Raw genomic sequence first — 57,671 nt, forward strand, 5'->3', positions numbered from 1 at the left:
ATTTATCGTACAAATCACCGCCGAAAGGTGCTCAGTAGCTACTATTGTACGATTATTCGTACAAAATCCTGTAGCGGGGTACTTTGACGAATACTTTGTACGATTTATCGTATAAAATGAGGTGCCCGAGCTTAAGAGGGGGCATCGTGGCGATGATCGGTGCTCCGTATTTCGTCTGCCTGCTGCTGAGAAGGCAATGGAGCAGGTCTGACTCGGAGGCAAAATGGAAGCGGTATAGAACTAAAAAGGGTGGTGTCCCTATGCAACTGCTAGGGCACCACCCTTCTTATTCGTATGAGACAGTCGGTCGCCGTTGCACCATGTGCTTGTTGACGGCTGCTGGTTATGCTGCGGACTGCTTATGCTGCGGGCCATCTTGCTCCGTCTCATCGTTCGCGAGCCATGAGCGAAGCTCGCTCAGCAGCGAGTTCAGCTCCTGGCGCAGCTCATGAAGCTCGCTGCGGCAACGGGCTTGCAGCCGGTCCATATCCGAATCGGACACTTGCTGCTGACGAATTTGGTAAATCAATTTGTTCGTTATCGTTTCGTTATCGCATAGGCGCGGGGTATACATAATGGCGGAATTAGATGACATGGAACAGGCTCCTTTTTCGTTGTTGAAGCCAATATAGCAAGCGATTGTTAACTAAGTGCTCGTCATTTGTGAAAACAATGTAAGAAATTGTTTTTAATCGTTTCTTACCTTGCTCATGAAATCGTTGCTTTGATACACTTGGTCTATCTTGTGCCAGCCTTGTGGCGGCTTTCGGAGGTGCGAACGGTGATGTCGTGTTGGGGAATCCATTTTCTGCGGTTAAGGTAATGCCAGAGGGCAGGTTTATTTGGTGTGCACTCGTTCAAGCTTATACAGCAACGCAGAAAATGGTCTTTTTGGCGTGTCTGAACGCCAACAACAAAGGAGAGATTGCCGTGCAGCAAAATTGGAAGAAGAAATTCGCATTTATTTTTACTGGACAATTATTTTCCATACTGACAACCTCGATGGTCCAGTTCTCAATCATATGGCATCTGACCGAAACGACGCAGTCGGCTGTTGTATTGACGATCGCCGCTCTCGTCGGATTCCTGCCGCAAGCCATATTGGGCCCGTTCATCGGCGTATGGCTGGATCGCTGGAACCGAAAGCTGACGATGATTGTTGCCGACGGCGCTATTGCGTTGTTCAGCTTAGCGCTCGGTCTCTATTACTACTTCGGTGACCCCGGTCTTGGCTTCGTCTACTTGATTCTGATGGCGCGCTCCGTCGCTTCGTCGTTCCATGCGCCGGCCTTCCAGTCCGCGATCCCGCTTATCGCCCCCCAAGACCAGCTGACCCGCGTCGCGGGCTGGCATCAGTTGGTGTTCTCCAGTTCCAACATTATCGGCCCCGCGCTTGGCATCGCCGTTTATTCCGCCACATCCCTAGGCACGGTGCTGTTCCTCGATGTCGCAGGCGCGCTGATTGCCAATATGATGCTGATGCTGGTTCGCATCGATCAGCCTAAGCAGGATATGGGGGAGAAGCCCGCATTTTTGAGGGAGTTCAAGCTGGGCTGGCAGGCTTTCATTCAAGTAAAGCCAGTCGTCATCGTTACGGGTGCGACGGCTGTATTCTCAATTGTATTCATGCCGCTCGGAACATTATTTCCGTTCATGACCTTGTCCCACTTCGAGCGGGGCGGCTACAGCGCCAGTCTGGTGGAGGCGGTGTTCGCAATCGGCATGATCGTGGGAGGATTGCTGCTGTCCGTCGCAGCATCGAAGTGGAAGGATATTGCCTATATTTGCATGAGTATATTGATATTGGGCGCCGCCAGTCTGTTCAGCGGTCTGCTTGCCAAGGAAGCATTCATCTTATTCGTCGCGCTGTCGTTATTGATGGGAGCTGCGGCTCCGTTCTTCAACGGGCCATACATGGCGATGATTCAGAAGGCTTACGATCCTGCCATACTTGGCAGGGTGATCTCACTCGTCACCAGCATCATGCTGCTTGCGTCCCCGATCGGATTGCTGATCGCAGGCCCCATCGTGGACCGATACGGTATCCAGTCCTGGTTCGTCGGCTCGGGCCTTGTAACGATGGCGACAGGATTGATTCTAATCGCGATGTTCAAGCGGTTGAATGCAGCGGCGCCTTCGACACAGGAGGGCAGCGCGAATGGCTGAATCGTTCATGTCCGTCAAGCAAAGTTAGAAGCCGTATAGGAATCAAGAAGCCTCCGAATTCGCTTGATGCGAACCGGAGGCTTTCCTGTTCAAGGCTATATGCATGGACGATTGGCGATTAGAAGTCCGCGCTGCCCATCTTGCCTGCTTGGAAGTCTGCGTAAGCCTGGACAACTTCATCCTTGGTATTCATGACGAACGGGCCGTATTGAAATACAGGTTCGTTAATCGGTTCACCGCCGAGCACGAGTACGAGTGTTTCGTCTGCCATACCTTCGATACGAATAGCTCCGTCGGCATTGTTGAACAATACGAATGAGCCTTCATCGGCTTCGCGCTCACCGTTGATTATTGCACTTCCCCGCAGTACGATTGCAGCGGCGTTATACGTGGCGGGTAACTCGAATTCGGCGATGCCGCCTTTGTTGAAGGCGATATCGAACAGATGAATCGGCGTGAAGGTCTGAGCAGGACCTTGTACACCCTTGTAATCGCCTGCGATAATGCGAACCTCGCCTCCGTTATCGGGCAGCGCAACGCGACCCATCGAAGCTTTTGGCAGCTCCTGATATTTCGGTTCATGCATCTTGTGCTCACGCGGCAGGTTGACCCATAGTTGGATGAAGTGGAATGTTCCTCCGCGCTTCGAGAATTCACGTTCATGGTATTCCTTGTGCAACAGTCCTGAGCCGGCGGTCATCCATTGCACATCTCCGGGGCCGACGATGCCATGGTTGCCATGATTGTCGTGATGCTCGACGAAGCCTTCGTATGCGATGGATACCGTCTCGAAGCCTCTATGCGGATGCGCGCCAACTCCTCTTGTGTGGTGACTGGGCGGGAACTCATAAGGCGCATTGTAATCGAGAAGCAAGAAAGGGCTAAAACGCTGGCCGAAGTTGTTTCCCGAAGGGAAGTAATTGGATACCCGGAATCCGTCGCCAACCATATGGAATGGCGCTCCGCGGAAGATGCCATCAATTGTACGGAATGTCGTTGTTTTCATAGTCGAATTCGCTCCTTCACGCATTATTCTTGTAAAGTTAAATCTTAATATTAATTATCTTTAATTAAAGATAACATGGACGACAACTCATGTCAACCCGTAGCGGGAAAGGGGAGCACCTCTTTGCAAGACCTGCAAGACCTGCAAGACCTGCAAGACCTGCAAGACCTGCAAGACCTGCAAGACCTGCAAGATCTGCAAGACCTGCACAAGGAGGTGGAGCCGTGTAAATGACATAACCGCTTGGAGAAGTGGAAGAGGCAATTGCAGTTAAAGCTATATATTGGGTTTTCAGTAGTGGTATATTAAAGATAAGATAGCTATGTAAAACTAATGAACAAGCGTTGAAAGGGGGACAGGGATGAAGCAGGAATTGGTCAGATACATGCAACGGTATGCTTCCATGAGCGAAGAAGAAGCGCAGGTGATAGTCGCAGATATCCAGGTAGAGGAATTCAAGCAGGGGAGTGTGCTTCTTCAGCAAGGAGAGGTTCCTACTCATTGTTACTTCGTGCTGAAGGGCTGCGTTAGACAATATTCGATTGATGAAGGGGGAAGGGAAGTTACATCCAACTTCTATACCGAAGAGCAAGCGATTGCCATATTCAATCATCATAAGGACGACAAGGCCTCTCCGTATACGTTCATATGTGTCGAGGATAGCATCTTGGTCGTTGGTGAAATGGAAGAAGAGAAGGCCATGTATGACAAGCACAAGCCGCTTGAGGGGATAACCCGGACCATTATGGAGGAAAACATGGGGAAGTCGCAGGAGGAATGGGCAGCCTTCATTGCTTCCAGTCCCGAGGAACGCTTCCGGTACATGCTTCACAAGCGCCCCGGTCTCATCGACAGAGTGCCGCAGCATCAATTGGCAAGCTATCTGGGCATGACGCCGGAGTCGTTAAGTCGAATCAAGAAGCGGGTTCGCGACGAGCAAGGGGTGCAATGAGAAGTGGGCGGCATTAGTGAAGAAGCTGGAGGTTAGAAGAGAAGCGGTTTTCAAGGAAGAGCTGTACCCTGAACATCTGAAAATGCAATACATAGAAAAAGGATTGGAGATGAAGAAATGATGAGAAACGAAGAAGTTTCTAACTTCATTCACAACATGGGAGATGGCTGGAAAGTGGAGCTGGCCGGGAAGCTAAGGGAACTTGTTCACGAGACGATTCCATCCGTGGAGGAGCGGATTCAGTATAAGAAGCCTCACTTCTTGAAAAATGGCCATTACGCTGCGGTCATCTCGCCTTCCAAGGATGCGATAACCTTCATGATGATGAACACGTCCGGCATAGAATTCCCCAAGGGCTTCGACGGTCCGCCGGAACGCAAATCGATTAAGCTGAAACAGGGAGCGGAGCCGGACTACGCATTGCTGTCCACCTTGTTGGCCCAAGCTTCAGAGACGCTGTAGCTTCAAAGCCCTTATCTGGCAAAAGTCATGCGAAATGCTCATTGGGGCAAAGGGATGGTATTGTGAAGATGACTGGATAAGATATCCAGACATGGGCGTGACAGCGGAGTCGTGAAGAGGAAGGAGATAGGCATGACGTTTCCGATCTGGATTGATTTGGGCTTCATCAAGCTGCACCCTCATGCGGTATTCGAGGCGTTGGCTTATTTTATCGGCTTTCGCGTGTACCTATACACCCGCAGCAAGGACAAGCTTCCGATCGTACAGGGCATATGGGTAATAGTCGGAGCCATCCTTGGAGCCGCCATCGGGTCCAAAGTGCTGTATTGGCTGGAAGATCCCGTCCGAACCATTGACAACTGGCGAAGCTACACGTATCTCATGGAGGGCAAGACGATCGTGGGAGGGCTACTTGGCGGGCTGATCGGTGTCGAGTGGATGAAGAAGCGCGTCGGTATCGTCCGATCGACGGGCGATGATATGGCCATTCCCCTCCTGACAGGGATGGTCATCGGCAGAATCGGCTGCTTTATGACCGGCTTGAGCGATCATACGTATGGAACGCCGACAGCATGGATAACGGGCGTTGACTTCGGTGACGGGATTCCGAGACACCCTACGCAGCTTTATGAGATCGTGTTTTTGATCCTCCTCGGCTTGCTGCTCCATCGTTGGAAGAAGAGAGAGCGCTTTCCGGAGGGAGCCGTATTTCAGCTCTTTATGACCGGATATCTGCTCTTCCGATTGGCAGTCGACTTCATTAAGCCGACTCCCCATCCTTATATAGGATTGAACAACATACAGCTTGCTTGTATCCTGGGCCTGGTCTATTATGCCGTACTGCTGTCCAGGTGGGTGGGGAAGCCTCACTATTCGCATAAGGGGGAATTGTAATTGACGACAAAAAACAGACCCTACATTTTTTACGAGCTGACGAATAGCATCTGTTCGAAATGTCTGCGCAAGGTGGAAGCCAAGGTCATCATCGAAGACAATCAAGTGTTCTTGCTGAAATATTGCGGGCAGCACGGACGCGAGAAGGTGCTGATTGCTACCGATGCGGACTATTACAAGAAATGCCGCGAATTTCTGAAGCCGGCGGAGATGCCGCAGCAATGGAATACGCCAATCCGGTACGGCTGTCCTTATGATTGCGGGCTATGTCCCGATCATGAGCAGCACAGCTGCTTGACATTGCTGGAGGTGACGGAGCGCTGCAATCTCCAATGTCCCATCTGCTATGCGGAATCTTCTCCGCACAAGGGGGAATGGCGGTCGCTGGAGCAGATTGAGCGTATGCTGGACGCTATCGTCCGCAACGAAGGCGAGCCCGATATCGTGCAGATCAGCGGCGGCGAGCCGACCATCCATCCACAATTTTTCGACATACTGGACATGGCCAAGAGCAAGCCGATCAAGCATATTATGGTGAATACGAACGGGCTTCGGATCGCACAGGACCGCAGCTTCGTCCAGCGGCTGGCGGAGTATATGCCCGGATTCGAAATTTACTTGCAGTTCGACAGCTTCCGGGAAGAGGCATTGCTGGAGCTGCGCGGCGTCGATCTTCGCGAGGTTCGCCGCCGGGCGCTGGAGCATCTGAACGAATTCAACATCTCCACAACGCTGGTCGTGACGCTGAAGAAGGGACTGAACGACGACGAGATCGGGGAGATTATCCGATACGGGCTCCAGCAGCCCGCCGTTCGCGGCGTCACCTTCCAGCCGATCCAGGCGGCGGGCCGACTGGAGGAGTACGATCCGGCGAAGGATCGCCTGACGCTTACCGAGGTACGGCAAGGCATCATTGACCAGAGCGGCATCTTCCGGGCGGAGGACATCATTCCGGTGCCTTGCCATCCCGACTGTCTGGCCATGGGCTACGCCCTGAAGCTGGGCGGGGAGACGCTGCCGCTGACGGGTTTGATCGACCCCGACATATTGCTGGAAGGCGGCCGCAACACGATCGTATTCGAGCAGGATGAGACGTTGAAGTCCAGCATATTCGAGCTGTTCTCGACCGCGCATTCACCGGAGTCGTCGGCATTATCGCTGAAGAATCTGCTGTGCTGCCTGCCGATGGTTGCCGTACCGGAGAATATCGGCTACGACAACGTTTTTCGCGTCATCATTATGCAATTTCTCGACCCTTATCACTTCGACGTGCGCTCGGTCAAGAAGTCCTGCGTGCATATTGCCCATCCGGATGGACGGATCATTCCCTTCGACACCTATAATATATTTTACAGAGGTGATCAAGAGGAGAAGCTGAAGGCGTTAAGAGAGGAATACGATATGCGAGCGGGAGGGGATAGCCGTGACTGAATATCGTGACGGGGAAAGCGGGCAGCAGCCTGAAGAGACAGCGCTCGACGAGCGCAAGCCGCCGGGCCATATGAAGCAGGTATGGCTCGGCATTGGACTGATGGCGGTGCTGCATCTGTTGCTGTTCATCGTGCCTGTAGCCTTCTTCTTCATCGGCATTGCCCAGGTCGTATACTTGCTGCCGGCCATCTTCATCGTTCGCAAGAAGAGCGGCATCGTGCAAGGACTGCTGATCGGGGCTGGCGTTACGTTTCTGCTGAATGCGGCTTGCTTCGGCTTGCTGCTGGGCGGCGTAGTTCCACTATAGGCGCTGCTGGATCGTTATCCCAATGTGAGGGAGGAGAGTACGATGAAGACTATTCGCTGGGGAATCATTGGCTGCGGCAACGTGACCGAGCATAAGAGCGGACCGGCCTTCCAGAAGGCGTCGCATTCGTCGCTGACGGCAGTGATGAGGAGGAACGGCGAGCTGGCGAAGGATTATGCGGAGAGACACGGGGTGCCGAAATGGTATGACAGCGCGGAAGCGCTCATTCACGATGATGAAGTGGATGCCGTATACATAGCGACTCCTCCAAGCTCCCATAAGCCGTATGCGATTGCTGCGGCAAGGGCGGGGAAGCCGGTATACGTGGAGAAGCCTATGAGCGTGAATACATCGGATTGCGAGGAGATGCTTCATGCATGCAAGGCGTCGCAGGTTCCGCTCTATGTCGCGTATTATCGGCGGGCACTGCCCGATTTCATCAAGATCAAGAGTATGCTGGAGCAGAAGGTGATTGGCGAGGTCAGGTTTGTGAGGACGGTGCATTATATGGCGAATAACATCAACGACAGCAATATGTGGAGAGTTGCACCCGACATAGCGGGCGGCGGCTTGTTCGTCGATGTAGGCAGCCATACGCTGGATATTCTGGATTACCTGCTAGGCCCGATCAAGGAAGTGAAGGGCTTCGCCGCCAATATGGCGGGGGCCTATGAAGCGGAGGATACGGTAACGATGAGCTATCGCTTCGCTTCTGACGTTCAGGGCACGGGAACGTGGTGTTTCTGCGCTTGCGGCAGCGAGGAATACAATGAAATTGTTGGGACAGAAGGACGCATTCTCTTCTCCACATATGGCAATCGGCTGGTCAGAGTTGAGACCGGTAAGGGAGTTCAGGAGCTTGCGTTCACTTATCCGGAGCATATCCAGCAGCATCTGATTCAATCCATCGTCGACGAGCTTCGCGGCGTGGGAAGCTGTCCCAGTCATGGCGAGTCGGCGCTGCGAACCAATTGGGTTATGGAGCAGGTACTGCACACGTATGCACGTATGTTTTGAGCTAATCCTTGCTTCACCTTATGCTTGCTTCGAAGAAAAGCGACGTTCCCGCTGCGGGAACGTCGCTTCGTTGTTGGTGTGCGGCATGCAGCTCTAGAGCGCCTTGTCGTCTACTCCGTTCAGCCACTCTTCAATCTCTCCGATGACGGAATCGACGCAGCCGTCCTGGAATGGCGAGATCAGACCCGCCTCGCGGACAAGCGCCGTGAAGGAGAGGCTTCCGCCCAGACGGCACAGATTCATATAGGAGGCCCATGCCGCCTCTCGGTCCTCGCGCATTCGCTTCCAGAACTGGAAGGCGCATATTTGCGCCAAGGTGTAATCGATGTAATAGAACGGCGATCCGAAGACATGGCCTTGCTTGTGCCAGTAGCCGCCCTGCTCGTAATAGCTGTTCTCCTCATAGTTGCGATGCGGCAAGTATTTCTTCTCAATCTCGCGCCATGCCTGCTTCCGCTCCGTCGGCGTCGCATCCGGATTCTCATATACGTAGTGCTGGAATTCGTCCACCGTCACGCCATAAGGGATGAACGTCAAGGCGCCGGCCAGATGGTTGAAGCGGTATTTGTCGGTGTCTTCCTGGAAGAAGCGCTCCATCCACGGCCATGTCAGAAATTCCATGCTCATGGAATGGATTTCCGCAGCTTCGTATGTAGGCCAGTAGTATTCGGGCACCTCGAAGCCGCTGCTGGAATACACCTGGAACGCATGGCCGGCTTCATGCGTGAGCACATCGATATCGTCGGCCGTTCCGTTGAAGTTGGCGAAGATGAACGGCGCTTTGAATTTGCTTATGTAGGTGCAGTAGCCGCCGCTCATCTTTCCTTTCTTGCTGAGCAAGTCCATCAGCTTATGGGTCTGCATATATTGGAAGAAGGCATCCGTCTCCGGCGACAGCTCGGCATACATGGCGGCGCCATTCTCGATTATCCAGTCGGGATCGCCCTTCGGCACGGCGTTGCCGCTCAAGAACGACAGATTCTCATCGTAATACAGCAGCTGATCGACGCCGATGCGCTCCTGCTGGCGCTTCTTCAGCTTGGACACGATCGGCACGATCGAGGCGCGCACTTGCTCGCGGAAGCGTGCAACCATATCGGCATTGTAGTCCGTGCGGGACATGCGAATATAGCCGAGCTCTACGAAGCTGGAATAGCCAAGCTTGCTTGCGATATGGGTTCTCGTCTTCACCAGATCGTCGTAGATCCGGTCCAGCTGCTCTTCATGCTGCGTCATGAAGCCGCTGGCCGCTTCCGCTGCGCGCTTGCGCAGGTCGCGATCCGTCGATTGCTGGAACGGCCTAAGCTGCGATAGCGTCCTCTCCTCGCCCTCGAATATGATTTTCGCTGATGCGATCAGGGCGTCATACTCCGTAACCAGCTTATTCTCCTTCTGCAAATCTTCGATAATGGCGGGGATGAACGCCTTCAGCGACAGCTCGGCCAGCTGGAACAACTGCGTGCCCCACTTCTCCTCCAGCCCATCGCGGAATCGGGAATGGACCAGCGCGCGATAGTAGTCCGTAATATATTCTTCGACTACAGGCCTGTTCTCGTCGAAAAATTCCTGCTCTTGCTTGTAGAATTCATTCTGCGTATCGATCGAATGACGAATGTGTACAAGGTCGGCCATGGAGTCGAAATCGCTGCGAAGCTTGTTAATTTCCGCCATCACGTCATTCTGCTCTTCCAGACGGCTTGCGGCGTTGAATTCGGCCAGCAATTGCGTGAACTGCTGCTTCAACTGCTTGACATCCGGTCGTGCGTAAGGAAAGTCGTCTAATTGCATACATTGTCCACCTTTCGGATATGGAGTTTTATTGCAGTTGCAGTTCCAGCGGCAGAAAGGCGTATTTGCCATGTCTGGCAATATCGCCTCGGCGAACTGGAACAGGATGCCGGAATAAAGGGCCGTCAATGACGGTCGTATGGAACTCCCCGCCTTCGCCGCAGGGATCGATGCCCCGGGATATAAGCTCCTGGACGAAGTCGCGGTCGAGCTGTCGACCGAGATCCCGCTCGGACATGCCTAACGACAGGTTCACCGTCACAACGACAGCGATGAAGCCCAGATCGATAAATGCGGTTACTGCTTCTACATGATCCATTCGCCATAGCGGCATGCCTAGCACCAATCCTGCTCCGCCGGCTACTCGCTCGTGCCAGCAATCTTCCTCGGGCACGTCCAGATCGCCGGTGATGAGGACTTCCGCTCCTTGCTCTCTTGCTTGTATCAACAGCTCTGTAAATTTCCTCTCATAATCATCCCAGCTGGTCGCCGCCGTATAGACCGGCAGGCCAATCGCATCGGCTTGCGCTTGTATAATCGCAGGGGGCATGCCGTGGGAGCGGGAGCGCTGCCCCTCTTCCTCCAGCATAACGATAATGCCGATCGCCTTGCCCGTCTGCATGGCCCGATAGAGCGCCAGCGAGCTGTCCTTCCCTCCGCTGTAGGAAGCGATGAAGCGGCGTCCGGCGGCGCCGGTAAGCCAATCTTTCTCATCTGCCATGGTGAGCGCTCCTTCCAGTGATGTATAAGCGTATTTTACCACATATGGACAGGGTTCGTGGCGACCGTCATAGCAGAAGAAGCGGGTAATTTGTCCGGTCGGATAAGAAGAAAACACAACGGACCGTAAGTTACTACATTGTCCATATGGCCTATTCGCAATAGAGTGAAGTTATTCCGAAGGGCAAAGCGAGGTGGTGATTGAAGCGCGGCAGCTGAATGCTGGTAAGAAGAGCTAGATTATTAAAGGAGGCTTATCCATGTCTACCCGGAAATTCCCTCTAAGAGCAGTCAGCATTGTATTGGCGTGTGCACTAGTATTGTCGCTTGTCTATATTCCGCTCGCACCTGCGTCCAGAGCGTATGCAGAGGAAGCAGGCACCGTGGACCCCGCTATTCTGGATATCCAGGTGAACAAACCGGCCGGTGCAGCCGTACTGCATGATCCGGCTTCCATATCGATGCAACTGCCGTACGGCTCTTTGTATCAAATGTTGAACGTATCCGCTCATCCGGATGCGGAAGTCACGCTGTACAGAGAGGATGCGGCTACCGTTATTCCATTCACGACCGGAGGGTTAAATAACGGAGACGCCAGGCTGGATCAGTTCTCGGCGAACGGGTCGACGACTTACTTCCTGGATGTAGCTGCCCGATCGGACAGCAGCATCAGCCGAACCTATACGGTGACGGTGTCTGTGTATCAACAGCCGCCGGCCTGGATCGGCTCGATTGGCCCCAATGACAAGTTGTCCCCGCTCAATATTGCGGGGGGCGAGCATGCATGGGATGTGATGGGCTCTTCTCTGATAGGCAACGGCAGCACGACCGGTGCGATCGAAGGTCCGAACGCTCCTTCCTCCTACAGCGGCATGCACTGGTCCGAGTCGTATTATGACCGGTCCGGTGATTATCCGGCAGCGGCGGAAGTGGACGAGTCCTGGGTAGGGGATCACATGTATCTACAGACAATCGGGCGTCAAGATGTGAATGCGCTTACGAAGTACGGCATTGCCGATGTGCCCGGCGACGATATGCTGCAATCGGACATTCTGCGCTTCCACGTATTCAAGCCGTTCGAGACCGGCGAAGGCGTAAGCCGGGACGACGGCGACCGGGGAAGGGAGAACAGCGACCGTCAGCGTCTGGAGATCAAGAGCAGCACGAGCGGCAACAATGCGAACGCCAACAGTATGGGCGGCGACATTATGACGCATCGCTGGAAGCTTATGCTGCCTGCCGAGACGCTGCGCTTCCTGGAGGGCACATCGGACGATCAGGCGGGCGACTATATCATTCCCCGCAGATTCTGGCATATTTTTCAGCTGAAGGAGATTAAGGGCAATGCGGCAGGACAGCCGGTGACGACGCTGTCGCTCGTCTCCAGCGAGGGCAAGGGGCATCTGGAATTCCGCAACAATCCCGACGGCAGCTATGCCGACCGCATCAAGCCGCTGTTCACGATACCGTTCGAGCAGATTGAGAATCGCTGGCTTGACTTCGAGGTGACAATTCTGACGGCGGACAAGGGTTACGTGTATGGCAAGCTTGTGGATTTAGAGACTGGCAATGTGTTGTTCGAAGGAGGGATGACGGCGGAGACGTATCGGAGGCCCGAGGTAACCAATGGGGAAGGGAGATTGGAGCGGGGCGACTTGCCCGTCGAGCCGGGACAGCAGAATCGTTCGAAGTGGGGGTTGTACAGGGGCATGTATAACGGCGAAGGGGATGCCGCGTATGCCGATGAGTTGCAACCGGCGACGATGTATCTCTCCGATGTCCTGTTGATCAAGCGGGACAAGAACAGCTATGTGTTCCCTGACGGGTGGAATCCCGGGGAGCAGGAGAAGGATATTGCAGCCTGGGCAAGACCAGGACAGGTAACCGCGCCGCAAGGCACGCCGTTCGGCTCGTTGCAGTTGCCCGCGCAGCTCGATGTGACCTTAAGCACAGGACGTACGGAGCCTGTCGATGTGCTCTGGAGCTCTGAAGGCTATCAGGCCGGCACGATGGGCGCGTATACGATTGAAGGCGAGTTCGCGGGGGCCGGCATTGTCAATACGAAGAGCATTAAGCCGACCATTATCGTAGAAGTGACTGAAGCGGAGGAAGAACGAAGGAACTGGGCGGCATCGCCGGGGGCGGAGATTAAGGTTGTCTCCAGAGGGAGCAACCAGACTCACTTCATCGATGACAATCCCGATACGTACTGGATTGCCAATAGCTCATTGATTACGCCGGATGCCGGCGAAGGACGCCAATATTGGGCGGCCGTTAAGCTGGAGCGAAAGATTGATGTAGAGAATATTGAGCTGAAGTGGACGAACAACAGCAACTACTTGAACAATTATCAGACCTACTATGCCAATGAAGGCGCGGCTTATGACGAGCTGGTGGAAGGACATGACTTCCGGAAGAGTCAGACGGGAACGAAGGAGCCGCTGTTGACGGAGAACGGCGCTCTATGGCTGCCGATTGACGGCGCAGGGCAGTCCGATCCGTTATCGTCGAACGCCGAGGCATCTCACGTACTGGAGGAGCCGGTGGCGGCGCAATATGTGCTGATTGTGGCCGACGTCAATCAAGGACGTCCGAGCAATGAGGGGTACGGCGTTCGCAGCAACGAGTTCCGTATTATCGGCACGCCTTCGGGGCCGGATGAGCCCGGCGATCCGGATGGACCCGCCGATCCTGACTGGCCGGCATTCGCCGAGAAGCCGAATTCCGTCAACTTGCTCGCCCCATCCAGGTTCACGCCGCAGAGTGGCGTCAATGTGAAGGTGAGCTCCGAGAGTGCGGAGCATCCAGGCACGGATGCGCTGCTGGAGAACGGGGAAGGCTATTGGCGCAACTCCGGCCCCAACGTGTATATGGCCGATTTCTCCCCGTCATCGCTATCGTTGACGCTGGATCTTGGCGCGCCCAAGACGATAGACAGACTGTATCTGGAGCTTCCCAACACGATTGCCAACATTCAGAAGAATGCCAGACGATTCGAGGTATATTATACCAACGATCCGGAAGCGTGGGAGAGCGTGCCTGGACCGACCGATGAAGCTGCCGACTATGATTGGCGCTCGAACGGCTGGGAGATTGCAGGAGGAACGGAGACGGAAGGACTATGGTCCAACGTCATGTACAACGATCAGCAATGGGGCTATGACAAGAAAACATTCCAGTATCCATTCACTGCGCGTTATGTCATGTTGCATACGATCTTGGTCGGACCGGCCGATCGGAGAATAGACGATGCGGAATCAATGATGGGTATCTCCGGGCTGAAAATATACGGCAGGGACCCCGTTCAGAATGCGACAGCGCTCGCGCCGGAGGAAGCCGCATACAGCACATGGGATCAGGAAGCGCCCGTATCGACGGTAATGACGCTGTCGGAAGGCCAGACGCTGATCAGCATTGCAAGAGAAGGCGAGCAGCTTGAGACGGGGAGCGATTATTCGCTGTCGGGAAGTACTGTCACCTTCTCTCCTGCTTATCTGGCCAAGCTTCCGCTTGGGACGAATGCCTTCACCTTCCAGTTCAACGAAGGGGAAGCCTCCGTATTCTTGCTGGATGTAACGGCCCGCGGTTACGGCGACAATGAGAAGACGATCGTGATGAGCGCCATAGACGGCGTATCGCCGTTCGTCGTATTCGGCGGGGCGATGGAGACAGACGAGCCGGTGGAAGGATTGACGAAGCGGATCAGGGACGGCTTCCATGCCTACTATGGCGACCATCCGCGCGCCACGGCTGCTGATGATCATATTGTCAACGTATGGGATGAAGATCTGAAGAAGGATGTGTTCCAGTTCAGCGCCCAAGGTACGGGGCCGAACGATGAATATGTGGATCAACTGCGTGACGGAGAATACGCGCACAAAGGCGTGTTCGATCCTTCCGTCGGCCATGTCGTAGGCGGAGCGGATGTGCATGACAGACAGCGCATCGAGCTGCGTCCAAGCGAGGATTCGACGGGGGACTTTGTCGCCTACGATGGCGATATCGTCACTTACAAGTGGAAGTGGAACATTCCTGACGGCGAGCAGTGGAACCAGTCGAACTTCCGGCATCTGTTCCAATTGAAGGCGACGAATTCGCAAGGGGCGGATACGCTGCCGGGCGGCAACAGCGGCGGCGAGAATGGCCCATATATTTTGGCCATGTCGATCAGAGGCAAGGATACGCGCGAGCTGCAAGTGAATCATAATCGCCATGACGGCGACAAGACGATATTGCGGATTCCGATGGAGGAGATCGGCAGCCACTGGCTGGATGTGGAGCTGAATGCGCTGATCTCGGATACGGGCTGGCTCAATATTAAAATTACAGATACGGAGACGGGCAAGGTGTATACGTTCGACAGTCCCGATGTGTACAAGATGTTCCCGCAACAAGGCGAAGGAGACGGCGTTCAGGACTTGTGGAGAAGGCCGATCCGCAATGTGAACGGCAACTTCGAGACGGAATATCCTGCCGTGTTCGACCAGTACTTGCGTCCGAAGTGGGGAATATACCGCAGCGCCAAGCCGGGCAATTCCATCTACGATGTGGACTTGAAGCTGGCCGACATTACGATTGGCAAGACGGCAAGCGGCGTATCGCCCGTCAATCTTGCGCTGAACAAGAGAGCGTACAACGTCGGTTCGACGGAAGGAGCGAACGCTGTGCAGCTTGCAGCGGCAGCGAATCCATATGGCCTTGCGGACAGATTGACGAATGGTGTGCCGGAAGATCCGACGAAGTGGAATGTGGATCATGTGACCAGCCTGGAGGAGATCGGTGAATATAGCTGGCTTGGAACGGATGGTGCGAGGAAGGGCAGCTTCGTCATCGATCTTGGCGAGATGAAGAGCTTCAGTCAGCTTCGACTGTTCGCCAAGTCCACCCGCTTGAAAGGCGTGAACGTATACGTCAGCGGGGATGCGGAAGAGTACGGTGCTGCCGCTGAGTTCGACCATGTCGCATTCACTATGATTCCCGGCATTGATCCCGATTCAGGCTATACGTACACGACCGGCAATAGGGATGGCGGAGTGGATACAGAAGATTCCTCCTACCCGATTGACCTTGGACGTACGTATCAATCCCGTTACATTAAAGTGACGGTGGAGAACGCCTCCGGAGGCAATGAAGGCACGGACTTGACCGGTCCGCCGCTACTGACGCAGGTTCAAGTGTTCAATGCGCCAGCTCCGCCGCAGAATCTGGTCGTTATGACAGGCGAAGACTCACTGGCTCTGAAGTGGGATGCTAACGCAGCAAGCGAAGGCTACACTGTGTACAACGGCTCGGAGGTTGTCGCAGAGCTGCCGGGTGACGCGACCGGCTACACATTGCCGGAGGAGATCGGGGAATGGACGAGCGTGACTGTGCGAACGAAGGGAACGGACCCGTATTCTCGCAAGTTTATGATCTCGGCGCCCGCTGTACCGGTGGAGGGAGAGGATGAGCCAGGAACCAATCCCGGAACCGGAACCGGATCTGTGCTGCCGCCGATTGCTCCGGTTGTCCGCGACGGTGTCATTGAATTAGGAAGAGATGCTTCGATCACGAGAACCGGAGCGTCGGATGGAACGAATGTGGCGAAGGTGAAAGTATACGCGGATAGACTGGAGGATGCATTGACCCATCCAAGCGTATTGATTTCGGTAGAAGGCAGCGATTCCGCAGTAGAGGTGGAACTGCCAGCCGAACCGATTCGCGAGGCTATCGGGAACGGAACGGATACAACGATAATCGTTGAAGCAGGCGGTATTCGCTATAAATTGCCGATCGAGCTGTTCGCAAGCGTGGACAGCGACTCCGCAATTATTGTCCGTATAGCGAAGATGAGCGGTGAGGAAAGCGAAGCGGCGCTAGCCGCGCTGGAAAGCATAGGAGCGGGATCCCTGCTCTCGCACCTGATCTCCTTTGAAATTATGGTGGATGGTTCGGCGCTTGGCGATTTTGGCGGCTTATATGTAGAGCGGACGATTCGAATGGAGGGGCAGCAGGTTGATTCTGACATGTCGACTGCAGTGTGGATCGACGCGAATTACGACATTCACTTTGTCCCGGCTGTGTTCCAGCATGACGATGAGGGGACAACGGCCACGATCAAGTCGCCGCATAATAGCTTGTATACGATCATTCAATCGGATATTTCATTCGAGGATATGACGGGACACTGGGCTAGAGCGGATGTCGAGCTGCTGGCGAACAAGCGGATTGTGAAGGGAAGAACGAGCAGTCATTACGCTCCGGAAGATTCCGTCACTCGTGCTGAATTCGCGGCGATGCTTGCAAGGGCGCTTGGTCTGCCGGAAGCCGGAGAGGACCTGTTCAGCGACGTTGGCTCCGACGATTGGTTCTATGGCGCGGTAGGTGCAGCTTCCAGAGCCGGTCTAGTGAACGGATTCAGCGACGGAACGTTCGATCCGCATGCTGTCATTACCCGCGAGCAGATGGCCGTCATGGTTGCAAGAGCAATGGACATAGGCGGCGTGACGATGGAGGAGGACGGCGATTCGATTCACGCATTCGCCGATGCTTCGGAGATTGGCGATTGGTCGAAGGCGGCTGTCACGAAAGCGCTGTCTGCCGGTCTGCTGCAAGGGAAGACGAATGGCGCGTTCGCACCAGGCGAACAGGCGACACGCGTGCAAGCTGCAGTCGTGCTGAAGCGACTGCTGCAATTGCTGCAATTCATCGATTGATTGGAACTTAGGGGATGTCCCCAGTCAGAAATAATGACTGGGGACATCCCCTTCTTCGTCGTGTCGTTCAGGAAATGCAAAAGAGGGCCGACTTGTCGCCCGTGTAAGGAATGAGTTGATGTAGCCGTTGAAGTGGATATAGCTGAAGTAGCTGATGTAGCTGATATAGCGGTTGAAGTGGATGTAGCTGAAGTAGCTGATATAGCGGTTGAAGTGGATGTAGCTGAAGTAGCTGATATAGCGGTTGAAGTGGATGTAGCTGAAGTAGCTGATGTAGCGGTTACCACAGAGCTTATTTGGCTCAACATGGGCGAATTTGCAGGCTAACGGTCGCGATGGAGCTTATCGAACCCGGAAAGTGCGCTATTGGCTGTCACTGCGTGAAATAGACGACGTGGCGCTCGTTAAAGCAAAAAAAGTAGAATTGGAGACGCAATAAGCTCGATGGCAACCGTAAGGACGTCGAAAGGGACGCGAAAGGAGCGGCAGAACAGTCAATTCCCGCTCTTCGTTCCATCCCCCAGCGCCTTCGCCAAGCGAGCCACGCCCTCCTGAATAGCTTCCGGAGCCAATGCGCCATAGCCCATGACGATTCGGTTTATGTGGCGTCCCTTCACGATGGCGTAATCCTCTACTGCGTACACCAGCACTCCTTCTTCACCGATACGCCGCATCATAGAAGGCGTGAAGCGGACTCCCGGAATTTCGACTACCAAATGCATGCCGGCGGATTCGCCCAATATACGCGCTTGGGGCAAGCGCTGCCGCAGACTGGAGACAAGCGTTTCCCTGCGTTTGCGATAGATTTTCCTCATGCGTCTGATATGGCGGTCGAAGCAGCCGTCTTCCATGAAGCGGGCGAGGACCAACTGCTCCAGTGTGGATGTATGCCGGTCGGCGAACCACTTCAAGCGGCGATAAGCTTCCACGTATTGGACCGGCAAGACGGCGTAGCCGATACGCAGTGCAGGCGACAGTATTTTGCTGAATGTTCCTACATAAATGACGCGCTCGGGGTCGAGTCCCTGGAGCGAGTGGACCGGCGCGCCTTCGTACGTGAATTCGCTATCGTAATCGTCTTCTACGATGAAGCAGTTCATTCGGCGGGCGTATTCGATTAATTGAATGCGCCGCTGGATGGGCAATGTCCCGCCAAGCGGAAACTGGTGGGAGGGGATAACGAAGATGAAGTCGGGCCGTTCGTTCACGGGCAGCTCCTCCGGCCGCATGCCTTTATCGTCTACCGGAACAGGGGTTAAGGCTGCTCCCGCATAAGTGAAGATCGTCCGCATCTCGTCCGTCACGGGATCTTCGACGGCAATGCGGGCCGCCTTGTCCTTGGACAGCAGGTCGGTAATGAGATGGAGCGCCTGCGTCGCCCCGGAAGTGATGACGATCTGGTCGGGATGGCAGCGAACGCCGCGTGCAAGCTGCAAGTAGCGGGCCAGCATTCCGCGCAGCTCAGGCGTTCCTTCCGGGCTGGCATAGCCGAATGCCCGCTCGGGCGTATGCATACACACTTCCTTCGCCAGCCTGCCCCAGATCGCACGGGGGAAGTAGTCCGCCGCGGGATGGGCCGCGCGGAAGTCAATCTTGCCCTCCGCGAGCTTCTTGCCGCCGTCAGCGGGAGGCAGCGTGTACTGGCTCCACTCTTCGACGGCAGCTGAAGGGAAGTGCGAGCCGACTGCGACGTAAGTGCCGGACTGCGGGCGCACCTCCAGATAACCTTCGCTAACCAGCCGGTCGTATACTTCCATCACAATATTGCGCGATACGCCAATGGAGGAGGCCAATTCACGACTGGAGAGCAGACGCTCCCCTTCGCGCAGCTCCTTCTGCAGTATCCGCTTGCGCAATTGGTCATAGACCTGCACAGTGAGCGAGATCGTGCTTGCGCGATCCACCGGAAACCATAGCATGGGAATACCCCACCCTCCTCTCAACATCAACATGATAACTGGTACCATCAATTCTTCATCTGTCTGGCACTTATGTATACCAGTATATCATGTTATGCTGTCATCAACGAAAGGGGCGTGCACATCATGAAGACGATCGGATTAATTGGAGGGCTTAGCTGGGAATCAACGGCCGATTATTACAAATACATTAATCAAGGCATGATGAATAAGTTGGGAGGATTGAACTCGGCGAAGTGTCTGCTGTATTCATGCAACTTCGAGGAGGTTGTTCGTCTGCAGAAGGCGGGCGCCTGGAAGGAAGCGGCAGCTATATTGGCGGATGCTGCCAGGAAGCTGGAAGCGGGAGGCTGCGACATGTTATTAATCTGCACGAATACGATGCATGTCGTGGCGCAGGAAGTGCAAGAAGCGGTGTCCATTCCGCTATTGCATATTGTGGATACGACTGTAGCGCGGATCAAGAGCAAGGGACTGCGGGCAATCGGCGTGCTGGGCACGCGTTATACGATGGAGCAGAGCTTCTACTGCGACCGTCTGCGGGAACAAGGTCTTGAGGTGATTATTCCCGAAGAAGCGGATCGTATTCGCATCCATGATATTATTTTCGAAGAGCTGTGCAAAGGGGAGCTGAAGGCGGAATCCAGAGCGGAATACACAGCGATTATCGATCGATTGCGAGCGCAAGGCGCGGAAGGGATCATTCTGGGATGCACGGAAATTCCGCTGCTCATTAAGCAGAAGGATGTGGACGTTCCGATCTTTGATACGACACTTATCCATGCGGAAGCCGCCGTGGAATTCGCTCTTTCGAGTGAAATGCCGATGCTGCAGGAAGCGCAATAATTGCAGGAGCAAGAGGAATCGTACTTGTACCGGGATTGTTGGATTGTCTCGGGCAAGCTACGGTTCTTTTTTTACACCAACGAATCCGGAAGATTGCTCATGATACGCCAGCCGTGCTGCATATGCTCATTAATAAGCTGACAATCGGCAGGAAGTCATGAATGAGGTGCAAGGCGCGAAGGGGGACGTCTCGTATGAGCAAGCGGATCGTAATATTGGGCGGGGGATACGGGGGACTGATCTGCGCGCGTACTGTGCGTACACATCTGTCTTCTCAACAAGCTGCCATTACTATCGTCAACCGTCATCCCGAGCATCAAATTGTAACCGAGCTGCATCGTCTGGCTGCAGGGAATGTATCTCAACATGCCGTCTCCCTGCCACTCGACAGACTGTTGAAACGGAAAAATATTGATGTCAAGATCGGAGATGTAAGCAGCATCGATATACAAGGCGGAAAGGTGAGGATGGATAGCGGCGACAGCTGCGAATATGATGTGCTGGTGCTGGCGCTCGGCAGCGAGACGAATTACTTCGGCATTCCAGGCTTGAAGGAGAACAGCTTCAGTCTGAAGTCCGTCGCCGACGCGAATCGCATTCATGCCCATCTGGAGCAACAGATTCTGCAATTCAAGATGATGGGAGACAGCTCTGACGCTACATTCGTGGTAGGAGGGGGAGGGCTGTCGGGGGTGGAGCTGATCGGAGAATTCGCAGACGAGCTGCCCGGCATATGCCGGCGGCACGGGGTGAGCTTCGAAGTTGTAGGCCTCTATCTGATTGAAGCGATGCCCACGATCCTGCCCATGTTCCCGCCGCATCTGGTGCAGAGAGCGATCTCCAGCCTAGAAGCAAGAGGAGTGAAGTTCCTGCTTGGTTGTCCCGTTACCGGCATGCGCGACAAGGCGGTCACCTTGAAGGACGGCAGCGCGATCAAGACCGGCACCTTCGTCTGGACGGGCGGCGTGAAGGGCAATCCGCTGGTGGCGGGCTGCGGAATCGAAGTGGAGCGCGGAAGAGCGAAGGTGAATCCCTATCTGCAATCGGTATCGCATCCTTCTGTCTTCCTGGCCGGCGATTGTGCGGTTGTCAAGGATTACAACGGCCGGCCTTATCCCCCTTCCGCACAGCTGGCCCTGCAGATGGGAAGGCGGGTGGGCGAGAATGTAGCTGCCGCTGTGCAAGGGAAGCGAATGAAGACGTTCCACCCGCAATTGGGGGGGACATTAGCCAGCCTTGGTCGCAAGGACGGCATCGGCACCATTGGCAAGCGGGGCATTACGTTAAAGGGAACAACTGCTTCCGTGATGAAGAAGGCCAGCAATGTCCGCTATTTGTCCAGCATTAACGGCTTGTTCTCGCTGCTGCCATAATGAGGATATAAGGGAGAAAAATAAAGAAAACGAAAAAGACCGCCCCCAAGTCAGGAAACGGTCGCTCTTACAGATGTGCAGCTTTAAGCCAATCGCAATTCTTCGCTGGAGGCAACGCCTTGCTGCAGCGCCTCCTGTCGCAGTGCCAGGTATAGCTCCGCCTTGGTGGCATTGATATAAGGCCATACGAACAAGACGCCGACGAACAACGCCAGTATGCCGAGCAGAATCCAGCCCAGGAAGCTGAGATCCAGTACGAAGATACGGAATTTGTGCCCTCTTGTCATCCGGTTGCTCAGGTCGACAGCCCGCCTATAGCCGATATTAGGGTTATCTGCCAGGATGAACGGCACTTGGCTATAAGCGTAGGTTTTCACAATGCCTGGAATAATGAGAAGGAGAAACCACAAAATGGTTAGCAGCGTTCTCCAAAGCATCGTCTTCAGTATGTCCCAGTACCTGCCCTTGCCGAAGGCGAATCCAAGGTGGTTCAAGTTCACTTCTTGCTCTGCGGAGCGCTTGAAATAAAGCGTGGCGCCAATCTCCAGCGGAAAGCCGAGGAAGATCCGGAAGGCTAACGTGACGACAATCGCACCCAGCATAACGACAATAATAATGCCGATGAGGAATGCGGCTATCCCGCCTCCAATGTTGCTTCCAATGTCGCTCAAGGATGTCCCTGGATTGAAATCGTCCAAGTCAAAGTCAAAGTTGAAAGATGGCAGTGAAACGCCGCCGCTGCCACCTCCAACGATAACCAAAATGATGCTGGCAAGGAATGCCTTCCAGTACGATGTCCTCAGTACATCCTTGGCCCTTTCTTTCAGTTGCTTGCGATTCCACATAGCAATGCTCCTTCACAGCCTATTTTCTCCTATATTACAACAGCTTCCTGATAAAATATACCAGTACAGGAGCATTGGGGATAAGGACAGTCGAATCGAAATGGCCATAATTTGTGAAGAATGCTAGGCCTTCGCCTTAACCGGTATGTAGATGTCCATCTCCAGCAGCTCGTTGCGTTCGCTGCAGCTGCGTTCGTCATAATATTCAAATTCGGGAGCTGCCGTATGTTCATAATTCGAGTTCGGCAGCCAATCGCGGAAGATCGCGGCCCATGTGTCCTGAATGGATTGGACATATTGCTCCGGGGCTGCCTTGGGCGTTGTGAACACTGCATACATACGCTCCGGGTACCGCCGGCGTATCGCTCCTTCTGGCACGATTGCGTCTTCCTTCGCTTCCACGCCGATAATATAGCTGAACTCGTTGGATTGGCAATCAAAGTCATCGCAGATGCCGTATTCCGCGTTCGAGGCGGCTTGATCGTGCAGCCGCTTGCCCATCCCCTCCTGCGCATAACGTTGCCAGAACGCCGGAATATCCCGGTTATTCTCTCCGTCCACTGTTCGAGTGCGAATGGCATACCCGATTACATCAAATCCCGGCTTCGTTATAATGCGTGCTTCCATGACCACATCTCCCTTTTCCCAATTGGGTATTTCTTCTTGTATTATACCATAATAGGAACTTGTGTTCTATCAATTTTATTGGAATCTGCTCGGACGCATCGACAGCCAGGCTTGCCGAACTGATGGACGCTGCCCGGCAATACGAATCCGGTGCGATTGCGATTATCCAATCGTTCATGTGCGAGACAATGGACATCCGCAGCGGAGACATCGCTTTGAGGTGATTGCGATTCGAAGTGAGGCAATGGAAGATTGCCGGAAAGGAATAGCTGAAGAGAGCATCTTTCCATAATTCATATTGCTTTTGTAGTCGATTAGGCTATATGCTGGATATATCTATTTTATCATTAAGCGATAGGAATCGATTACACATGACAATAGGTTTTTTTGACTCCGGCATTGGCGGGTTGACGGTGCTGGAGGAATCGTTAAGGAAGCTGCCGAACGAGGATTATCTGTATATGGCGGACACGCTTCATGTGCCTTATGGCACGAAGACGAAGGAAGAGGTCAGATCGCACATTCTGGAGTCCGTAGCGAGAATGGTGGATATCGGCATAGATGCGCTGGTCATTGCTTGCAATACAGCGACCAGTATAGCGGTGAACGAGCTGCGGGAGCTGTACGACTTCCCGATTATCGGGATGGAACCGGCTGTCAAGCCGGCGGTGGAGATGAACCGCGCTACCGGCAAGCGGGTGCTCGTATGCGCGACGCCGCTAACGCTGCAGCAGCCGAAATATTATGCGCTCGTATCGCGGGTGGACGAGACGGGCATCGTCGATTCCTTGCCGCTGCCGGAGCTTGTGCTTCACTGCGAGAGCCTCCAGTTCGACAAGGGCGTAATGGAGGATTACTTCCTCTCCAAGCTGGCGTCGTACGACTTGAGCCAATATGGAATTATCGTGCTGGGATGTACGCATTATCCATTCTACAAGCATATCCTACGTGGACTGCTGCCGCCGCATATCGGAATTGTCGACGGCAATGCGGGGACGGTGAAGCGGCTTACGGCCATGCTGAATCGTTACGGCATCGGCATAGGCAAGGGGAGCGGGAGCATTCGGTTAATGTGTACCGACGACAGTCCGGCATATATCGATAAGATGGCGAAGGCGCTGGCCTTCCTGCAAGGCAATCATGGCGAGCATTCCTCGCTCGAACCGATGTTTCATTCCTGAACAAATAGCAGCAGCCCCGTCATAAGGATGCTTATGGCGGGGCTGTTTATTTCCAAATATTTCTGTAAACCCAACATTTTTTTGCTATATAAAACTATGGCGGTTATTTGTCGATGAATGGTATAGGGAGCTGATAGAACGGCCTCAAATGGATATGGGGGGACAACATGAAGAAACTTCGTCAATTATCGCTTTTGGTCAAGATTGTATCGTTGCTGGCATTGGTGCTTGTATTGGCATTCGGAGGGCTGATTGCATTCAACCTGAGTCAATTGAAGGATATCAGTCTGGAGAAGGGGGAACTGGAGGCCAAGTATGCGGGCAACGCCTTCTCCGTCGAGTTCGAGACGCAGGTCGCAACCGTGCATGCAACGCTGAAGTCGTTAGAGGTTACGTTGCTGGAAGCGCGGGATAATGACAGCCTGTCAAGGAAAGAAATTGTAGCCTTGATGCAGCGAATGCTGGAGGAGCGGCCGCGTATATTGGGATTCTATACGCTATGGGAGCCCGATGCGTTCGATGGGAACGATGCAGCCAATATAGGGCGGACAAGCTATGATGACCATACCGGCCGATTCCTGCCATACGTCGTTCGCAGCGGCAGCGATATTCTTGTCGAGGCGAACAAGGATTATGATAAGCCGGGCAAGGGCGATTACTATCTCATTCCGAAGCAGACGAAGCAGATGATCTACATGGACCCATATGCTTGGGAGATAGACGGACAGAGCGTATTGCTGATGTCGGTTGTCATGCCGATATTGGACGAGCAGGGGGCCTTTCTGGGGGTAGTCGGAGCTGACATTGCGATGAACGATATGCAGGCTATTGCCGAGCAATTCAAACCGCTTGGCGGTTATGTCTCCCTTGTTACCGGAAGCGGCGCATATGTGGCCAATCCCAACGACCCGGATTCCATCGGACATCACTTCGGAGATAACAAGCAGAAGGAACAGCTGTGGCAAGATGTCATACAGGGAAAAACGATGCGGGGGTATACGCCCAACTCCAAAGGGGTGAACGTGCTGCGTTCATTCGAAGCGATCAAGCTGCCGGGCAGCGATGCGGAATGGTACGCCGTGACGGCGGTAGAGAAGGAAGTCATCTTCGAGGCTTACAATGAGAATCGCATCGTCTCTGCAGCAATGGGGTTAGCTGCGATGCTGTTCATCGGCATCGTAGTGACATTCATCGTTCGATTCATGGTATTGAGACATATTACCACGCTGATCGGGAAGCTTAAGCTGATGGCCCAGGGCGATCTGACACAGAAGTTGGAAGTGCGGAGCGGCGATGAGTTCGGGCAGATGGCGCAATACTTCAATATTATGACAGAGAAGCTGCGCGACATGTTCCGGATGGCTGCCGATCTGGCGATGTCCGTCGGGGCGGCTGCACAGCAACTGACGGCTAGCGCGGAGCAGACGAGCCGGGCTTCGGAGAGCATCGCGCAGTCGACGCAGGAGATAGCATCGGGCGCGGAGACGCAGCACAAGCACGCTCACGATACATCGATGGCTATGTCGGAGATGTCGCTCGGCGTACAGCGGATTGCGGACTCGTCCACGCAGATGTCGGAATCGGCGGGCGGCGCAGCGGATCGCACGGCGGTAGGCAGAAGGCTGATTGAAGGGGCCGTGCACCAGATGGGACTTGTGCAATCTGCGGTTGTAGAGACGGAAGGCGCATTCGGGCGACTGTCGGAACGCTCCGATCAGATTGGCGGCATCATCGATCTTATTGCGGGCATAAGCACTCAGACGAATTTGCTTGCCCTGAACGCTGCCATCGAAGCGGCTCGCGTCGGCGAGCAGGGAAGGGGCTTCGCCGTCGTGGCGGGAGAGGTGCGCAAGCTTGCTGTGCAGACGCAGCAAGCTGCCGAGCAAGTCGGTCAGCTCATTGAAGCCGTCCGGCACGATACGACTGAGGCGGCTTCCGCCATGGCGAGAGGCGCCGGCGAAGTGGAGGAAGGCGTGAAGCTGGTAGACCAGAGCGGCGACATGTTCCTGTCTATCTTGTCTGAGATGGAGACGGTCAACGGCCAGGTGCAGGAGGTGTCGGCTTCCGTGCAGCAGATGACGGCTAGCGCGGAGCAGATTACGGCGACGGTAGAGCAGCTGTCCGGCATTGCGCAGGAGGCGGCGGGCAGCGCCCACGGCGTAGCAGCCGCTTCGGAGGAGCAGTTGGCCTCCATGGAGGAGATCTCTTCATCGGCGGAGGCTTTAAGCAGGATGGTGCAAGAGCTGCTGGACAAGATGTCGCAGTTTAAACTGTAAGGTCGATTGCAATGGTGAGCTGCTCCTTATGGTGTTTCTCTTGGCTTGCCGCGCATTGAGGCCGGTAACTGGATTTAATGTATTTAGTACAATTGAACCTTCGTTTTCACATTCTCTACATGGAATAAGTACAGTTGGAGCAGAGCATTCGGGGCATTATCTCGTCTTTCGCTCGAATTAGCATCACGAAATCCATTTGGAAACGAAAATGAGGGGAATATTGAGAATCTAACTGCATGAAATCCAGTTGAATATGATGTACGGTCATCAGAATCTCAATCTCATCTCATCTTGCAAGGAGATCGTCCTGTAGAATTGAGCTGAGCCACTGTACCTGATCTAGGTATACGCAGATGGCCGTGATCGTCTTACAGGTTCGGCGCATAGCCGAGCGCAAATGCAACAGAAAGCCGCCAACCCCGCAACGGATAGAGGGGATGGTGGCTTTTTCTGGTGGCTTTCGCTTACCTTTCGCTTACTTCCGGGAAGCCGGTTCCCATTCCGCATACATCTCCGGCACGAACTTCACTTCCGGATAGCTGCTGTCAGCTCCCGCCGCCAGCTCGCCGCCATCTCCCTTCAGATGCTTATTGAAGAAGTCGAGAATGTATGCTTTCACGATGCGGTCGGAGCGCTTCGGATCGATATTCCCGTTCAAGCCGATATACTTCAGCACTGGAGAGATGAACTGAGCGTCAGAGAAATTGTAGTGCTTCGTATCCTCCACATACAAGATGGACGCTCCGTTCTGCGCGAGCTGCTTCAGATGCGCCAGATCCTGCTCGAACTCCGCTTGATGCGACTCGAACTCCTCTCGGGTAGCCCCCAACTTGTCCAGCTCTTCGTCGGTGAACGTATTCTGTTCCACGAGCTTCTTCTGATTCTGATAGACTTCATCGGATAGCATGAACATGAACGGCTTGCCTAGTGCCGCTTCCCCGCGCTTCCTGAACAGCGGACCGTCCATGTTGATGGAGGCTTTGATTCTGGCATCGAATGCCGAATCGTAAGCGGTAGCGCCGCCGAAGGAGTGGCCGAATACGCCGATCCGGTCCAGCGCCAGCTTGCCCGCTGCTTCGCCTGCTATCTCGCCGGACTGAAGCTTCTCCAATTGATCCAGCACGAACGCCACATCCTCCGTCCATACTTTGCCGATCGCATCCAGTGTCTCGATTTCGAAGCCCAGCTTGGAGGTCGTGTTCGTCGTTACTCTGCCATCCGGGAAGAAGGTCGCGAATGTGCTATACGTATGGTCAATTGAAGCGACAATATAGCCTTGGCTGGCCAGCTCCTCCGCTTGCGACACATGGAATTGCCGGGTCGTGCCGAATCCGTGATTAAGAACGATGACGGGGTAAGCTTCCTGATCGCCGGCAATCTCCGCACCTGCATAGGAGTGGCTTGGAATATATTTCAGATAGTCGCCGAACGCCTCTACGGGTCCCTTCAGGCCGCCCAGCATCTCTGCAATCTGCTCGCTCTCTGACATCCGGGCCATGTCCGGGAAGAAGAGCTCGGGCTGCCCGCTTGTCCGCTCCGCAGGATACCACAGCTGGACGATCAGCTCCCGATTGCCCTCTGGCTGGTCATCGAACGTCTCTTCGCGCGCTTCGTCGATCCAGTGGAATTGCTCTGTCCCAATCGCATATTGCCCAGTAGGCTCGGGCATCTTCACGACCGGGAAGGCATACAGCAGCAGACCGGTCTTGAGCAGCAGAAGCGAGACGATGGTGTAGAAGGGAATCGTCAGCATCTTGGACAATCGTCGCCGCTCTTTCCCTGTCATATAGTCCATCGTCGCCATCGTGACGGCGATTATGGTGAACAAGTAAGGCACGATAAGGTGAATGCGGTACCCTTCCAGCGTTACATGCAGGACAAGCAGCAGGGCGCTCACACCGCCCGCAATTAGCAGGTGGAGACGGCGGTTGTGCTTTGCGGTCAGCAGGAACGCCAGATAACCGATATTGCTGGCGAGCAGCAGCCATTCGAATATTCTCATGTTGAATCATCCTCCCATTGATGTGTTAATGCCATTTTAGTAGGGAGGATTATCTTTTTTATGTCGCAATTCTTACTTGTTTCTTACTGCTGCCGCTGTCTCCTATAAAAAGTAAACATCACTTCCTAAAAAACTGGATTGTTGGAGAGCAACAACATAGGCATAATGAGTTCATATCCATTCGAGGGGGAGAGGAAATGGCGATGAATAGTAGAAAGTGGCTGCTCGGCGGCATGGCTGCCGCATTGGCTCTCGGACTGACGGCATGCGGCGGAGGCAGCAACAACTCGACAAACAATCAGCAGTCATCCAAGCCTGCAGACGAAGAGCGCACCGATGACAAGACATCCGGCGAAGAGAAAGTGACGATTACGTTCCAGAATATTTATCCGGACCCGTCCGATCCGAAGCATCAGATGCTGCGCACCATTGTAGACAATTACGAAGCGGAGCATCCCGGCGTGAAGATCGAGCTGGACTCGCTCAATACCGATCAGCAGAAGCTGAAGCTGAAGACGCAGGCCGCTTCCAAGGAAGTGCCGGACATTACGATCGTCAATCCGTCGGCGCAGATGAAGCCGTTCGTAGAAGCGGATCTGTTCGCGCCGCTGAACGAGATGGTGGAGAAGAACGGCCTGAGGGATACGTTCCAGGAGGGCATTCTGGATTACTATACGTTCGACGGGAATCTCTATGCGCTGCCTGACGGCAACAACATCGCCATCTTCTATTACAATAAAGCTCTGTTCCAGCAGGCGGGCGCTGAAGTGCCTGCGACCTTCGAGGAATTGGTAGAGACGGCCAAGACGATTAGAGCGGCCGGCATTACGCCGATTGCCATCGGAGAGAAGGATTCCTGGACGGGTTCCTTCCTGTTCATGAACGTACTGCTTCGCACGAATGGCGGTCCGGGCTTCCTGCAAGACATCGTCGATGGCAAGAAGACGTTCCAGGACCCCGCTTTCCTTGAAGCGGTCGACGCTTTCCAGTCCCTCGTGCAGGCAGACGCATTCCAGGAGGGCGCCACTTCGTTCGATTATAATGCGGGCGAGAACTTGTTCAAGACGGGCAAGGCGGCCATGTACTTCATGGGAACGTGGGCGACCGGAGGAATTGAGACCTCGGAAGTCAACAAGGATGACAATATCGGCGTCTTCAAGTTCCCGACTGTGAACGGCAACGGGAGCGAGAACGAATTCATGCTGGCTCCCGGCAGCGCCTTCGCGGTATCCAAGCACAGCAAGCATCTGGAAGAGACGCTGGACTTCCTGAACTACTTCATGCTGCATTATCCGAAGGAAGCGTTCAAGCTGAAGGGCGCCGTCGGCGTGGCGCAAAATATTGACGAGGACTTCGCAGCTGCCGGCTACTCCGGAATGGCCATGGAAGTGCTTGGCTTGTTCAAGGAAGTGAAGGGCGGGGATATCGCGTTCGACAACACGATGAATCCGGGCACGGCTCAAGTGCACCTGTCCAGCATACAGAAGCTGTTCGTCGCGAAGAAGGATGCGGCCGATGTGGCCAAGGAGCATCAGAAGGCATACGACGAAAATAATTAATGTGCATCTGAGGGCCAGGGAGAGGAACCTCTCCCTTCCCTTGGCTGGAAAGCTTGGAAGGAGAATGAATGCCTTGAATGTACTGAAAGTATCGAAGTGGACGATCGCGGCATTCGTGCTGCCTCTCTTATTGCTGTACGTCACCCTCGTGTTCGTCCCGATTGTTGTATCCTTCTACAACGGACTGCTGGATTGGAACGGCATCGGAAAATCGACGTTTGTCGGACTGGACAACTTCCGGAGAATGCTGACCGGCGACGATGTGTTCTGGCCGGCGGTGGGACGAACCTTCTTGCTGGCGGGCTTCTCCATGCTGGTCCAGTTGCCGATTGCGCTGCTCGTAGCCATACTCATTAGCCGTTATGTGCGCAAGCCTAACGTTCTTGTCTCCAGCTATTTTCTGCCTGTTATTCTGTCTGTTGTCGTCATCGGCCAACTGTGGAAGACGATCTACAATCCGGCGTCGATGGGGGGCATGCTGAACCAGATCTTGATCAAGCTGGGACTTGAGGACTGGACACGCGCATGGCTGAGCGAGCCCCGCCTGGCGATATTCGCCATCATTGCGGTCGCGCTGTGGCAATATCTTGGCTACCATATCCTCATTCAGTTCACAGGCATACAGAATATACCCTCCGATATATACGAAGCGGCGAAGATTGACGGTGCCGACGGCTATAAGGCAGACCGCTACATTACGCTGCCGATGATCGTCCCTATCTTCAAAATTTCCGTCGTGCTGTCGTTCATCGGCTCGCTGCAATCCTTCGATCTGATCATGGTCATGACCGGAGGCGGCCCCGCTCATTCGACTGAAGTGCTGGCCAGTCATATGTACAACATGTCGTTCCTGTCCCAGAAGTACGGATATGGCAGCGCAATCGCCATCTTCCTGATCGTTGTCTGCCTGGCTGCGACCGTACTGATCAATTTCCTGTTCAATCGTCTGGACAAAAAGTACTCGTAAGAAGGGGGAGCTTCGCGTGAGCCGATCTGCGACGATGACCGTTGTCTCCGTTCATCCTGCCAAAGACAGAAGAAACAGAAGCTTGTCTCCGGCCAAAGTCCTCATTAGCATCTTGCTGGGAACGCTGCTCGTTACGCAGCTATACCCGCTTATATGGCTGTTCTTGTATTCCTTTAAGACGAATGAGGAGATATTGTCGGGAAGCTTCTTCGCCTTGCCGTCGCAATGGCAAGTTCAGAATTATGCCGACGCCATTGCAGGGGGCAACTATTGGCGATATTTGATGAACAGCTTGCTCGTCACCTCGGTGACGATGGCTGGCGTTATATTGCTCGCTTCCTTAACGTCGTTCGCCATTACAAGATTTCGCTGGAAGTACGGTCAGCATGTCCTGCTCGTTTTTTTGCTCGGCATGATGATTCCGATGCAAGGCACGCTGCTGCCGCTTATGATCATGTTCAAAAAAATCGATATTTTAAATACACATGCTTCGCTCATTTTGCCCTATATTGCGTTCCAGACCCCGGTTGCCCTGTTTATATTGAGTGGCTTCATGCGAACGATACCGCATGAAATAGAGGAATCGGGTATAATGGACGGAGCGGGAGTGTTCCGGATTTTCCGCAGCATTGTATTGCCGATATCGATGCCGCCGGTCGTTACGGTATGCATTCTGACGTTCATTAATATATGGAACGAATATATATTGGCCGCCACCTTCATCTCGTCGGAGAGGCTGAAGACGCTGCCCTTCGGCGTATACAGCTTCGTCAGCCAATATTCGGTCAACTACGGCGCGATCGGCGCATTTCTCGTGCTTGGCGCATTGCCTGTCATTCTCATCTACTTCGTGCTGGCAGAGAGAATTACGAGAGGTATGGTCGCCGGAGCCGTAAAAGGATAGTGGTTCCAATGAACAGATTCGATTCCATCCATGGTCGCTTATTCCCCATATTCCTGCTCAGCATGCTGGGCTTGCTGCTTGTCGTGACGGTCGTCTATTACAACCGGGCCACGGACCAGATCAGGGAGAAGGTGAGCGCGATGGCGGAGAAAAATATATCGCAGACGGTCGGCTTGTTCGATCTGATGCTGCAAGGGTACGACAGCGTCACAAGAGCGCTTAACAGCAACAACGAATTGGTGCGAATGCTGCAGCAATACGGAGGAGCGGAACCAGTGGAAGCGGTTCAACTGGAGAAGCGCATTACGGACGTGATCGGTGCCGTCTATTATTCCAGGAAAGATATTGTAGGTATCCACATTCTTACGAATAAAGACAAGGTGTTCAGCTTCGAGAAGTCGTTCGGCGCTTCCGTCAGGGATTATGCCCGGACGGCCTGGTTCGCGGAGTTGAAGGCATCGACAGGCGAGATGAAATGGTTGGGCGTATTCCCGGAATCGCTGCTTAGCGAGGGAATAAACCAGCCTGTTTTCGCATTCGGCCGTCAGCTATTCGATCTCGACACCTTGAAGACGATCGGCGTCGTCTTGATCGAGACGGATGCCGAAGCGATGCTGTCGGCGCTGTCCAATGCCAGTCTGGGACCTGGCAGCGAAGTGATTATCCGAGATGCCGCCGGAACGGATATGCTGAGCACACTGTCCGCATCGAACGCTTCCTTGGAGCTTGCCGGGAATTGGCCTGAAGCGGAGCTAGTCGGCAACCGGATTATCGTACGGGAGACGGCGGATGCCATGATGACGGCGGCGAGAATCGGACTGGCGGACTGGACGATGATCGGCATTACCCCGAACCGGGAGCTGCAGCTGGAGCTGAAGGAGACGCAGCAATTTCTGCTGACGCTGTCGCTTCTGTTAATCGTGGCATCCACCGTGCTTGCGACGCTTGTGTCGCGTTCGTTCTCTTCGCCCTTCAAGCGGCTGATCGGGCAGATGAAGCGGGTGGAGCTTGGCAACTTCAAGGGAGAGGTGCAGGTTCGTTCCTATTATGAGATTAACGTGCTGGTAGGTTCCTTCAACCGCATGGTCCGGCAGATGGATGAGCTGATCGAACGGACGAAGCTGGCTTCCATCAGCGAGAAGAACGCTCAGCTGCAGGCGCTGCAAGCGCAAGTCAACCCCCACTTCCTGTTCAATACGCTCGATATGATCTATTGGATGCTGGACGAGCGGGAGAATGATCGGCTCGGCAGGGTCATCCTGGCTCTGTCCAGCATGTTCAGGTACAGCAGCGATTGGGAAGATGCTTCGCGTGCGAAGCTGTGCAACGAGCTGGAGCAATTCAGGCATTACTTCGCAATCATTGAGACGAGGATGGCCGGCCGTATTCGTACTTCCATTGAGGTGGAGGAGCGCTGGCTGGATTTGGAGGTGCCCAAAATGATCTTGCAGCCGATCGTTGAGAATGCGGTGAAATACGGGCTTGAGCCCTCGAAGCGGCAGCAGCGGGAGGGGCGGCTCCGTGTATATTCCCGTCAGGCGGCGGGGAAGCTGGAGATCGTTGTAGAGGATGATGGAGTCGGCATGGAGGAAGAGACGCTCCATCGGTTGCGGGATGCGCTGGAAGACATGCAGGAGCCGGGAGCCGCAAGTGAAGAACCGAGGTTGCGCCGCGGCATCGGATTGCTGAATGTGCACCGCAGAATAAGGTTAATGTATGGGAACGGCTACGGCTTGCATATAACAAGCGTATGCGGGCAAGGCACCGCGGTTGCAGCCTCGTTCCCGATGCCGGGCGGAGAGGGAGGCGGCTGGAATGAACATTCTTGTGGTAGATGACGAAGAGGTCATACGCACGGGCATTGAACGGACGATACGCCGCTACTTTCCCCATTACGCCATCTATATGGCTGCGGATGTGGAAGAAGCGGCAGAGCTGCTTCAGCGGTGGCCGATGGATCTGGTGCTTACCGACGTGCTTATGCCCGGCATGACCGGGCTGGAGCTGATCGAGCTTTCGTTGAAGCGTCATTCGCATATTCAGTGGGTTGTGATATCCGCCCATTCCGAATTTGCTTATGCGCAAGAAGCGGTTCGGTTAGGAGCGAGAGATTACTTGTTGAAGCCGATTGGCAGAGACATCCTGATTGGGAAGATCAGCGAGCTCGCAGCGGAGATTGAGCAGGCCCATGAACGGGATAAGGAAGCGCAGCTGCTGAGCCGGAATTTGCATGTGCTGCGCAGCGCCGTATTCGCCCGTCTGGCCTCCGGTCTGGATCTGGGCGGTATCGATCTGACGTCCATCGTCGGCAGCCACCCTCACTTTCAATTAATAATGGTGCGCATGGATAGCGATGCCGATCTTACGCTGGAGCATTTCATTGTGGACAATGTGCTGTCGGAATTGATTGATCAAGCCGGTGAAGGCTTCGTCGCCAATGTGTATGCCAGGAGCTTGCTCGGTCTGGTGACGCTGCGGGAGGAAGGGGGCATGCGTTCGCTTATCGAGCGGTTGCGCGCGCATCTGAAGCGGTATTTGAAGATTCCATTTCAAGTGCTGCATACGGAACGGATGACGGATCTATCCGCTGTGCCGCGGCAAGTCAGTCATATGCTCAAGACGTCCGAGTCCGGTGTCTACGACCATTGCGCCAGCGGCGGGGAGAAGGCGGTGGAGGTGGCGCTGCAATATATTCACGCCCGCTTCTCGTCGGAGTTGACGCTGGAGAAGGTAGCCGCTGTCGTCTACCTGAATCCGGTCTATCTGAGTCAATTGTTCAAGCAGAAGACCGGCGGCGGATTCAAGGAATATGTGACCGGGCTGCGACTGGAGCGTGCGATGGAGATGCTGTGGGGAACGGAGCTGAAGATCAGCGACATCGCGGAGCGGGTCGGCTACCCCGATGTGCGGCATTTCTCGCAAGTATTCCGCAAGAAGAGCGGCTGCACGCCATCGGAGTTCCGCCAGCGGAATATGTCGTGCAGTCAGCCGGAATAGCGTGTAGAGTGTAGAGTGTGCCAAGCTCACGCTGGTAGTTCGAGGCTTCGCGGGTGCGTCTCGGCGGTGGTGCGATTGTACGAAAAATCGTACAAAAGAGTTGGGTCGAGCGTCTGGAGCGGGTGGTTTGTATGAAAAATCGTACAATCGTGGCAAATATGCACCGGCAGGCAGTGGAGTTGTACGAAAAATCGTACAAAAGTGACGGATCGAGCGTCTGGAGCGGGTGGTTTGTATGAAAAATCGTACAAACGTGGCAGATATGCACCGGCAGGCAGTGAAGTTGTACGAAAAATCGTACAAAAGAGTTGGATCGAGCGTCTGGAGCGGGTGGTTTGTATGAAAAATCGTACAAACGTGGCAGATATGCACCGGCAGGCAGTGGAGTTGTACGAAAAATCGTACAAAAGAGTTGGATCGAGTGCTGAGGTGAGGTGGTTTGTATGGAAAATCGTACAAACGTGGCAGATATGCACCGGCAGGCAGTGGAGTTGTACGAAAAATCGTACAAAAAAGTTGGATCGAGCGTCTGGGGCGGGTGATTTGTATGGAAAATCGTACAAATCTGGCAAATATGCACCGGCAGGCAGTGGAGTTGTACGAAAAATCGTACAAAAGAGTTGGATCGAGTGCTGAGGTGAGGTGGTTTGTATGAAATATCGAACACCTCCTTGAGTGCGAGCCTTTAGTTTCAATTGCGTGCACGAAATGGAATAGACAATAGTTGGAAGGGAGCCTTTGCAATTGCATCAATTGCGAGGCTCTTTTTCGTGCCGACATGCAGCGCGATAGGGGCCGAAAAGAAGGATAGCGCATCAGCCTGAGGGAGGAGAGTAACTGGTTAAGCGGCGGCTGAAGGGGATGGCACATAGCTTGGAGCGACGGGAGTAGCTGGTTAGTCGGCAGCAGAACATAGCGCATAGCTTGATGCAGGATAAGTAGCAGGATATTTGTCATAACGTGTAGAATAGTCCAAGGTATACCTTGTTTTTGGAACAAATGCCAGGTGTGCTGCGTATTAACTTAGGGTAGTTGACGGTATGACTGCTCTAATGAGAGCTATCCGAATGGGCTGTAATGACCGATAGGAATGTTGTCAAGGAAAACTTGGCACAAGAGAGCATACCCCTTGAAATTCGAAAATAGGTTAAGTCATAGCGAAGGAGGTGTGTACGGGTGGGTGCCATGAAATGGCTGAAACTGGCGGGATTGGTCGTCGGCATAACGATTATGAATGTCATCGTACTGTCGCCGGGACTGCTGGGGCTGCGAATAGGCGGGGACAGCGCTATTGAGACCGCTTTCGCTGCGACTGTACTCATTATGAGCCTGATTGTCCTTCTATATGGCAGCTACGTGCTGACGAAGCCAACCGCTATCGTGCCAGTACAGCATATTCAGTCGCATGAGGACTATGCGGCCGCGCTGGAGCGCTACAGAGATGTCAAGCCGTTGGCGAAGGAGATCGTGCTGGCATTGGATCAATTGGAACGGATCGTGAGGAAGAAGGGGGCCTTGATGGAGGTGCTGAGCCAGCGCTTCCAGCCGCAAGAGCTTAGCTATAGGAAGTTCACCGCTGTCATTGCGGAAGTGGAGAAGCTGTTCTATGCCAACTGCAGAAGCATGCTGAACAAATTGGGCGTATTCGATGCTTCGGAGTTCTCCAGGCTTGCGAGCGGGGAGTTGCCCAATCGCTTCTCGAGCAAGCTTCTGCATGAGAAACGGGAGCTCTATGCTTCCTATATGTCGGCGGTATCCGGCTACCTGGATGCGAATGAGAGCATCCTGCTGAAGCTCGACAAGCTGCTGCTTGAGATCGCGCGGCTGGACAGCATGGATTATCGGGATGTCGAGAATATGGCATGCATGAAGGAGATTGACGCACTAATCAAGCAGACGAAATATTATCAGGCATGAAAGGGAGATGGGAATGGCCAGCAGAGGGAAATCAGGGAAAACGTTCATCACAATGCTGCTGATCGCAGTCGTTGTGTTCGGTCTTGTGTATGTCGGCATCAGCTTGACGTCCGACTTGGGGAAATCCAAAACAGAAATTACAGTGGAAAATGCGGATAACCAATTGAATAAGCTATATAAGAACATACAGGTGTCCAATGCGGCGACGATAAAAGGGCAGATCGATATCGATCCCGTATCCGTCGGCGATTCATTGCCGGACATATCAAAATTTCCTGTCACGGTAGAGTCTTCGACGAACAGCTATGTGGAAATCTTCTCTTCCACGGAGAAGTCCGGAACAGGGACCGACGGCTGGCTGAATGAAGTGGCGCAAGTTTTCAACCAGGCCGGCATTGAGGTGAACGGCAACACCGCTTCTGTCAAAATACGCAGCATCGCCTCCGGTACCGCTACAGATTACATAAGGTCGGGCAAGTATGTGCCGGACGCCTTCTCGCCTTCCAACGAATATTGGGGGGAGATGGTGAAAGCACAGGGGGTGAAGACCGAGCTGGTGACGAAGCGGCTTGTCGGCAATGTGACAGGGGTAGTGACGAAGAAAGCGAAATACGATGAACTGGTTGATAAATACGGCTCTCTGAATGTAAAGACAATTACGGATGCAATTGCGGCCAATGAGCTTGCTATGGGCTATACGGACCCGTTCGCCAGCTCGACAGGCTTGAACTTCCTGGTGACGGCGCTGGCCACATTCGACAGCTCCAATCTGCTGGGAGAGCAAGCCGTGCAAGGCTTCGAGAAATTCCAGGCGAATGTGCCGTTCATCGCTTCCACGACGCTCCAGATGAGAGATGCGGCGAAGACGGGCATGCTGGATGCCTTCGTCATGGAGTATCAGTCTTACGTGAACGCTGCGGATATGCAGGGGGGCTATGTATTCACGCCGTTCGGCGTACGTCACGACAGTCCGCTCTATGCGCTTGGCGACTTGCCGCAGGAGAAGCTGGACATTATTTCCGCCTTCGCCGCGTTCGCAGCCGAAGACGCCTACCAGCGGAAAGCGGAAGAGATGGGCTTCAACGGACACGAAGAGTATATGGCGGAGCTGGAGACGGTTGACGGCAATACACTGTCGGCTGCGCAGAAGCTCTGGAAGGAGAAGAAGAACGGGAACAAGCCGGTCGTCGCCGTATTCGTGGCCGATGTGTCTGGCAGTATGGACGGCGAGCCGCTCCATCGGCTGAAGCAGTCGCTGTTGACGGGACAGAAGTATCTGGGCCGCGACAACAGCATCGGATTCGTCTCTTATGCCAACGATGTGACGATCAATCTGCCGATCGGGAAGTACGATACGAATCAGCAGTCCATGTTCGTCGGCGCGATTAACAGTCTGCAAGCTGGAGGGGGAACGGCTACATTCGACGGGATCGTCGTCGCCATGAAGATGCTGCAGGAGGAGATGGCGGTTAACCCCGACGTCAAGCCGCTTATATTCGTCCTGAGCGACGGGGAGACGAACGAAGGACATTCCTTGAACGACATCCGGGATCTGATCGAAGCGTATCGCATTCCGGTCTATACGATCGGCTACAACGCCAATATACAAGCGCTGCAGAGTATTTCCAGCATTAATGAGGCGGCCAGCATCAATGCCGACACGGAAGATGTCGTGTACAAGATCGGCAATCTTCTCAACGTGCAGATGTAACGGTCTGTCACGATTATAAGGAGGGGTACAGATGACGTTCACAATGGAAGTGGCAAGCCAGGAGAAGATCAGGTCGGCGATTGCCGAGCAGGTGCAGCCGGAGCCGGAGGAAGTGTCGCAGCTGAGAGAGCTGGCGCAGAGCAACGTGGCGGCGATATTGGACTTGGATATGGAATCGCTGGAGAAGCGGAAGTCTGTGCTGCAGTCGATCGACAGCTTCGGCATGGGCACGCTGCGTTCCTCCTCCGATAAAAACTCGCTTCTGCAAGTGTCCGTAGGCAACTTGTCGAAGGCGGGCGATGAAGGCGGGCAGGTCGCCAAGGATTTGACAGAGCTGAATATTCAGCTGAAGGATCTGGACCCCAGCGTCATTGACTTCGCCAAGAGCGGCCTGCTGGGCAAGCTGTTCAACCCGATGCGCAGATACTTCGCCAAGTATCAGAAGGCCGATTCCGTCATTACCGATATTATCGTCTCTCTGGAGAAGGGGAAGTCCGTCTTGAAGAACGACAATACGACGCTGGAATTCGAGCAGCAGGCGCTCAGGGAGCTGACGAAGAAGCTGGAGAAGGAGGTGCGGCTCGGCTCTATCATGGATACGGAGATCGAAGCGCAGGTCGAGGCGGCCAAGCTGCGTCAGGAATCGGAGGATCGAATCCGGTTCATTACGGAAGAGGTGCTGTTCCCGCTCAGACAGCGCGTCATGGACCTGCAGCAGATGCAGGTAGTCAACCAGCAGGGAATTATGGCGATCGAGGTGGTCATGCGCAATAACAAGGAGCTCATTAGAGGGGTGGACAGAGCAAGGAACGTCACAGTATCCGCGCTTCGCATTGCGGTCACCGTAGCCAGCGCGCTGTATAACCAGCGCATTGTATTGAAGAAGATCGAGATGCTGAACCAGACGACGGACAATCTGATCAGCAGCACCTCCAGAATGCTGAAGGATCAGGGGGCGGCTATCCACAAGCAGTCGCTGGAGACCAGCATCTCTGTCGAGACGCTGAAGCAAGCGTTCACGGATGTCATGTCCGCGCTTGACTCGATCAGCACTTACAAGCAGGAGGCGCTTCCCCGCATGCGCGATACGATCCATCAGTTCCGGGAGCTGGCCGATGCCGGAGAAGAGCAGATCCAGCGGCTGGAGAAGGGGCAGCGGCTGGAGCTATAGCTTGCGTCGCAACCCCCTCACAGCTGATGCTGTTTTCTGTATTCGCCCGGCGTGATTCCGATCGATTGCTTGAATCTTCGGATGAAGCTGTTTACGTTGAAATAGCCGACTTCAGTTGCGATATCCTTAAGCGGAAGCTTGCTGGTAACCAGCAATTGCTTGGCTTTATCAAGCTTCAGCTGGATTTCATATTCCAGCAGGCTGGTGCCGGTCTGTTCTTTGAACAGCTGGCTCAGACTGGCTTGCGACATGTGGAAGTGATCCGCCACTTGCTGGACCGAATAGTCGAAGTCCATATAATGCTCTTGAATATAACCGAGTATATTGTCCAGAAGGGTGCCGTTATGGCCCCTTTTTATTTTTTCGAGCGACTCGCTAATATCCCGGCTTAATTGCTTGACCGTCTCCACAAGCTCTTCGACCGATTCATATTCCGCAAGGAGGAATACATCGGGATAATCCAATGGGAGGTGGTATTGCTGTTTATTCAACTCCTTGATCGTCTGTATGACGGCGCTTATCATTTCGAATCCGATCAGCTTGACGATGAACAGGGACGGGCGTTCATGCTTGAGAAAGTGAATGATCGATTGCAGCACCCGCTCGATCTCATCGATATCGCCTTGCCGAATATACAGCTTGAGCTTCTCGGCGGCAAGCTGCGGGTACGCGTCGAGATTGACCGCGTCCGATGCGCACTCCCGCCAAAAGATGACGCGCCCCGTCCCTTTGACCAGCCTGTAGTCAACGGCGGACATGCCTTCTATGTAAGATCGGGGAATGAGAGGAACGTCCCTGTAGGCAGTGCCTATGCCGACGGTGGTGTGAAGCTGGAAGCGTTCCAGCAATTGCTCCTGAATACCGGAGAAGATGTCGCTCAGGCGAGCCTCTTCTCTTTCTTCGCTTGCCAGCACCAATACGAGTTTATTTTGATCCGTGTGATCTCTGGCGTATCCTTCAAGCTCATCAGGCAGCGCTTGTTCGATAGCAGTCAATACGGCGTCGATATCCGGCATTCCATTGTAACCCAGTTGAAAGACGACGGCGCGAAGCCATGGCTTTGTGATCGTTAGATTGATTTCCTTCGCGCTATCTCGCAATTGCTCCAGCGTTCCGAACTTTCCCTTCAATACCTGGAACAGAAAGTACTCCTTCGCCGCTACTGCCCCATCCTCAATTCTGGCATGAAGCTCCGTATTCTGATTGTTCAAATAGGCAATCGCATGCTGAACGCTTTCCAGCTCATTGCTTCTCGGCGTGTGATCGCTCCATATCCCATCGGCATATTGCTTCAGGCGGCGAATAGGGCGGTAATTCATTCCCATCAAGTAATAGATGATCGCTCCGCCAATGACAAGAATGGAGCACAATACAAAAATAAACAGCAGCTTTAATGACGTAATTCTCTGCATAACCTCACTTACGGGTACAAGGGTCATATAAGTCCAACGTGTATCTTCAGACTTCAGGTAAGAGAACAGATAGTCTCTCCCGTCCAGCGTCAAGGTTCTGTTCGTGCCGGATGCGGATTGCTGAAGCGCTTGGCGAAATTGATCGGAATGAAGGTATGAAGCATTTGATAAAGCGCTTACAATGTTGCCCTGCTCATCAAATACAGCCGTATTTCCATTGTAATGCTGCATCGAAGTGGCAAGCACACTATGGAAGGCTTGTTCGGGAACGAGGAACAGAACGGTTCGGGTAGCCTTGAATCCGTTATACGACAACGGAGATAGAAAAGTCACGTATTTGACCGGCTCCGCATTGTCATTGCTGTACACCATATCCATAGTCCGGACTTCCGGTTTGGCAATCGTATTCACTGCCTCTGTGAAATCTTTAAGAGACCAATTCTCATAACGATAAATGCTCGCAAGAAGCATGGGTAGCGAATTGGAGCCGGTAGATGTGTAGATGTAGTCGTCGCTGCGATGATACAGCAAAATATCGGCTATAAAATCATGGGTGATTTTATATTCTTTCAATTCCTCCACAACAACGGTGGAATGCAATGGATCATCGAGAAACAAGAACGGCTTTAAATGCTGGTTGATAGATAGTTGATTCGTAATGATCCGAATTTGCCGCACCTTATCATCTATATCATCCTGCGTTCGTTCCAGCTGCGTTAGGTTGGCTGCCAGAATATCCTGCTTGATAATGTTGATAAAGTAGAAATAGATGAGTCCTCCCAAAATCAGAAACGGGACAAGCAAGATGGCAATATAGGAAACAAGATGTTTGACAAATAAACTGTCGGTCCTCACGGTTCTCTGTTTTTGCAATGCGTGATCCCCCTCTTGATGCTGCTATCTCTCGTGTTATTATAGCATTCTTAGTGAAGCTGCAGCGCCAAATGATAAAAGTGCATATTGCGATGAAATGCATATCGATTGACTGAAAAGCCCGGGAAACGGCGTCGTTGCAGCGAAAGTGAGGGTGTGTACTCCGGGGGGGAAGTGCATATATACATCATGTAAGCGCTTCTAGTATTGTTAATGGCATGACAGCAGAGCATAAAAGGAGGCAGTGCATGTGGCACATACAGACATGACTATGATACGGAGAAAAGCCGGCCCCGTTATCGTAAAGGCATCACCCTGGAGAAAGATGATTCGCGATTATCAGCTCTATCTATTGGCTCTTCCAGCCGTTGCCTATTTATTTATTTTTCACTATATTCCGATGTACGGCGTCACGATCGCCTTGAAGCATTACAATCCGCTGCAAGGCATACTGGGCAGTCCATGGGCCGGTTTTCAGCACTTTGAGCGGTTTTTCAACCTATACCAGTTTTGGCCGCTAATTAAAAATACGATCGGTCTCAGCTTATATCAACTGATCGCAGGTTTTCCCGTTCCTATTGTACTGGCGCTCCTGCTGAACCAGACCCGAAACAAACGATTCAAATCGATTGTCCAGACCGTCACCTACGCGCCTCACTTTATTTCTATCGTTGTACTCGTTGGGATGGTTACGTTATTCCTCTCGCCGCGATCCGGCTTCATCAATCATTTGATTATGGCATTCGGGGGAGAAGCGATTCTGTTCATGGGCGAACCCGCTTACTTTAAAACGATCTATGTTCTGTCGGGTATATGGCAGAATATGGGGTGGTCCAGCATTATCTACCTGGCTGCACTGGCTTCCATCAGTCCGGAATTGTATGAAGCGGCCAAGGTGGACGGCGCCAGCAAGTGGAAGCAGATCCTTCATATCGATATTCCCGGCATTATGCCGACGGCGATCATTTTGCTCATTCTGAATGTGGGACAATTGTTGAATGTAGGATTTCATAAAGTCTACTTGATGCAAAATCCGCTGACGGAAGCTTCTCAGGAGATTATCTCCACTTATATTTACAAAGTGGGATTGATTCATGCGCAATACAGCTTCTCGACGGCTGTCGGGTTATTTAATGCCTTGATCAATATTGTGCTCTTGTTCGGCGTCAATTACTTCGCTCGCCGCGTATCGAACTCAAGCTTATGGTAGGAGAAAGGCTGGTCACGCAATGAATAAGAAATATATATCGGAAGATCGATATTTCGACTGGATGAACTACGCCCTGTTGTCGGTTATTGTGGTCATCATACTGTATCCGCTTTATTTTATCATCATCGCTTCCGTATCGGACCCCACTTATGTGAATAGCGGAGCGTTAAGCTTTTGGCCGAAAGGATTTATGATGAGCGGCTACGAGAGAGTATTCGCTTATACGCAGGTGTGGATCGGTTATCGGAATACGGTATTCTACACGATTGTCGGCACGATTCTCAATGTTTTCCTGACGATGGGCATCGCTTATACATTAAGCCGCAAGCGGTTCTACGGCAAGCGATTGCTGACGTTTTACTTGCTGGTTCCCATGTTTTTCAGCGGCGGTTTAATCCCGACCTTCCTGCTCGTGAAGAGCCTTGGGCTCTACAATTCATGGCTGGCAGTGATTCTGGTCAACGCCGTCAGTATATTTAATGTCATCATCGCCCGTACCTTCATTCAAGGCTCGATACCCGAAGAGCTCTATGAAGCGGCGCAAATCGATGGCTGCAACCACTTTACTTACTTTTTCCGCATTATTTTGCCGCTGTCGGGCTCTATTCTTGCGGTGCTGTTCCTTTATTACGGGGTAGAGCATTGGAATGATTTCTTCACCTCATTGGTGTATTTGAATGATTCTAATTTATTCTCGCTGCAGCTTGTCCTGCGGGGCATATTGATTCAAAGCACGGTGCAAGCGGATCTGGTGACGGGCACAGAGGATCTGGTCCGTCAGCAAAATGAAATCGAGCAGATGAAATACGCGCTAATTATTATTACAACGATTCCTCTTCTGGTCGTTTATCCGTTCGTGCAGAGGTACTTTGTGAAAGGCGTAATGATTGGCTCGGTTAAAGCCTAGCGGCTTCTCGAAACGGCGTCTTATTATATAAAGACAAGGTTTCTTAAGCGAATAGCATAATACAGGAGGATCACACATGAACAAAACAGGAATGGGAGTCGCATCGATTGCCCTGCTTGTGTTGCTGGCAGGCTGTTCGGGCGGTCAAAACGGTGTGCAAAACGGGGGGCAAAACGGAGCGAATGCCGGTCAGAAGGCGAATGAAAGCGCAAATCCGTCGGCAAGTACATTGCCTGAAGCGGGAACGCTACCGCTGTCCAATGAGCCGGTGACGCTCAAAATCGGGACGGTTGTCGTGGACGGGGCTCCGGCCAGCAAGGATGTTGTGCTGTGGCAAGAGATTGAGGAGCAGACGAATGTGCATATCGACTTCCAGGATGTCAACAAGAGCCAATGGCCTGAGAAGAAGGGACTGGCATTCGCAAGCAACGAGCTGCCGGAGGCCTATGTCGGGAATGGCATCCTGACGGATGTGGAGCTTTTGAATTACGGCGCGAGCGGGCCAATTGTTCCGCTGGAGGATCTGATTGAAGAGCACGCGCCTAATCTGAAGAAGGCGTTCCAGGAATATCCGGAGCTGAAGCAGCAAATTACGGCGCCCGACGGTCATATTTACGCGATTCCTTCCTTCAATGACGACTGGCAGCTACCGAAGGTGGATGCGCCGCTATTCGTCAATAAGAGCTGGTTGGAAGCGGTGGGAATGGAACCGCCGACAACGACCGAGCAATTCGAGGAAATGCTGAAAGCGTTCAAGGACAACGATCTCAACGGCAACGGGAAAGCGGACGAGATTCCTTACGCCGTGAGCAAGGACTTCGGCTACTTCGTCGATATTCTGGGCACTTTCGGCGTCATGGATACCGATTTCAAGACGCATATCGGACTGGAGGACGGCAAGGCCGTCTACACCTATGCGAAGCCGGAGCTGAAGGAGGCGGCCGCCTATCTGCATAAGCTGTACTCCGAAGGCCTGATCGATAAAGAAGTGTTTACCCAGGACAGCAGAAGCTTCGGCGCCAAGGTGAAGACGGTTCCCCGTATCGTCGGCGTATTCCAGGGCTGGCGCAGCACAGCATGGGTCAATCAGCCGGAAGAGATGGGCGATTACATCGCGATCGGACCGCTGGCAGGGCCGAGCGGCGACCGGCAGTGGCGCAAGATCAAGAGCGGCTTGTCGAACCGCGGTTCATTCGTCATTACGAATGCAGCACAAAACAAAGAGCTTCTCATCCGATGGGCAGATCATCTCCTTAGCGACGATATTCAAATGCAGATGGCCAATTCAGGGCGATTTGGCGACTATCTAGAGAAGACGAGCGACAACAAAGTGAAGCTGCTGCGTCATCTGGACTTCACGAATCCAGTGGAAAGCACGAATACGCCGGGCAATCAATCGCGAATCGTGTTCATGACAGAAAGCAATTCGAAGCGCCTGAGCGATGCGACTGCGGTTGCGGCGGAGAAGGCGGAATACGACAAGCTGTACCTGGATTACTTCCCGGAGGAGGTGTATCCGCAAGTGTTCCTAAGCGCTGAAGAATCTCAGGAGATCGCTACAGTGGGCAAGGACATCATCTCGTATTCGGACAGCATGCTGGCCCAATGGATTGTCAACGGCGGCGTCGAGAAGGATTGGGATGCGTACTTGAAGAAGCTGAACGATATGGGAATGAGCCGCTATATCGAGATTTACCAGCAAGCGCTCGATCGGCAGAATGCCGCCGATTAATTGGAGCGACTAAATTAACGGTTACCCTAAAAATGCGAGGTGCTTAACTTGAATCGATCTATCGTATGCGAGCCTTTGAACAAGGATTGGGCAGCGATGAAGATGCCTGAGCGCGCCTTGTTCGATGAAGCGCTTGCTTACAGTGTTGAGAAGGTGAGGGGGAATCTGGGCGAGTATACCGACCAGTTCTTATCCCCTGCCGGCAAGAACAATAATTACTGGCCTGAGGACAATGTGGATTGGACGAACGGATTCTGGAGCGGTATGATCTGGACCGCTTATGCGCTGACAGAGGATGAGCAATTCCTGCGGTCGGGCCGAATTCATAGTGAGTCCTTCAAGAAACGGCTGGAGCAAGACGTCGTTCTGCAGCACCATGATATCGGGTTCCTGTATACGCCATCCTGCGTGGCGGATTATAAGCTGACCGGTGATACGACAGCCAGGGATACAGCCATTGGAGCCGCGAATCGGCTCGCCCGATTGTACAGGCCCGTTCCCGGCATTATTCAGCGCGGCGGAGATATGGCGGATCTGTCGCACCGCTTCACCGGCATATTCATTGTAGACTGCCTTATGAACATTCCTCTGTGGTATTGGGCTGCGGAAGAGACGGGGAACAAGGATTGGCAAGAGATGGCTTACCAGCATGCCAAGAACAGCCTGATTGCGCTTGTGCAGGATAACGGCGCCGTCGTGCAGCATGGGCATGCCGATGTCCGGACAGGCGAGCTAACCTGCGATCCGGAAGCTTCGCAGGGCAAGGGCGGATGGGATGCCTGCTGGTCCAGAGGACAGGCTTGGGCCATGTACGGGTTCGCATTGTCTTACAGCTATACGAAGGATCGGCGCTTCCTGGAAGCGGCGCAATGCTTGACGAATTATTACCTGAATCGGCTGCCGGACGACCTGATCGCCAACTGGGATTTGGCGTATACGGAAGATGATGCGCAGCGGGATACTTCGGCGGCGGCCATTGCCATCTGCGGCATGCTGGAGCTGGCATCGCATCTCCCCATATACGACGAATACAAGCAAACTCTGGAGAGAGCGGCGCTGAAGATGCTGGAATCCTTGACGAGGAATTATCTGACTACGAAGGAAGACGGCTCCAACGCCTTGCTGAAGGGCGGCGTCTACGCGTATCGGATCGACAACGGCATCAATGAGCCGTGCGTTTGGGGAGATTACTATTATATGGAGGCGCTGTGGCGAGTGCTTCGCTCATTCAACAGATTCTGGTAAATCTTGCGAATATCCTGACGCATGAATCAAAGGAGGAATCAAGCAAATGAAGAGACTCAAGAAATCCAGTTGCTTGTTGCTATTAATGTGCATGATTTCGGCACTTCTTGTGCCTGTGTCTGAACGGACGGCATACGCCTCTGATGAATACGATCTGCTAAGGGTAAAATGGACGGACTACTTGACGGGAGGCGGCGGGTATAATCCCGCCGATCCCGATATTGCCGCCGCTATCACGGCAATAACGGATAAAGCTTCCAACGCCGGAGGGACGGGCGCTTGGGATACAATGGACACAAGTCCGGGGCGGACTTATCTGTGGAGCGACTTGACCAGTACGACGAATTCCGGCCATCTGACGAGTAATTACAGCCGACTGCGGGATATGGCTGTCGCTTATTCGACTGTCGGATCGACGCTATATCAGGATACAGCTCTGGAGAGCGCCATTGTCGGCGGTCTGGACTGGATGTACGCCAATCGGTATAACGAATTAACCGCCAAGTACGGGAACAACTGGCATTGGGACATTGGCGCTCCTCTTGTTCTGGGCGATGTTATGGCGTTAATGTACGATTCCTTGTCCGCTGCTCAGATTGCGAACTACAGCGCTGCGGTCGACCACTTCACACCGGGAGTCGGAGCCGTCGATACGGGGGCTAATCGGCTGGACAAGGCACTTATTCTTATGCTTCGCGGCATTGTCGGCAAAGACAGCGGCAAGCTTACGCAAGCCCGGGATGCCGTCAGCGCTGCACTGCCCGACGTGTCCTACAGCAAGTGGCAGGCCAATATGGCATATGGCGACCGAGACGGGTTCTATTCGGATGGCTCCTTCATCCAGCATAACTATGTTCCCTCTACTGGCTCCTACGGCATCGGACTGCTCGGCGGAGTGACCAAGCTGACCATGGTGCTCCAAGGCTCGACGTGGACAATTACCGATCCTAACCTAAGCCATGTATATGACTGGGTTACGGAAGTATTCGATCCTCATATCTACCGGGGATTGGTAATGCATGGCGTTATGGGAAGAAGCATCGCACGGTCCAAAATCTACAGAGGACCGGACATGTATGTCCTGCGCCTGTCGGAAAGCGCTTCGCCTGCCCAGGCAGCGTTATTCAAAAGTATGGTAAAATACTGGATTGAAGCGGACTCTACGCTGGCCAACCCTTATGAAAATCGGCGGATTAGCGACATCGCACTATTGAAATCGCTTACAGATGATGCATCTATCTCCCCTCGGGGAGATCTGACCCTGCATAAGCAATTTTCGGTGATGGATCGCATCGTCCACTTAAGGCCAGGCTTCGCCTTCGGAGTCAGCATGTCGTCTTCGCGCATATACAATTACGAGTCCATTAACGGAGAAAACCTGAAGGGCTGGTATACCGGTGAGGGCATGACCTACTTGTACAACAATGATCTAAATCAGTATACAGACGCCTTCTGGCCGACGGTGAACGCTTATCGCTTGCCGGGCACGACTTCGGATGGCGCTACCAGGAGTCAGGGATATGCATCCACGAAATCTTGGGTTGGCGGTTCTGTCATTGATCGTGAATACGGAGCGGCAGGCATGGATCTTGATCCCCATAACAGCAGTCTGTCGGGCAAAAAATCCTGGTTCATGTTCGATGATGAGATCGTCGCCTTGGGGGCAGGCATAACGAGTACGGACAATCGCGACGTGGAGACGATCGTAGACAACCGGATGCTGAACGCCGCCGGCGATAATACGCTTACCGTGGACGGAACAGTCCGCTCCGGACTGCTGAATTGGTCCGAATCGATGAGCGATGCCAGGTGGGCGCATCTGGCGGGGAACGCGGCGGATTCCGATATCGGCTACTACTTCCCGCAATCTCCGACGGTGCATGGCCTGCGTGAAGCGAGAACGGGCAGCTGGCAGCAGATTCACAGCGGTGGAGATTCTGCACCGCTGACAAGGAATTACTTGAGTCTGGCACTGAACCACGGTATGAATCCGACCGACGCCTCCTATTCTTATGTTCTGCTGCCGAACAAGAGCGCGGCTGCCACATCCGGCTACAGCGCTGATCCCGACATCACAATTATGGCCAATAATGCCCATGTGCAGGCCGTCCATGAGAAGGATGCCGGGGTGACGGCTGCCAACTTCTGGAGTCCGGGGACAGTCGGGCCGATCCGATCCTCTAATCCTGCATCGGTCATGATAAGAGAGAATGGCAATGAACTGACGATTGCGGTGTCCGATCCCACTATGCTGCAAAACGAAGTGGCGGTCGAGCTGGGGAGAGCTGGCTTGTGCATAGAGAGCTATGACCCCGAAGTGTCGATCAAGCAATTTACTCCGACGATCAAATTGGCGGTGGACACGACGCAATCATGGGGGAAAACCTATACAGTCAAATTCAAGTACAATCCCGAAGTAGAGGTGCCTCTGACGGAGACGCTGCTGCCTGCCGCCGATGCTTATGTAAGAGGAGGCGTACACGGCAACAACAATTACGGTTCCTCCAGCTTCGCGGTAATCCAGGATGCCGTGAATCCGGATTACAGCCGCAAAACCTATCTGAAATTCAATCTGCCTGACGGGGCGGAGATCCAATCCGCCAAGCTGCGCATTCACGGTAGAAACGCGACAGATACGCTCCCTGTAACCGTCAAAGCTTACGGGACGGCGGACAATTGGACGGAGAACGGCATCACATGGAATAATGCGCCGTCTGCCGCTACTGCCATGCTCTCCTCTTCTGGCGTAGACAATATCCCTGCTTACCATGAATTCGACGTAACCGAATTTGTGCAGGGCGAGACGGAGGATGGCGTCGTCTCCTTTGTCCTGTTAAGTGATGGTGATGAAGGGGAATACCTGGATTTCAGCACAAGAGAAAGCGCCGACAATAAGCCGGAATTGGTTATTGTCTACTAGGATCAACGCAGTTCATGCAGCCCTTGTGCTGCATGAACTGCGCTGTCGCTGTCGCCATTTCTGTTATCTCCGCAAGGCTTGCTATCCGGTTTTATTGATCCATTCACGATGAATGGGGCTTTTTCCATACTTCTGCTTGAATAGCCTATACGAACTGATGGGGGAGTAGCACGAGGCGCTGGCATTGACACAACATGAGAACGTGCTTAGTGATCGGTGGATGTTTGCTCCGCCGCCTGCATCAGCTCATAAATTTTGCGAGTCGTATTTACATTGCGTACTGTAATCAGCTTGTACAGCTTGGTGCCGATAATTTTGGACAGGCCGCTCTTCGTCACATTTTCACGGTCTGACGACCAGATGACCGCTCCGGGAGCGTAGACGACCCGGTCAATCTCCGGCTTCAATGGCAATTGCTCCATAACGGATTCGTCATTGACTTCATCCCACAGGAAGAGTACATCGCATTTCATCGTCTGATCGTTCACCCAAGTATCCGGTAATGCATCGATAACATTCCTGAATTCATTCAAGCTTCGGACCACTACTCGTATATGCAACCCGAAATCGGCGTGAATGGCTTCTTCCAATAGCGAGACCATTTCTCCTTTAGTCATAGTCTGATGCGTATAGATGATATTGCCCGTATTAATATAAGTTTTAACGTTATTCATGCCCACGCGTTCAAATGTTTTTTTAAGCTCCTTCATATCGATCTTATTGTTTCCGCCGACATTAATTCCTCTCAGCAAAGCCACATAAACCAACGATATTCCTCCTATCGATATTCCATGTATAATTGAGATAAAACGAATAAGCAATTTCGTTGCACATGTGTGCGGCAAGATGGGTAGTTGTTAAGGTTTGATCTTATAGTATCGCAGTTGTAAAGAAATGTATATCGTAGAAGACGAACGGGGAGGAAGATTGAAGTGCGCTTCAGCTTCACAGACTTTCTCAACGATCTGATATTATCGGTGCGGGAAATGCAAGGGAAAGTTGAATAAAGTGCTGTATGGTAGAAGGTGAAGGGGATGAAGAATGGACTGGGTTCAACGAATGAATAAAGCGGTTGACTATATAGAGGAACATCTTGCGGATAAGATCGATTACGGTGAAGCGGCAAAAATAGTCGGCTGCTCCATGCATCACTTTCAGCGTATTTTTCCGTATATGGCCAATGTGTCGCTCTCGGAGTATGTCCGTCGCAGGCGTCTTACATTGGCTGCGTATGAGCTTCAGAACAGTGGCGTGAAAGTGATCGATCTTGCGCTTAAGTATGGTTATGACTCTCCGGAAGCCTTCGCTCGCGCATTCCAGAAGCTGCATGGCACGACGCCCAGTGCGGCTCGAAGCTCCGGCGTCAGGCTCCAGGCTTATTCTCCCATCACCTTCCAGATTACAGTACGAGGAGTGGAAGGAATGAACTACCGTATCGAACAGTTGGATCAATTTTCAGTGGTGGGGATACAAGAACGGGTGCTTATGGAGGAATCGTTCCATCGTATCCAACCGGCAACAAGTACCTTCAGACATGGTTAGCAGAGACTTTCCGGCAGCGACGTGGGCGGTATTCGAGGCGGAAGGGTCCCCCGATGCTCTGCAAGGCGTCTGGCAGAGGCTCTATACGGAATGGGTGCCGGCTTCTGCCTACGAGCTGGCATACTTGCCTGCGATAGAATGCTACTTGCCGCGGGAGCGTAACATGAACGAGCTGTGGGTACCGGTCTTGAAGAAACAAATCGCGGGTTAAGGCGCAATAGAATAATCGTCTCGATCTAAGTATAAAAGAAGCGGGAGGGTCAATAATGTCGCTTATAAAAGCAAGATTAGTCTATGCAGGGGCAGTTGGCCTTATGGTCGTCGCAGGTCTAGGGACGAGAGCCTGGTCAACGTATTTGCCTGATTTTATTGCTAATCACTTTGGCGATGCACTATGGGCGGCTATGGTATATTTCGGATTTCGCGTGATAGGGATTCATAAGCGGAAAGAGTGGTCATTGTTTGGGGGTGCATTATTTTGCGCCGTAATAGAGTTAAGCCAGCTATACCAGGCTGACTGGATCAACGCTGTCAGGGGCACAGCATTAGGCGGGCTTGTGTTGGGGCACGGTTTCTTATTTGTAGATCTCATCCGATATGGAATCGGTCTCGTAAGCGCATATGTATTGGACAAGCTGTTACGCAAGCCAATTATTCAAGAGGAAGAAGGGAGCATGCAGCATGTATGAGCTGAAGACCAAGGAAAACGATAACAGTGTCCTTGAATTTATCGAGAATGTAGAGCAACCCAAGAAGCGCGAGGATGCCTACAGGCTGCTGGATATCTTCGCGGAAACGACCGGTTATGCTGCGAAAATGTGGGGGCCAAGCATTATCGGCTTCGGATCGTATCACTATAAATATGCTACAGGGCACGAAGGAGATGCTCCGCTTGTTGGTTTCTCCCCAAGAAAGGCTAAGATCAGCTTGTATTTTGCGACAGGTGATACAGAGCGGGAAGCATTGTTGAAAGAATTCGGGAAGCACACATCAGGAAAAGCCTGCGTCTACATCAACAAAGTGGATGATATTGATGTTGAAGTTCTAAAGGCATTAATCCGGCAATCCGTTAAGTTTCTTAGGGAAACCTACCCCGGTTCGTGTCCCGTACAATAAGCCGGAGTCAAGCGTTTCGTTTAAACCCGTCATCAGATTCACCGATGACGGGTTTTTGCTCTTAGCTTGCTTTCCAGAGAGGGATAGCTCGGCAATGATCGGCGATGACGTTGATTCGGGCGCTGGAATACTTGTTTTACGGGAGTTTCCATGGAAGCCGTAGTGTTGCTCTACAGCAGTCATGTGTGCAGGGAGAAACTCGGGTGGAGTCTTGCTCCTTCAACACTCTGCACTGTCTCCCTAGAGGCGTCACTTTTCCCGTCGAACCCTAAAGGCGTTAAAGGCGTCACTCTCCCCGCAGTTCAGGAATAGTAGTTATGCTGGTGGCGGTCACGGTCATTCAATCGTCAGTTTCATCAATTCGATCCAAGCAACAGTTAATACTGTCGAACCCTAGGGGCGTTACTGTCCCAGTTGAACCCTAGGGGCGTCACTCTCCCCGCAGTTCAGGAATAGTAGTTATGCTGGTGGCGGTCATGGTCATTCAATCGTCAGTTTCATCAATTCGATCCAAGCAACAGTTAATACTGTCGAACCCTAGGGGCGTTACTGTCCCAGTTGAACCCTAGAGGCGTCACTCTCCCCGCAGTTCAGGAATAGTAGTTATGCTGGTGGTGGTCACGGTCATTCAATCGTCAGTTTCATCAATTCGATCCAAGCAACAGTTATTACTGTCGAACCCTAGGGGCGTTACTGTCCTAGTTGAACCCTAGAGGCGTCACTCTCCCCGCAGTTCAGGAAAACTGCGGTATGGAAGCGTGTACCCATTGGAATGTCTAGTACAGGGAGGACGTCCTTTTTTCAGTAAGGTGAAGCGTTAAACAAGTTGCACGTTACAGGCGTAGAAATAGGAATGAAAGTCCGTTGCTTCTGAACTAGAGGGATAGTGAAGCGTTAAACAAGTTGCATGTTACAGGCGTAGAAATAGGAATGAAAGTCTGTTGCTCCTGAACCAGAGGGATAGTGAAGCGTTAAACAAGTTGCACGTTACAGGTGTAGAAATAGGAATGAAAGTCCGTTGCTCCTGAACTCGAGGGATAGTGAAGCGTTAAACAAGTTGCACGTTATAGCTATAGAAATAAGAATGACGGTCCGCTGCTTTTGAACTAGAGGGATAATGAGGAAGGAAATGGAAATACGTTAAATGAATAGTATTAGGCAATTCATTATACCTAATTCACTGCAAAGAATATAAAAGAAATTTTCGAAAAAGAGAACATATGTTTGCAATTTATTGATGGATATGATATTCTTGTAAGTAAGAACGGATGATCGATTGGGAGGCGGGCGCATGCTTAAGGATGCGGTTGAACAATTTTACTTGCAGTTTCAGGGAGAGACATCCTATATATCGTATATTGAGCAGGCAAGATGGCCGAAGGGATTCGTTTGTCCAGCGTGCGGTCATAAGGCTGCTTATAAGATTAAGACGAGAAGCCTGCCGCTGTATGAGTGCAAGGACTGCAAACGGCATACTTCCCTAACAGCCAATACAATGATGCATAAAAGCCGCACACCGCTTGACAAGTGGTTGCTAGCCATATATCTAGTGTCTTCTTATGAAGCGAGTGTGAATGCTGTCCAGCTTTCAGATGTAATGAAGGTTACTTACAAGACAGCCTGGAGCATGCTGCATAAAATCCGTCAATGCATATCTCAATGGGATCATCGTCAACTACTTACAGGAAATGTCGAGGCTAAGCATGATATTTATATGAAACAGCTCGTCTTGACTCCGGAAAGACGGGAAAGGGAACAGTCTGTCATTATTGCAAGAGGATGCAGAGAGTTAAGTGAGGAGGGGGTTCTATTAAATTCTTCCAACAGTAATATAAGGAATCTGCCATACTACAAGATTAAGCTAATTTCTCGTGCCACTGAAACTTGGAAAGCACTATCCTATCAGGAACAGAGAGATTTTACCGACAAGTATTGTGGTTACCCGCTACGAACTCTCCATATGAATCCCGAATATAAGGCCTATCGCAAATATCCATACACTGAATCAGCGGAATTCTGGGTGGATAGCTTTGAGTCGGGAGATGACAGCCAGAAATTTCGACCTTGTGGATGGAGCGCCGCTGCTTTGAATGAAAAAGTGAAGGAGCAGCCTTTCCTTTTTCCCTTATCCGTTATCGCTTCAGAAGCATTTCGATGGATGAACGAGAAATTTAATGGCATTGGCAGGAAGTATGCTCAGAGCTACATAGATGAGTTTTGTTTTCGTATGAATTTTGCATGGGGACAAACTCAAAATCCATTATTAAGCTTGTTGCAGATGGCGTTGTACGATAGTGTCTCAATGACAAATAGACACCAAGTGAAGCAGTGTCATGCAAGAACAGGAGAGGATCAAGACAATTCTAGGTTTGGTTCACTGTTGAGAGCTGTGTGATGCTTGCAACAGACAGGGAAATAAAACCGTAACGTGCGAAGCAAATTTGCGATTGTTTTGATAAAACGATGGAGGGTAGAAGAATTGTTTCCGACCGCTCAAAATTAGACACTTTCTATAAAATGATTGAAATCGCCCCTTGTTCGAACTGTTTGTTTATTTGTTTATGACCATCCTTTGCTAGGAATGACCGACCGGCGCTGTAAGATTATTCTACTGCGAAGGCTTTTTGTTTGCTATACAATGATAAGAAACGTAATGATAAGAAACGTATCGAATTTTTTTAAAATGAAGAAAAGAAACATCTTGAAAAAAAATTTAAAATCGATCGAACATTTTGCCATGCCGGATTGTGTTACATATTAAAGGGGGGAAAAAGCAGCATGGAGGATACCTTGCAGCGTACGGGCAAGGAGATCACTCAAATCTATCAACGTCATGCAGACACGGTTTATAAGGTCTGCTTCATGATGCTACGAAATGTTGTGGATGCGGAGGAGGCGACACAGACTGTCTTCCTGAAGCTGATGCAGTCGGATAAAGCCTTCCGCGACAGTGAGCACGAGAAAGCTTGGCTCATTGTGACCGCCCGCAATCATTGCAAAAATATGCTTAAAAATTGGTGGAGACGGCTGCGGGTCGCTTGGGAAGAGAGCGATCAGAAGCAGCTGGCCGATGAAATCAAGCATGACGAAGTGATCGATGAGGTGCTTTCTCTCCCCGAGAAATATCGGCTTCCGATCTATCTCTTCTATTATGAAGGGTATAGCACGAAGGAGATTGCAGATCTGCTCTCCACGAAGGAAGCCACGATCCGCACGAGGCTACATACAGGCAGGAAGCTCTTGAAGCTGCAGATAGGTGGTGAACGGCATGAATGAGAAGGAATTGATCGCCCGCATAGGGAGAATCGGTCCGACGGAGACGCAGAAGGAGCGCATGCTGAGAAGCATTCTTGCACCCGAAGCGCCGAAGAAGGCGCCGCTGAAAGCGGCCTACCGATTGGCGATTCCCGCCGCATGCTGCGCGATGCTCGCACTCGTTCTCACCATTCCTCTCTTCTTCAAGCAAGAGGCGGCGATTCCGCAGCTTGTACCTGCAAGTGCGCAGCCTGCCGTTGGAGTTTCGGTGTTCGGAGTTCCTACCCGCGGATTGGACAGGATGGGACCGCAGAAATATATGAATTATAACGGACATCGCTATACGTTCCTGCAGCAAGGCGCTGCTTACGATCTGTCCGGCTTCATGCCGGAGTCGAAGGAGGAGTTGGGTTCGCTCCAATTCGATGTTCTGGAGGATCTGGGCAACGGCGGGAAGAAGGGCTACGCCGACAAGGATTATGCAGCAACCTTCCTCGTAGGGGGAACGCTGTACAGTCTTCCCGGCTACGATACCGGATTCCGCCTTGCGGTAGAGCTGGACGGGCAATATTATATCGCCCAGCTTGCCGGCAGAACGGATGACCGGATTATTCCGGCCGATGAATATATCGCATTGGCCGATCTGAAGCGGCTCGCCGAGCGGGTAGACATTATGGATCATAGCGGAAGCAAGCTGCTGCATTCGCTCGAGGAGAAGCGAGCTGTCAGGGAGTGGATTGAGGCGATAAGCGCCAGCAGCAGTGCGGATGATTTGACAAGTGAAGATTACGAGAGGCTTGCCGGGGCGCAATCCGAAGGCCAATCCTATATGATTAAGTATCATTTGAAGGACAACACAACAATTGACATGTACGTTGTACCGGAGCTGAAGCTGGCATCTATCGGCAATGGAAGGTATGTGCTGGACGATGCTTTCCTGAAGCAATATGGACAACTATTCATAAACAACTGAGACGAGAGGATGAATCATCATGAAAAAATACATGAAACGTTCCGTTGTAACATTGACAGCAGTAGCTTGTATCGCAGGAGGTGCTTCCGCTATGGCGGCTAACGGGCCTGTCGCGGTGCCGATCAGCGCTCCGGTGGAAGCCGTGCCGATCAGCGCTCCGGTGGAAGCCGTGCCGATCAGCGCTCCGTTGTATGAGATTATTCAGCAAAATATGCTGGAATCGCTGCGTATTTACGGCACGGCAACTTCCATTGAAGAAGGCCGTATCATGCTGGAAAACAATAACGAAAACGCCGAGTTCGACAAAATTGTCGTAAGCGTAGGAGAGGATACATTAATTCTGGATGCGGTAACGGGCTTGCCAATGTCCATCGATGACATTCGCGAGAACGAGACGCTGTATGCGTATGTGGGTCCTGCCATGACGATGAGCTTGCCTCCAATCTCCGGAGCGGAGCTGGTGCTGGCGAACATCCCGGCAGACTTCAAGGTTCCTGAATTTGCGGAAATCGATCGTGTCGAGGAAGGCGAAGACGGCAGCGTCATCGTGCATACGAATCGCGACACCACATACACAGTGACTGATGATACGAAGCTGTTCCCATACCTGACGAAAAATATCGTTACGAAGCACCACTTGATCCCTGGCACGAAGCTGCTCGTATGGGAACCGGCGGTAATGGGAGAGCAAGCTGAAGGAGAAGCTGGAGAACAAGAGGAAGCAGCTGCTCTGAAAATGATGGTGTTCGCTTA

The 57,671-nt window shown here is 52.7% G+C and carries 44 protein-coding genes (1 of these 44 running past the window's edge); 34 read left to right on the top strand and 10 right to left on the bottom strand.

What is annotated here, in order from left to right:
- Positions 1-343 precede the first annotated feature (343 nt).
- Complete coding sequence (locus M6D81_RS25400; protein WP_262679975.1) at positions 344-595, bottom strand: hypothetical protein; 252 nt, start codon at positions 593-595, stop codon at positions 344-346.
- A 335-nt stretch (positions 596-930) separates the two neighbouring features.
- Here M6D81_RS25400 and M6D81_RS25405 point away from each other — a divergent pair, with 335 nt between their 5' ends.
- Positions 931-2,166, top strand: coding sequence for an MFS transporter (locus M6D81_RS25405; RefSeq protein ID WP_262679976.1), 1,236 nt, complete (start codon positions 931-933; stop codon positions 2,164-2,166).
- Between the two features lie 118 nt (positions 2,167-2,284).
- On the opposite strand, the gene M6D81_RS25410 is transcribed toward M6D81_RS25405, so the two are convergent.
- Positions 2,285-3,172: a pirin family protein gene (locus M6D81_RS25410; RefSeq protein WP_262679977.1), complete on the bottom strand. Its 888-nt coding sequence runs from the start codon at positions 3,170-3,172 to the stop codon at positions 2,285-2,287.
- A gap of 361 nt (positions 3,173-3,533) precedes the next feature.
- On the opposite strand from M6D81_RS25410, the gene M6D81_RS25415 reads away from it, so the two are divergent.
- The 6 genes from M6D81_RS25415 to M6D81_RS25440 all read left to right on the top strand — a co-directional run bounded on the left by M6D81_RS25415 (position 3,534) and on the right by M6D81_RS25440 (position 8,235).
- Positions 3,534-4,124, top strand: coding sequence for a Crp/Fnr family transcriptional regulator (locus M6D81_RS25415; RefSeq protein WP_262679978.1), 591 nt, complete (start codon positions 3,534-3,536; stop codon positions 4,122-4,124).
- 117 nt (positions 4,125-4,241) lie between these two features.
- A complete protein-coding gene (locus tag M6D81_RS25420; protein WP_262679979.1) occupies positions 4,242-4,586 on the top strand; it encodes a DUF1801 domain-containing protein in 345 nt (114 codons plus the stop codon).
- Positions 4,587-4,718: 132 nt separating this feature from the next.
- Positions 4,719-5,480: a prolipoprotein diacylglyceryl transferase gene (locus M6D81_RS25425; protein WP_262679980.1), complete on the top strand. Its 762-nt coding sequence runs from the start codon at positions 4,719-4,721 to the stop codon at positions 5,478-5,480.
- Positions 5,481-6,911, top strand: a complete 1,431-nt coding sequence (locus tag M6D81_RS25430) for a radical SAM protein (RefSeq protein ID WP_262679981.1) — start codon at positions 5,481-5,483, stop codon at positions 6,909-6,911. It abuts the gene before it with no gap.
- Complete coding sequence (locus tag M6D81_RS25435) at positions 6,904-7,218, top strand: hypothetical protein (RefSeq protein WP_262679982.1); 315 nt, start codon at positions 6,904-6,906, stop codon at positions 7,216-7,218. Before M6D81_RS25430 ends, M6D81_RS25435 begins: the two co-directional genes overlap by 8 nt.
- Positions 7,219-7,260: 42 nt before the next feature.
- On the top strand, positions 7,261-8,235 hold the full coding sequence (locus M6D81_RS25440; protein WP_262679983.1) for a Gfo/Idh/MocA family protein: 975 nt from the start codon (positions 7,261-7,263) through the stop codon (positions 8,233-8,235).
- Positions 8,236-8,328: 93 nt separating this feature from the next.
- Here M6D81_RS25440 and M6D81_RS25445 read toward each other — a convergent pair whose 3' ends face one another.
- Positions 8,329-10,023, bottom strand: a complete 1,695-nt coding sequence (locus M6D81_RS25445) for a M3 family oligoendopeptidase (RefSeq protein WP_262679984.1) — start codon at positions 10,021-10,023, stop codon at positions 8,329-8,331.
- A gap of 28 nt (positions 10,024-10,051) precedes the next feature.
- Entirely contained in the window at positions 10,052-10,744 is a 693-nt protein-coding gene (locus M6D81_RS25450; protein WP_262679985.1) for a Dph6-related ATP pyrophosphatase, read from the bottom strand.
- Positions 10,745-11,003: 259 nt separating this feature from the next.
- Here M6D81_RS25450 and M6D81_RS25455 point away from each other — a divergent pair, with 259 nt between their 5' ends.
- Together M6D81_RS25455 and M6D81_RS25460 are read left to right on the top strand one after the other, a co-directional pair.
- On the top strand, positions 11,004-17,438 hold the full coding sequence (locus tag M6D81_RS25455) for an S-layer homology domain-containing protein (RefSeq protein ID WP_262679986.1): 6,435 nt from the start codon (positions 11,004-11,006) through the stop codon (positions 17,436-17,438).
- Between the two features lie 132 nt (positions 17,439-17,570).
- Positions 17,571-17,765, top strand: a complete 195-nt coding sequence (locus M6D81_RS25460; RefSeq protein ID WP_262679987.1) for a hypothetical protein — start codon at positions 17,571-17,573, stop codon at positions 17,763-17,765.
- Between the two features lie 167 nt (positions 17,766-17,932).
- On the opposite strand, the gene pdxR is transcribed toward M6D81_RS25460, so the two are convergent.
- Positions 17,933-19,357 carry a MocR-like pyridoxine biosynthesis transcription factor PdxR gene (gene pdxR, locus M6D81_RS25465; RefSeq protein WP_262679988.1) on the bottom strand — a complete coding sequence of 475 codons (1,425 nt, stop codon included), beginning with the start codon at positions 19,355-19,357 and terminating at the stop codon, positions 17,933-17,935.
- Between the two features lie 126 nt (positions 19,358-19,483).
- Between pdxR and M6D81_RS25470 the strand changes: the two genes are divergently transcribed.
- Positions 19,484-20,203 carry an aspartate/glutamate racemase family protein gene (locus M6D81_RS25470; RefSeq protein ID WP_262679989.1) on the top strand — a complete coding sequence of 240 codons (720 nt, stop codon included), beginning with the start codon at positions 19,484-19,486 and terminating at the stop codon, positions 20,201-20,203.
- 194 nt (positions 20,204-20,397) lie between these two features.
- Positions 20,398-21,576 carry an NAD(P)/FAD-dependent oxidoreductase gene (locus tag M6D81_RS25475; protein WP_262679990.1) on the top strand — a complete coding sequence of 393 codons (1,179 nt, stop codon included), beginning with the start codon at positions 20,398-20,400 and terminating at the stop codon, positions 21,574-21,576.
- An 83-nt stretch (positions 21,577-21,659) separates the two neighbouring features.
- On the opposite strand, the gene M6D81_RS25480 is transcribed toward M6D81_RS25475, so the two are convergent.
- Both M6D81_RS25480 and M6D81_RS25485 read right to left on the bottom strand, forming a co-directional pair.
- Positions 21,660-22,421 (bottom strand): DUF975 family protein, encoded by a 762-nt coding sequence (locus M6D81_RS25480; RefSeq protein WP_262679991.1) that lies wholly within the window; start codon positions 22,419-22,421, stop codon positions 21,660-21,662.
- A gap of 123 nt (positions 22,422-22,544) precedes the next feature.
- Positions 22,545-23,048: a GyrI-like domain-containing protein gene (locus tag M6D81_RS25485; RefSeq protein WP_262679992.1), complete on the bottom strand. Its 504-nt coding sequence runs from the start codon at positions 23,046-23,048 to the stop codon at positions 22,545-22,547.
- A gap of 371 nt (positions 23,049-23,419) precedes the next feature.
- Between M6D81_RS25485 and murI the strand changes: the two genes are divergently transcribed.
- Together murI and M6D81_RS25495 are read left to right on the top strand one after the other, a co-directional pair.
- Positions 23,420-24,229, top strand: a complete 810-nt coding sequence (murI, locus tag M6D81_RS25490) for a glutamate racemase (protein ID WP_262679993.1) — start codon at positions 23,420-23,422, stop codon at positions 24,227-24,229.
- Between the two features lie 167 nt (positions 24,230-24,396).
- Complete coding sequence (locus M6D81_RS25495) at positions 24,397-26,505, top strand: methyl-accepting chemotaxis protein (protein WP_262679994.1); 2,109 nt, start codon at positions 24,397-24,399, stop codon at positions 26,503-26,505.
- A gap of 475 nt (positions 26,506-26,980) precedes the next feature.
- Here M6D81_RS25495 and M6D81_RS25500 read toward each other — a convergent pair whose 3' ends face one another.
- On the bottom strand, positions 26,981-28,507 hold the full coding sequence (locus M6D81_RS25500; RefSeq protein WP_262679995.1) for an alpha/beta hydrolase family protein: 1,527 nt from the start codon (positions 28,505-28,507) through the stop codon (positions 26,981-26,983).
- Positions 28,508-28,704: 197 nt separating this feature from the next.
- Between M6D81_RS25500 and M6D81_RS25505 the strand changes: the two genes are divergently transcribed.
- From M6D81_RS25505 to M6D81_RS25540, 8 genes are all read left to right on the top strand, one after another.
- Positions 28,705-30,066, top strand: a complete 1,362-nt coding sequence (locus M6D81_RS25505; protein WP_410795794.1) for an extracellular solute-binding protein — start codon at positions 28,705-28,707, stop codon at positions 30,064-30,066.
- 73 nt (positions 30,067-30,139) lie between these two features.
- Positions 30,140-31,033 carry a carbohydrate ABC transporter permease gene (locus M6D81_RS25510; RefSeq protein WP_262679996.1) on the top strand — a complete coding sequence of 298 codons (894 nt, stop codon included), beginning with the start codon at positions 30,140-30,142 and terminating at the stop codon, positions 31,031-31,033.
- 16 nt (positions 31,034-31,049) lie between these two features.
- A complete protein-coding gene (locus M6D81_RS25515) occupies positions 31,050-31,937 on the top strand; it encodes a carbohydrate ABC transporter permease (RefSeq protein ID WP_410795795.1) in 888 nt (295 codons plus the stop codon).
- A gap of 8 nt (positions 31,938-31,945) precedes the next feature.
- Positions 31,946-33,775 carry a sensor histidine kinase gene (locus M6D81_RS25520; RefSeq protein WP_262679997.1) on the top strand — a complete coding sequence of 610 codons (1,830 nt, stop codon included), beginning with the start codon at positions 31,946-31,948 and terminating at the stop codon, positions 33,773-33,775.
- Positions 33,753-34,934, top strand: a complete 1,182-nt coding sequence (locus M6D81_RS25525) for a response regulator (RefSeq protein ID WP_262679998.1) — start codon at positions 33,753-33,755, stop codon at positions 34,932-34,934. Before M6D81_RS25520 ends, M6D81_RS25525 begins: the two co-directional genes overlap by 23 nt.
- 1,185 nt (positions 34,935-36,119) lie before the next feature.
- The gene (locus M6D81_RS25530; RefSeq protein ID WP_262680022.1) at positions 36,120-36,851 is read left to right on the top strand and encodes a hypothetical protein; all 732 of its coding nucleotides are present in this window, start codon (positions 36,120-36,122) and stop codon (positions 36,849-36,851) included.
- 13 nt (positions 36,852-36,864) lie between these two features.
- Positions 36,865-38,562: a vWA domain-containing protein gene (locus M6D81_RS25535; RefSeq protein ID WP_262679999.1), complete on the top strand. Its 1,698-nt coding sequence runs from the start codon at positions 36,865-36,867 to the stop codon at positions 38,560-38,562.
- Between the two features lie 31 nt (positions 38,563-38,593).
- Positions 38,594-39,733 (top strand): toxic anion resistance protein, encoded by a 1,140-nt coding sequence (locus tag M6D81_RS25540; RefSeq protein WP_262680000.1) that lies wholly within the window; start codon positions 38,594-38,596, stop codon positions 39,731-39,733.
- Between the two features lie 17 nt (positions 39,734-39,750).
- On the opposite strand, the gene M6D81_RS25545 is transcribed toward M6D81_RS25540, so the two are convergent.
- Complete coding sequence (locus tag M6D81_RS25545) at positions 39,751-42,018, bottom strand: helix-turn-helix domain-containing protein (protein ID WP_262680001.1); 2,268 nt, start codon at positions 42,016-42,018, stop codon at positions 39,751-39,753.
- A 271-nt stretch (positions 42,019-42,289) separates the two neighbouring features.
- Here M6D81_RS25545 and M6D81_RS25550 point away from each other — a divergent pair, with 271 nt between their 5' ends.
- From M6D81_RS25550 to M6D81_RS25570, 5 genes are all read left to right on the top strand, one after another.
- Positions 42,290-43,228: an ABC transporter permease gene (locus M6D81_RS25550; RefSeq protein ID WP_262680023.1), complete on the top strand. Its 939-nt coding sequence runs from the start codon at positions 42,290-42,292 to the stop codon at positions 43,226-43,228.
- A 19-nt stretch (positions 43,229-43,247) separates the two neighbouring features.
- Positions 43,248-44,135, top strand: coding sequence for a carbohydrate ABC transporter permease (locus M6D81_RS25555; protein WP_262680002.1), 888 nt, complete (start codon positions 43,248-43,250; stop codon positions 44,133-44,135).
- Between the two features lie 76 nt (positions 44,136-44,211).
- Positions 44,212-45,867 carry a type 2 periplasmic-binding domain-containing protein gene (locus M6D81_RS25560; protein WP_262680003.1) on the top strand — a complete coding sequence of 552 codons (1,656 nt, stop codon included), beginning with the start codon at positions 44,212-44,214 and terminating at the stop codon, positions 45,865-45,867.
- 48 nt (positions 45,868-45,915) lie between these two features.
- Positions 45,916-47,112, top strand: a complete 1,197-nt coding sequence (locus M6D81_RS25565; RefSeq protein WP_262680004.1) for a glycoside hydrolase family 88 protein — start codon at positions 45,916-45,918, stop codon at positions 47,110-47,112.
- 46 nt (positions 47,113-47,158) lie between these two features.
- Entirely contained in the window at positions 47,159-50,032 is a 2,874-nt protein-coding gene (locus tag M6D81_RS25570; RefSeq protein ID WP_262680005.1) for a polysaccharide lyase family 8 super-sandwich domain-containing protein, read from the top strand.
- Between the two features lie 206 nt (positions 50,033-50,238).
- On the opposite strand, the gene M6D81_RS25575 is transcribed toward M6D81_RS25570, so the two are convergent.
- Entirely contained in the window at positions 50,239-50,799 is a 561-nt protein-coding gene (locus M6D81_RS25575; protein WP_262680006.1) for a DUF1697 domain-containing protein, read from the bottom strand.
- 274 nt (positions 50,800-51,073) lie between these two features.
- Between M6D81_RS25575 and M6D81_RS25580 the strand changes: the two genes are divergently transcribed.
- The 8 genes from M6D81_RS25580 to M6D81_RS25615 form a co-directional block, all read left to right on the top strand.
- The gene (locus tag M6D81_RS25580) at positions 51,074-51,574 is read left to right on the top strand and encodes a helix-turn-helix transcriptional regulator (RefSeq protein WP_262680007.1); all 501 of its coding nucleotides are present in this window, start codon (positions 51,074-51,076) and stop codon (positions 51,572-51,574) included.
- Entirely contained in the window at positions 51,567-51,785 is a 219-nt protein-coding gene (locus tag M6D81_RS25585) for a GyrI-like domain-containing protein (RefSeq protein ID WP_262680008.1), read from the top strand. The genes M6D81_RS25580 and M6D81_RS25585 overlap by 8 nt, the downstream gene beginning before the upstream one ends.
- A 55-nt stretch (positions 51,786-51,840) precedes the next feature.
- On the top strand, positions 51,841-52,263 hold the full coding sequence (locus tag M6D81_RS25590; RefSeq protein ID WP_262680009.1) for a ribosomal maturation YjgA family protein: 423 nt from the start codon (positions 51,841-51,843) through the stop codon (positions 52,261-52,263).
- Positions 52,256-52,690, top strand: a complete 435-nt coding sequence (locus M6D81_RS25595; RefSeq protein ID WP_262680010.1) for a DUF1801 domain-containing protein — start codon at positions 52,256-52,258, stop codon at positions 52,688-52,690. Before M6D81_RS25590 ends, M6D81_RS25595 begins: the two co-directional genes overlap by 8 nt.
- 1,291 nt (positions 52,691-53,981) lie before the next feature.
- A complete protein-coding gene (locus M6D81_RS25600; protein WP_262680011.1) occupies positions 53,982-55,085 on the top strand; it encodes a transposase in 1,104 nt (367 codons plus the stop codon).
- Between the two features lie 383 nt (positions 55,086-55,468).
- Positions 55,469-55,966 carry an RNA polymerase sigma factor gene (locus tag M6D81_RS25605; protein WP_262680012.1) on the top strand — a complete coding sequence of 166 codons (498 nt, stop codon included), beginning with the start codon at positions 55,469-55,471 and terminating at the stop codon, positions 55,964-55,966.
- Entirely contained in the window at positions 55,959-56,918 is a 960-nt protein-coding gene (locus M6D81_RS25610) for a hypothetical protein (protein ID WP_262680013.1), read from the top strand. The genes M6D81_RS25605 and M6D81_RS25610 overlap by 8 nt, the downstream gene beginning before the upstream one ends.
- 19 nt (positions 56,919-56,937) lie before the next feature.
- Positions 56,938-57,671, top strand: partial view of a copper amine oxidase N-terminal domain-containing protein gene (locus tag M6D81_RS25615; protein ID WP_262680014.1) — the 5' portion only. It continues 361 nt past the right edge of the window; 734 of the gene's 1,095 nt are visible here — the first part of the coding sequence; its start codon is at positions 56,938-56,940; its stop codon lies off the right edge, out of view.

This window comes from Paenibacillus sp. J5C2022 (genome assembly GCF_025567625.1).
GTDB lineage: Bacteria > Bacillota > Bacilli > Paenibacillales > Paenibacillaceae > Pristimantibacillus.

What these genes read in the sequence shown, in the direction of transcription:
- M6D81_RS25555 (WP_262680002.1), top strand. Translation starts at nt 43,248, where the DNA reads ATGAATAAGAAATATATATCGGAAGATCGATATTTCGACTGGATGAAC.
- M6D81_RS25595 (WP_262680010.1), top strand. Translation starts at nt 52,256, where the DNA reads ATGTATGAGCTGAAGACCAAGGAAAACGATAACAGTGTCCTTGAATTT.
- M6D81_RS25570 (WP_262680005.1), top strand. Translation starts at nt 47,159, where the DNA reads ATGAAGAGACTCAAGAAATCCAGTTGCTTGTTGCTATTAATGTGCATG.
- M6D81_RS25610 (WP_262680013.1), top strand. Translation starts at nt 55,959, where the DNA reads ATGAATGAGAAGGAATTGATCGCCCGCATAGGGAGAATCGGTCCGACG.
- M6D81_RS25520 (WP_262679997.1), top strand. Translation starts at nt 31,946, where the DNA reads ATGAACAGATTCGATTCCATCCATGGTCGCTTATTCCCCATATTCCTG.
- M6D81_RS25525 (WP_262679998.1), top strand. Translation starts at nt 33,753, where the DNA reads ATGAACATTCTTGTGGTAGATGACGAAGAGGTCATACGCACGGGCATT.
- M6D81_RS25560 (WP_262680003.1), top strand. Translation starts at nt 44,212, where the DNA reads ATGAACAAAACAGGAATGGGAGTCGCATCGATTGCCCTGCTTGTGTTG.
- M6D81_RS25475 (WP_262679990.1), top strand. Translation starts at nt 20,398, where the DNA reads ATGAGCAAGCGGATCGTAATATTGGGCGGGGGATACGGGGGACTGATC.
- M6D81_RS25470 (WP_262679989.1), top strand. Translation starts at nt 19,484, where the DNA reads ATGAAGACGATCGGATTAATTGGAGGGCTTAGCTGGGAATCAACGGCC.
- M6D81_RS25480 (WP_262679991.1), bottom strand. Translation starts at nt 22,421, where the DNA reads ATGTGGAATCGCAAGCAACTGAAAGAAAGGGCCAAGGATGTACTGAGG.
- M6D81_RS25420 (WP_262679979.1), top strand. Translation starts at nt 4,242, where the DNA reads ATGATGAGAAACGAAGAAGTTTCTAACTTCATTCACAACATGGGAGAT.
- M6D81_RS25580 (WP_262680007.1), top strand. Translation starts at nt 51,074, where the DNA reads ATGGACTGGGTTCAACGAATGAATAAAGCGGTTGACTATATAGAGGAA.
- M6D81_RS25400 (WP_262679975.1), bottom strand. Translation starts at nt 595, where the DNA reads ATGTCATCTAATTCCGCCATTATGTATACCCCGCGCCTATGCGATAAC.
- M6D81_RS25495 (WP_262679994.1), top strand. Translation starts at nt 24,397, where the DNA reads ATGAAGAAACTTCGTCAATTATCGCTTTTGGTCAAGATTGTATCGTTG.
- M6D81_RS25550 (WP_262680023.1), top strand. Translation starts at nt 42,290, where the DNA reads ATGATACGGAGAAAAGCCGGCCCCGTTATCGTAAAGGCATCACCCTGG.
- M6D81_RS25415 (WP_262679978.1), top strand. Translation starts at nt 3,534, where the DNA reads ATGAAGCAGGAATTGGTCAGATACATGCAACGGTATGCTTCCATGAGC.
- M6D81_RS25540 (WP_262680000.1), top strand. Translation starts at nt 38,594, where the DNA reads ATGACGTTCACAATGGAAGTGGCAAGCCAGGAGAAGATCAGGTCGGCG.
- M6D81_RS25445 (WP_262679984.1), bottom strand. Translation starts at nt 10,023, where the DNA reads ATGCAATTAGACGACTTTCCTTACGCACGACCGGATGTCAAGCAGTTG.
- M6D81_RS25585 (WP_262680008.1), top strand. Translation starts at nt 51,567, where the DNA reads ATGGTTAGCAGAGACTTTCCGGCAGCGACGTGGGCGGTATTCGAGGCG.
- murI (WP_262679993.1), top strand. Translation starts at nt 23,420, where the DNA reads ATGACAATAGGTTTTTTTGACTCCGGCATTGGCGGGTTGACGGTGCTG.
- M6D81_RS25530 (WP_262680022.1), top strand. Translation starts at nt 36,120, where the DNA reads ATGAAATGGCTGAAACTGGCGGGATTGGTCGTCGGCATAACGATTATG.
- M6D81_RS25500 (WP_262679995.1), bottom strand. Translation starts at nt 28,507, where the DNA reads ATGAGAATATTCGAATGGCTGCTGCTCGCCAGCAATATCGGTTATCTG.
- M6D81_RS25505 (WP_410795794.1), top strand. Translation starts at nt 28,705, where the DNA reads ATGGCGATGAATAGTAGAAAGTGGCTGCTCGGCGGCATGGCTGCCGCA.
- M6D81_RS25535 (WP_262679999.1), top strand. Translation starts at nt 36,865, where the DNA reads ATGGCCAGCAGAGGGAAATCAGGGAAAACGTTCATCACAATGCTGCTG.
- pdxR (WP_262679988.1), bottom strand. Translation starts at nt 19,357, where the DNA reads ATGCTATGGTTTCCGGTGGATCGCGCAAGCACGATCTCGCTCACTGTG.
- M6D81_RS25600 (WP_262680011.1), top strand. Translation starts at nt 53,982, where the DNA reads ATGCTTAAGGATGCGGTTGAACAATTTTACTTGCAGTTTCAGGGAGAG.
- M6D81_RS25450 (WP_262679985.1), bottom strand. Translation starts at nt 10,744, where the DNA reads ATGGCAGATGAGAAAGATTGGCTTACCGGCGCCGCCGGACGCCGCTTC.
- M6D81_RS25425 (WP_262679980.1), top strand. Translation starts at nt 4,719, where the DNA reads ATGACGTTTCCGATCTGGATTGATTTGGGCTTCATCAAGCTGCACCCT.
- M6D81_RS25455 (WP_262679986.1), top strand. Translation starts at nt 11,004, where the DNA reads ATGTCTACCCGGAAATTCCCTCTAAGAGCAGTCAGCATTGTATTGGCG.
- M6D81_RS25485 (WP_262679992.1), bottom strand. Translation starts at nt 23,048, where the DNA reads ATGGAAGCACGCATTATAACGAAGCCGGGATTTGATGTAATCGGGTAT.
- M6D81_RS25605 (WP_262680012.1), top strand. Translation starts at nt 55,469, where the DNA reads ATGGAGGATACCTTGCAGCGTACGGGCAAGGAGATCACTCAAATCTAT.
- M6D81_RS25410 (WP_262679977.1), bottom strand. Translation starts at nt 3,172, where the DNA reads ATGAAAACAACGACATTCCGTACAATTGATGGCATCTTCCGCGGAGCG.
- M6D81_RS25440 (WP_262679983.1), top strand. Translation starts at nt 7,261, where the DNA reads ATGAAGACTATTCGCTGGGGAATCATTGGCTGCGGCAACGTGACCGAG.
- M6D81_RS25590 (WP_262680009.1), top strand. Translation starts at nt 51,841, where the DNA reads ATGTCGCTTATAAAAGCAAGATTAGTCTATGCAGGGGCAGTTGGCCTT.